The following is a 57,671-nucleotide window of genomic DNA, read 5'->3' as shown; positions in this document are numbered from 1 at the left end:
TATGGGAGGTTCAGCCAATGCCAAACCTGGTGCTAACAAGGTTAATATTAATAATGTTTTACGCATAAATAATCTCCAATTTGAACAATGAAACATAACGAAACCTGTTTGATTCCGGTGATTAAATTATGCGCTGCGTAAATGTAAAGTGCTGTTATTGAAATGTAAACTTAGGTAAAACTTGGCTTTAGCCTCTGGTTGTCGGTTCTAGATGGCGGTATCATGCCTTATCTATATAATAAGGTACTGACCGTGACAAAAATTTTAATGATTGATGATGACGTAGAATTGGTTGAGTTATTCAAAGATTATTTACAGCAAGAAGGTTTCCAAGTCGATTTTAGCCACTTAGGCCAAGTCGGTCTGCAATTAGCCTTATCCGGCAATTACGAATTGGTCATGCTGGATATTATGCTGCCGGATATGAAAGGCACTGAAGTGTTAAATAAAATACGTCAGCACAGCCATATCCCCGTGCTGATGTTTACCGCCAAAGGCGATGATGTAGACAAGATTATTGGTCTTGAATCTGGTGCAGACGATTATGTTCCGAAACCTTGCACACCCAGAGAGCTGGTTGCGCGTATCCGTGCCATCATCAAACGTACAGGTACACTAAGTAGCACTACCATAGAGCGGTTGGTGATAGCCGGTCCGCTGAAAATCTGGAGCGAAAAACGCAAAGCCGCCTGGTTTGACAAAGATATAGAATTAACCAGTACAGAATTTAATTTGCTGGAAACCTTGGCTCAAAATGTTGGAAGCGTTGTCACTAAACAGGAATTGTCTGAAAAAAGTTTGGGACGTCCTTTGGCACGTTACGACAGAAGCATTGATGTACACATGAGCAGTATTCGGCAGAAATTAGGCCAGCAAGCTGATGGCCGCTCTTACATACAAACCGTGCGTGGACAGGGCTATCAATTGGTTAAAGAGTAAAGTATGGGTAGATTATTCTGGAAGTTTTTTCTGGCATTCTGGTTGGCTTTATTATTGGCTGGTATCGGCGTTGGCACCACTGTTTGGTTAAGGCATCAGGTTGAAGCTGGCAACGATGCAACAGGTGGTACACATCACCCAGAGATAGACATTATACATGCTGCTGCCATGTTGCAAGTTGCGGAACAAGCTCATCAATATGGTGGTATTTTAGAGTTACGCAGATTTTTAGATAAATTGCGTGCCTCGCATGTTCCGCCTGTCTATGCGGTAGACGATGAAGATCACGAGATTCTGGAACGAAATTTAGCAGCAGAAACTCTGCAACAGGCTCGCAGTTTGTATTTAGAGGGTAATAATCCCGATGCTTTTCGTATACTTTCTGCTTCTGATGGTCATCGTTATCTATTGTTTGTACCAATGCCTAATCACGATAGGCCTAATTCTGGACAGATGGGTCATGATTTGCCAGGGCCTGAAATGCCCGGTCCTGGAATGTTCGATCATGATATGCCCGATCATCCTCCGCAAAATGATTTTAACAGGGATGCCCACCAAAAGTTTGCCCACCGACCACCCGGACCACCATCACCACTGCTGCCCATTTTATCAGGCATTGTTGCTAGTTTAGTATTCAGCTTTGCTCTGGCTTGGTATTTTGCCAAGCCCATTCGCCAGCTACGCCTTGCCATTGCCAGTCTTGCTGCAGGTAATCTAAAGGTGCGCGTTGCCGATGCTATGGGTAAGCGCCGCGACGAACTGTCTGCTCTCGGTCACGATTTTGATCGGATGGCAGAAAAAATATATAGCTTGCTCAATGCTCAACAGCGCTTGTTGCATGACGTTTCTCATGAATTGCGTTCACCACTCGCTCGGATACAGGCTGCAATTGGATTGGTGCAACAACAACCCGATAAATTGCAAACCAGTTTGGTACGTATCGAACGTGAAGCACAGCGTATCAGCGATCTAGTGGGCGAATTATTGGTTTTGTCGCGTTTGGAAGCGGGAATTTCGGGTGGAGATAAGCAAGAGTTCGATTTAGGCGCGCTGTTGGATGATATTGTCGCCGATGTACGTTTCGAAGCGGAGCTGCGTCAAGTGCATATTTGTGCTGAAGGAACAGAGGAAATAATGGTGACTGCTTGGGGCGAGTTATTGCATCGAGCCATCGAAAATGTGTTACGCAATGCCGTGCAACACTGTAAAGCAGGCGGCGAAGTCTGCTTAAAGTCCAATTTCGATAGTAAAAGCCGATGTTGGCGACTGCTTATTGAGGATCAAGGATCTGGCGTTCCCGAACAGGATTTAACAGAAATTTTTCAGCCATTTTATCGTAGTCACTCATCTAAAAAACCAGATGGCATAGGCTTAGGATTGGCCATTGCCCAACAAGCCTTATTAGTTCATGAAGGAAAAATAAAGGCAACTAATCGTCCCGAAGGGGGATTGCAGGTGGCTATGGAAATTGTATTTGCTTAGATAACTTAATTTTAGACACGGGTCAGTATTTATTCCGTCAGCTTGGATTGCCGTAGAATCCTGACTGATTATAAAGACAATTAGTATGGCTATTTTTTGTCTTAATAGAAGTTTTTTTACACATCAATTGACAATTACCCGTTGCATATTAAATTTGTATTGTTTAAAATAGTCGGCTGCAAATCGGGTGCTTAGCTCAGCTGGGAGAGCATCGCCCTTACAAGGCGAGGGTCGGGGGTTCGAACCCCTCAGCACCCACCAGATTTTGCAGAAACATTTTATGGTTTGGCTGGAAATTCAAATCTGCTTTTTTTCAGCGTCAGAATGACCAATTAACTGCCTGCCTCAATTAAGATTAAATTTAGCCATCTCATTGTTCAATTCTGTTGCTAGCTTATTTAAACGGGCTGCTGACAACGAGACATGAGAAACAGCTGCACAGTTTTTTTCAGTAATTTGCGATATGTATCCTACATTTTTAGCAATTTCATTACCTGCAATGCGCTGTTCCTTTAGTGCGGAAGAAATATAGTTAATGGAGTTCATCACGTTTTGTGTGTTCTCATCAATTTGTTGCATGGAGTGAACGGCTAATTCCGCTTGTTTTACCCCTACGATTACTCGTTCATTACCTTGTTGCATAACGCTAGATGCTTTATCAGTATTTTGCTGAATACCCGAAATCATAGTGGTGATTTCCAAAGCCGATTTTGAGGTCCGTTCTGCCAAATTACGCACTTCATCAGCAACCACAGAAAAGCCACGCCCAGACTCCCCCGCTCGTGCAGCTTCGATTGCAGCATTTAATGCCAATAAATTGGTTTGATCTGCCACATTTTTGATAACTTCAACAATGCTGCTAATTTCATGAGCTTGTTGACCTAAGGTGTGCATTTTTTCTACCGCATTATTGACTGCTTGTTCAATTCTTTGAATTTCTGCGACTGCATTTTTAACATCAGAACCACCTTGACGTGAAAGTTCACCGTAGTGTTCCGCGTCATGTTCAGCTTCAGAAGCGTGATTGGATACACTGTCGATACTCACGGTAAATTCTTCAACTGTAGCTGCTACAGAGGCGGTTGCATTACTTTGTTGGTTTGAACTGATTAATACTTGTTGCGCATCAATGGCTAGTTCGTTTGCCGCAACTGAAAGTTGATTAGCATCATTTCTAACTGTTTCTACAATCCGTGCAAATTCGCTGATAAATTCATTAACACCACTACTAATTTCACTTAATTCATCTTTCGTGTGGGTGGGTAGTCTTTGTTTTAGGTCACCATTTTTTAAGGGCAAAAGTTTTTGTTGAATACCCAGCAAACCATTCCGCAACGATCTGGAAAGATTTAAAACAACCCATAAATTGGCTAAAGTGACAAAAATTAATAATAAGGAAATACCCCAGTAAATCTTGGTAGATATCTGCTTGGCTTGCTCTATGGCTTGGCTTGCCTCTTGCCGACGTACGCTAATAAATTGATCTAATTTTACCTGAAATGGTTTAAATTCCTGATTATATAAAGGTATCAGCTTTTGATTAGCACTAACAGGGTCAGTCACCGCTAGTGTTATTAACACTTGAGAGTGTTGATCATACAGTGTCCATAACGCTAAAATTTGTTTTAACTCCTCTTTAACTTCAGTTCTTTTGATAAGTTTCAGGACAGAATCAGAATGCTGGTTAATACTTTGTTCTGCTTCAGTGAATACAGTTTTTGTTTCCGCTGAAGTTGGATCTAACATTATCGTTGAAACTGCGCTTGCTTTAATTTCAAGTAAATCAATCACATAAGTGTTTCTACGATTGACAGTCTCATTTGCGTCTGATATTAAATGTAATCCTATTGCAGTAATACTGGCAACCAAGCATAAACCTACCAAGGTTACTATGCTAAGTAATTTAAGTTTTGCCTTAAAATTCATTTCACTATCCTATTTGTTTCAAATATTGAGTTTATTTGTATCTAGTATCAAAGTTAATAGTTTTTTATTAAGTTATTGAAGTAATATGGGTTTTGGCTTTTTAAAGCATAATGTTTTCTAGAAGAGTTTGCTGTGCCGGAACAGAGCTGTGCAGTATTTCTTGACGACTTTTCACTTTGACTTTAAGCCTGTTTGATCTGTATTTAAGATGAAGTAAACATTTCAGTGGTTTCTAAGGTAGTCGCGCTTTTGGTACGAACTAAGCGCGTATTACGCCAAATCACTACAAATCACTTTATCTGGTTTTTCTTTACTAACTGTGTAAAAGATCTTGTTTGTCCAACAGATTTAGTGTTCTGCTTACTCGCCTTTTCATCGGGTTAACAGCGAAATTAGGCTGTTGAACCAAGGTAATAGTCAATTACCACATGAATTTCAGTTTATAGTATAGATAACATTGCATTATTTACAACGTTAGAACATTCATCTATTGATTTAAGCTGACATTAAAAGTAGCTAAATACAGTTTTCAGCTCAACTGATTACTTGTGGTAGGGGATGAGCACCAATTTGGTAAGGTAGACTGAAAATGGCACATCTCGGTTGCTATCAATTGTCGATTCTAGGTTAAAACATAATTATATTTGGAAAATTACCCTTAATTCTTTTAAGTTTCCTGTATTCGTGTCTGCTAGTACTAGTACTAATATTTTATTGACTATGGTTACTATTTTTAATAGATTTGTCTCAATTCATCAAATTTACAGAGCAGAAATTATGGAATTTGTAATTGTTAGCTTTAAAGAAGACAGAACAGTGCTGGCTGATGGTGAAGAATTAGGCCAAACCAACGAAACCTTAAATATTGGGGCTGGGCATCACATATTTTCGCTGTCTAATCCACAGAATTATCAACCACTTTCTGTGACTGTAAACATTCAAGGAACGACATCTCTAGCGCCATTCATTGTCAAATTTCAGTAGGTTAAGCCATGCGCACAATAGTAAATTTTTGGTTTTTTTTGTTCGTATGCCTATTATCAGGTTGTGCCAGTTATCCACCCACATCGACAGTTGCTGCTTACAATCTCAGCAAGGGGTATCGCTACAAACTTATTAATGATACGCAAAACAGCGATAGTCTGTTTGTTATCCTTACTTTTTCTGGGGGTGGTACCCGAGCCGCCGCTTTGTCCTATGGTGTTTTAGAAAAATTGCGAAATACCCCCATAGTATGGGAAGGCAGACAAACAAATCTTTTAAATGAAGTGGATATCATTTCATCTGTTTCGGGAGGTAGTTTTACGGCAGGCTATTACGCAGCTTTTGGTGATGCCATATTTAAAGAAAAAAATGAGCCTGGATTTCTCAAAGACTTTCTCTATCGGGATATTGAGGGCGAATTAGTTACAAAACTATTTTATCCCAGCAACTGGTTCCGTCTGGCATCTCCAGATTATAGCCGTATCGATTTAGCAGCAGACTTATACGATACGGAAATATTTCAGCGGCGTAGTTATGCCGATTTGGCTAAACAAAACAAAAAACCCTTTTTGATGATCAATGCCACGGATATGACTCAAGGAGCTCGCTTTACTTTTCAGCAATCGCAATTTGATCCAATGTGCGATGATTTAGATGCTTTTCCGTTAGCACGTGCCGTTGCAGCTTCATCCAATTTCCCTGTCGCTTTTCCACCCATGACGTTGGATAATCATGCGGGTACTTGTAATTACAAGCCACCCGGCTGGATTGCTCAAGCAGAGCATGATTTGCTGAATAATCTTAGTCGCTATAAAAATGCTGAGGTATTCAAAACTTATCAAGATAGTAACAAAAGACCCTATATCCATTTGTTAGATGGCGGTATTGCCGATAATATTGGTTTAAGAGGCCCGCTTCAGGCCCTTATTACTAATGATACTGAAATAAACCTGTTTCAAAAAGTCAACAATGGGGCTATCAAAAAACTATTGGTAATCTCTGTTGATGCTAAAAATCAACCTGATTTAGATTATGATTTATCGCAGACACCACCCAGTGTCATTGATGTATTATCCGTGGTCGCCAACGTACCTATGGATAACTTTTCTTTTGAAACCACACAATCGCTTCGAAACGCTTTTGATACCTGGAGTAAGGAGAAAATTAGTTATTCAGCTTGCCAAAATCAAATCCAGTTGCATTGTCCAAATGCAAAGCTGTCAACTCCAGCGCCTAGTATTCCTGAACTCGATTTTATCTACATTGGTTTTGATCTTCTAGCCAACCCCGCAGAGCACAAAGAGTTTGAAATGATTCCAACCACGTTTTCTCTCCCAGCATCACAGATAGATGCACTAAGAGGGATTGCAGGGCGTTTGCTAGGTGAATCTGCCGTTTACCAAAAATATGCAGAGTCTTTGTCGAAATAATATCCAGATTCATCTAAATATTTTAGTTTACTTGTTTTTAATGCTAAATACTCAAACACTAACTTATAATAGTGGCTTTCCATCTGTTAGTGTTACTGTATCGCTCAATTCAAAACGTTCTAGCGATAGAGTCGCTAGTAATTTTTTGTAGGCAGCGTATCCACGTATTTTTTATAAATTAATGCCTACTTCTTTTAACTTTGATAAAACTTAAATTGCGTTTAACCACACCAGCAGCGATTGTAATTTCGCGATTCAGAGATTGTTTGCAAGTTAGTATTTTTATCTTACTGACGACTGCAACGCTTTCCTGTAGCACGATATCGGGCTCCAAAGCGGTTCGTTACGAAAATAACTACAATATTAACCAGCCAAAATACGACGAAGTTAAAAACTTAGTTACTAGTATTCATTCAACATTCATTAAACCATTAGATATACGCTTACTGACCAAAGCTGCTCTAAAAGGTATGTCGGACATAAACTTACCTGTCAAAGTTGACATCTCGAATTATGCGGGTGATTCGTTAACAGACTTAAGAGATGCCTTTTATTATTTATGTGATAATAATCCACAACATATAATGGAAATTCAAGTTGGGGCGATACAGGGCATTGTCAATTTTTTTTATCCCCAAATAAAACTGTTAAACACAAACTCCAACCCGCTTATCACGGCAGGAATTGGCGTCGTCATACAGATGATGCGTGATGAGTTTATTGTTTCTTCAATACTAAAAGATTCTCCAGCACAAAAGTATGGCCTGCTAAGAGGCGATCGATTACTTAAAATTGATAATCGAGATCTGCAAGGATTTAAACTTGAAACAGTCGTGGATCTATTGCAAGGTGTTGTAGATTCACCGGTAAATTTAACCATTGAACGGGATGGCATACAGAAACAGGTTTTGATAACCCGCGTAGTTTTAAATTACCCGGCTGTAGAAGCTAGCCTTAAGCCTAATGGTAACGGCTATGTTCGCATAGCCAAGTTTGATTCATCGACAAAAACTTTGCTTGAACAGCAACTTTCAGAGTTAACTCATAGTAATAATGGTCCTTTAAACGGTTTAATTATCGATATCCGTGATAATGGTGGTGGTGAATTACGCTCGGTCATCAATGTTGCAGACCAATTTTTGGATAATGGTTTAATCGTAGAAATACGCGGTAGATTATCTACGCAAACTATGCGCTTCATGGCATCTATCAATAACTCAGATGTGCCAGCCAATCTAAAGTTGGTTGTATTGGTCAATGGTCAGACTGGCGAAGGTGCAGAAATATTTGCAGCAGCTCTTCGAGATCAACATCGAGCTACCTTGATTGGCACAACAACACAAGGGTTGAATATGATTTCAACGGTATTGCCCTATATAGATGGTGTTGCAGTTAATCTGGTGACGGCAGTGGCTATTCGTTCAAATGGTAATACCCTGAGTCACTTTGGAATAGTGCCGGATATTTGCATAAATGATACGAAACCAATCATGCTTAATACTCAACAATATCAAACACCTGATGAAATATGGAATGCATGTCCAAGTGAAACTAAACTTTTTAGCATGACGAATGATGTAGTATGGCAAACTGCTATACAAAAATTACTTGAGAAGTAATAAGAAAAATATACATTGTCTACGCGTAAACAGTCCGGTATTCGATAGAAAATAACTTACATGATGTATCAATATTTAATTTTTGTTTCTGTTTTATTACTGATGGGATGCACTACCAAAGCCTACTTTGGTCCTGAAGTACCCATAGAGCAATTGGCGACAATTAATGTGGATTGGTTCCAGACAAGATGGAGTGATGAAATTAAGGTTGCTGACGAAGATATGCATTTTTTCAAAACAGTGGAGGTATTGCCCGGAAAGGTCAGAGTAAGTTCAAAAAGTGACCAGATATTTTATCAGCAACAAATTGGTTATAGCCGATGCAGTGTGACTAAGTCTGAGCATAAAGATGCCAAAGGAAAAGAATATATTGATGAACATAAAATTTGCAATACACCTTATCTAGTTGATGCCAATCACAAATTATGTCAAATCAATTTCAGCGTTGTAGCAGGGCAACATTACGATGCCTATACTCAAAACGGTTACCTGTACCTACTCAATTCAAATAACCTGCAGATTGAAAATTCAATATGCAAAGATTATCAAACTTCCCAAATACAAGAAAATACCACTTCCGACTACATTAGTTATCCAGAGCATAAATAAGTAGGGTTTAGCGTGATAGTTAAAGTGGTATAAAACGAAAAAATGGGCTTTATTGCTTCGTTAAGTATTAGAAAAATATTTTGCTAATATAACGTCGAAAAACAGTTTATTTTCAATAGACTAATTATTTGTACATGGTTTTGTAACTACTCATCTAATTTTCTAAATCCGACAAATTACCGACAATCTTGATTTTTATGCCGGATACTGAACAACTGAGGGTATGATTACCTAGTTTGATAGGTTTAATTTTTATTATTTTTCAATAGCTTAAGGTGTTTAACGGATTTGCCGTCAGTTTAAATTAATCCACAATTAGTGTGGATTACAATTATCGTTATAATGCTGTTATGACTAAAATAGCCCAGCAACAGCCTAAGCATTCCTCTGTCGTCAATATCGGCAAAGTCGTGTCTGTGCGTGGTAGTGTCATCGATGTGTATTTTGATGAATGTTTGCCGCCCATTTACTCACTGTTACGCGCGGGGGAAGGCGGGAGTATAGTTATTGAAGTGTTGGCGCAGCTTAATGCACGCCATGTTAGAGGGATTGCGCTGACTCCAACACAAGGTTTAGCTCGGGGCATGCCAGTGGAAGATAGCGGCGGGCCTTTACTTGCTCCGGTGGGAAAGGGTATTTTGTCACGCATGTTCGATGTGTTTGGCAAGCCTATCGACCGTTTACCGGCTCCTCAGGACGTGCAATGGCGTTCGGTACACAATCCGCCTCCACCGTTGGCTAGGCGATCCACTCATTCAGAGATTTTTGAAACCGGTATTAAGCTGATTGATGTATTGATGCCCTTGGAGCGTGGCGGAAAAGCTGGCTTGTTTGGCGGGGCAGGTGTCGGCAAAACAGTTTTGCTTACTGAAATGATACACAACATGGTTGGCAAACAGAAAGGTGTCAGTATATTTTGTGGTATCGGTGAGCGATGCCGCGAAGGCGAGGAACTGTATCGAGATATGCTGAATGCTGGGGTTTTGGCCGATATGGTCATGGTGTTTGGGCAAATGAATGAGCCACCGGGAGCACGATTTCGAGTGGGCCATGCGGCCTTAACTATGGCCGAGTATTTTCGTGACGACGAGCATCGCGATGTGTTATTACTGATCGATAATATTTTTCGGTTTATCCAGGCTGGTATGGAAATATCTGGTTTGATGGGGCAAATGCCATCACGTTTAGGCTATCAGCCTACTATGGGTACCGAGTTATCCAGTCTGGAGGAGCGTATCGCCAATACCGATACCGGCGCGATAACTTCCATACAAGCTGTTTATGTACCTGCGGACGATCTGACTGATCCCTCTGCCGTACATACTTTTTCGCATCTTTCCGGTTCTATCGTGCTATCGCGTAAACGCGCAAGTGAAGGCTTGTATCCGGCCATAGATCCCTTACAATCGCGCTCCAAGATGGCAACGCCTGGCATACTGGGTGAGCGGCATTATCGGCTCGGTCAGGAAATACGCCGTACCTTGGCGCAATATGCAGACCTCAAAGATATTATTGCTATGTTGGGATTAGAGCAGTTGTCAGTAGAAGATCGTAATGTGGTAGCAAGGGCCCGTCGCCTTGAACGTTTTTTGACGCAGCCATTTTTTACTACTGAGCAGTTTACCGGTATGCAGGGCAAACTGGTTAGTCTTGAAGATGCGCTATATGGCTGTGAGTGTATTCTGGGTGATGAATTTAAAGATTACCCGGAAAGTGCGCTTTATATGATAGGTAGCGTAGCCGAAGCCCGATTGAAATCGAAGTCCAAGCTATTTGTAACAACGCCTAAAACGCATGCGGGGGGATAAGCGTGAATCTTAAGGTGTTAATGCCATCTCATGTATTTGCAGAAAAGTCTGAAGTACTGCGCATAGTGTTTGATACGCATGAGGGTTGTTTTGGCATTTTACCGCAGCGGCGCGACTGCGTAGCGGCTTTGTCACCCGGAATTTTATGTTACCAAACAGTTGCGGAGGGAGATGTGTATCTGGCTGTCGATGAAGGTGTATTGGTTAAAACTGGTCAGGATGTCCGTGTGTCCGTGCGTCGAGCTGTCGGCGGTTGCGATCTTTCGCAATTGCGACATCTGGTGGATGCGGAGTTTTTGACACTTGATGAGCAAGAACGCAATATACGTGCTATTAATGCAAAACTGGAAGCGGGCTTTTTGCGGCGCTTTGCCTCTTTTCAGCATGAATAACCCAAAAACACCTAAAATACTAAAGAAGACCGTCAGTCTCGGCGAAAAGGTTGGTTGCAAAGCACAGCGCAAGATTAAGGCCCAGCGGCATAATACCCCTGGGGTGTGGTTTGGTTTGGGCATGATGGGATTGATCGGTTGGTCAGTGGTGATACCCACTTTACTAGGAGCCGGGTTGGGATTGTGGTTGGATAGGCATTATAGCGGCCGACATTCCTGGACTTTGGCTTTGCTGATGGCTGGATTGGTGCTGGGTTGTTTTAATGCCTGGCAGTGGATTGCAAAAGAACATCAAGCCATACAAACCGAAGAGCAGGACAAAGGTGATGAAAATGATGATTGATCCGTTAATCGGGCTTTTGGTGTGGATGCTGGGCGTGCTTTTGGGGGCCTTATTTTTCGGAGGCCTGTGGTGGACGATTCGTAAGAGTCTTGCCAGTCAGTATCCTGCTGTATGGTTTATTGGCAGTTTATTACTAAGGATGAGCGTTACGCTATTTGGTTTTTATTGGATAGCTGACGGAGATTGGCTGCGCCTGTTGATTTGTTTGTCAGGCTTTGTCATGGCGCGTTTGCTTATCAATCGCTTGGTTGGTTCTGCTAAATCTCTGCTCAATACTACTAAAGAGGTAGGTCATGCACCTTAGTCCCGATCAGATAATTTTTTGGCAATACGGATTTTTAAAGCTCAATGCCACTATTGTATTTACCTGGTTGTTAATGTTGGTACTGGTGGTTGGCTCCAGATTAGTGACACGCCATTTATCGACTGATTTACAACGTTCTCGCTGGCAAAATTGTTTGGAGATTGTGGTGTTGGCTATCCTTAAGCAAATTGAAGAAGTCGGTCTTAGCAACGCCAGACAGTTTGTTGGTTTTTTGGGAACACTTTTTTTATTCATTGCGCTGGCTAATTTTTGCACAATTTTTCCTGGTTACGAACCACCGACCGGATCGCTTTCCACTACTGCCGCTTTGGCATTGTGCGTGTTTGTGGCGGCACCGTTAGCTGGGATTGAATATCAAGGTTTGCGCGGTTATCTTAAGTCTTATCTTGAGCCAACTTTTATTATGCTACCTTTCAATATTATCAGCGAGATTTCCAGAACATTAGCACTGGCGGTGCGTTTGTTTGGCAATATTATGAGCGGCTCTATGATAGTGGCTATTCTGTTGACAATCACGCCGTTTTTGTTTCCTATTGTCATGAGTCTGCTAGGTTTACTAACCGGCATGGTACAGGCGTATATATTCAGCATACTGGCGGCGGTGTATTTGGCTGCTGCCATGCAGAGCAATCCACACGAACCGCCTAAAAAAATGGCTAGTTGAAATGAAAAACCCGCAATCTTAAGGAGCTTTTATGGATAGTACGACTATTATCGCCATGGTATCGATTATCACTGCAGGTATCACGACCTGTCTTGGTGTTTTGGGGCCAGCATTGGGAGAAGGCCGCGCGGTTGCGGCCGCTCTGACTTCGTTAGCACAACAACCCGATGCTTCCGCTACCATTACCCGAACCTTATTTGTGGGATTGGCCATGATTGAGTCAACAGCCATATACAGTTTTGTTGTGTCCATGATTTTGATTTTTGCTAATCCATTCTGGAATCACTTCATTGATTTGGCAGCCGGAAAATAAATAATGTTAATTGATTGGTTTACCGTTATTGCGCAGGCGATCAATTTTTTAATTTTAGTTTGGTTGCTGAAGCGCTATCTCTATCAGCCCATACTGCACGCAATTGACGAGCGTGAGCGGCACATTGCTGCAACCATTTCAGATACTCAAGAAGCACAAGCGGCGGCGCAGCTGCAATGTGATGAGTTTCAGAAAAAAAATGCCACGTTTGATAAGGAGCGTGCTGGATTATTGAATCAGGCACAATTGGATGCGCAACAAGAACGGCAACGCTTATTGACAGAGGCCAGAACTTCAGCTGATGAGTTTGCAGCCAAACGCATGGCTTCGCTAAATAATGAAGCTTTACAATTAAATCAAGCCCTCATGCGCAAAACGGAGCATGCAGTGTTTAGCATCGCTCGAAAAACATTGCAGGATCTTGCCACTATCAGTCTGGAACAACAAATGGTAGAAGTGTTTACCAGTCGATTACATAGCTTGGACGAAACCAGCAAAGCCTTATTGGCTGCAGCGATTAAAACAGCTTCAGAGCCCGGATTATTGCGCAGTACTTTAGACTTGCCTACCGAACAACGCAACCGTATACAGCAGGTTATCAACGAAAATTTTGCCGCAGAGATTCCATTACATTTTGAAACGGCAACCGATTTGGTCAGCGGCGTGGAATTCAGCATCAATGGTCAAAAACTGGCGTGGAGTATTGCCGATTATTTGCGAATACTGGAGCAAAGTATTGATGAACTAATCAAGCAACCGGGATTATCTGCAATCCATGCAGAAACAGATGAATAGCCGATTCGACAGCTTTGACAGTGCCTTCAACGTCGTATTCGATGCCATTAATCAGCAGTGTGAAGCCGTTACGCCACCGTTAAAAATTCGTGAAGTGGGGCGAATTATCAGTGTTGCCACTGGAATTGCTAAAGTTTCTGGTTTGCCCAGCATTGGTTTCGAGGAATTATTGATTTTTCCCAATGGAGTGTACGGGATAGCCTTTAATGTGGATGCGGATGAAATCGGTGTGGTACTGCTTGGTGAATACTGGCATTTGCGGGCTGGCGATGAAGTTCAGCGTACTGGGCGTGTGATGGATGTAGCGGTGGGCGAAGGGCTATTGGGCAGAGTTATCGATCCGCTGGGTAGGCCACTGGATAGCAAAGGGGCGTTGGTTTCGAGCCAGCGTCTACCGATAGAACGCCCGGTGGTACCGATTATGAATCGGGCACCTGTTAGTGAGCCATTACAGACTGGACTGAAAGTCATTGATTCAATGATTCCTATTGGTCGTGGTCAGCGCGAATTGATTATGGGGGATCGGCAAACGGGCAAAACCGCAATTGCGATTGATACAATCCTAAACCAGAAAGATCAGAATGTGCTGTGTGTATATTGCGCGATTGGACAGCGTGCTGCTTCTGTGGCAAAAACAGTTTCTATTCTTGCAGAGAAAGGCGCACTAGCCTACACGGTGATAGTCGTTACCGAGGGCAACGATCCGCCCGGTCTGGCTTATATAGCCCCTTACGCAGCCACCAGCATAGCCGAACATTTTATGGAAATAGGGCGGGATGTGCTGATTGTGTATGATGATCTGACCCAGCATGCAAGATCTTATCGTGAGCTATCTTTGTTGCTACGCCGTCCACCTGGTCGGGAAGCGTTTCCCGGCGATATTTTTTATATCCACTCACGTTTATTGGAAAGAGCGACGCAATTACGTGATGAAGATGGAGGTGGCTCTCTCACTGCTTTGCCTATTATTGAGATCGAAGCTCAAAATATGTCCGCTTATATCCCAACCAACCTAATTTCTATAACCGATGGTCAGATTTATTTGTCGCCCTCTTTATTCGAATTGGGGGTGTTGCCTGCGGTTGATGTCGGAAAATCTGTGTCCAGGGTAGGTGGTAAGGCACAACGTGGCACTTATCGAGCAGTTGCTGGCGATCTCAAATTGGCTTATGCACAGTTCGAGGAACTTGAAGCTTTTGCCCGTTTTGGTGCGCGCTTGGATGACGATACGCGTAAAGTGATTGCTCATGGCCAGCGCATTCGCGCTTGTCTAAAGCAACTGGAGTGCTCGCCAGTAGCGGTACCCGAACAAATTGTCATTCTATTGGCATTGACGGCGGGATTATTCGACCCAGTGTCAATAGAGCAGATGAATGCCGCTGAATTTGCAGTGCAGCAGGCAGTAGCCAAAATACCTTTAGCCGTCCGTACCCGATTTGAAACTGCTGATCGATTGAGTGATGAAGATCGACAGGTGATATTAGACCTTGCTCACCAAACGCTGGAGAGTTTTTTGTCTAAAGCGCCAAGTAGTGTAGGGCAGAGCTGACGATGAGCGATAGCACAGCTGGATTGCGCAGAAAAATTAACAGCGCTAAAGATCTGCAATCTGTGGTACGCACCATGAAAGCCTTGGCAGGCTCGAGTATAAGCCAATACGAGCAATCAGTACATGCGTTGGAAGACTACTATCGAACCATAGAATTAGGTTTGGCAGCCTGTTTTATAGGGCGAACTCCGTTTATTCTGGGGGATGATCAAAAACATAAAATCAATGTAAGTGGTGCTATTGTTTTTGGTTCTGATCAGGGCTTGGTGGGTCAATTTAATGAAGTATTGGCCGATTATGTCATTAATGCGCTCAGCAAACTTCCTGGTAAATATCTATTGTGGGCCGTCGGTGAACGCATGCAAGCCCGCCTGTTGGATGCGGGATTGCAAGTAACGGGTTTGTTTAATGTACCCAGCTCGGTCAATGCCATTCAGCCGTTGATTGGGCAGATTCAAATAGAAACCGAAGCTCATAAGGTGTTTGGTGAATTTGCCAATTTTTATGTTTTTCATAATCACCCAAACAGCGGTGTACTCTATCAGCCCGTTAGTCAACAATTATTGCCGCTTGATGCGCACTGGCAACAAGAATTATCGCAAATTCGCTGGCCAACCAATAATTTGCCTGAAGTCATACTCGGTAACGATACCTTGCGTGAGTTGATTCGCGAATATCTGTTTATTTCGTTGTACCGAGCCTGTGCAGAATCTTTGTCCAGCGAGAATGCCAGTCGACTGGCGGCCATGGAGCGTGCTGATCGTAATATCGACGAATTGTTGGCAAATCTGAATGGTGCATTTCATCGTTTACGCCAGAGTGCAATAGACGAGGAGCTTTTTGATGTTATTTCGGGTTATGAAGCGTTGTCTGTGAAATTGCCCCCCAAAAAATCACTATTTCTGGATAATTAAGCCACTCGATACATTCAATTTTAGACATCAAAGCCTATCGGCTTTAGTCTTACACAGACCCTGTTCTGATGATTTAGCTAAACCGCATGGGTATTCAGTTAATTTTGCGGAATATCGGTTTTTTGAGGCTCCAGTATTTTCAGTAATCGACTGCGATGATGCAGTGATTGTGCATGACCAGTTACCCCAAATATAAAAAAAACGATCACTCCAAAAGCAAAAATAATCGCTTGAGCTAATTGCAAACCATACGGTGCGGGGTTAATGCTGAGTAACAATGCCAAGACCACTAAGGAGGGAACTAAACCAAATACAATAATCATGGCCACCACAAATACCGGTTGTTCCGCACCTGATGGTTTTGAATTCGCAAAGCCTGATACCACTTTAATGATGGTTTGCCCAAACAATACAGCGGAACCAAAGGATAGCTCGGGTGTTTCAATCAATGCAAATAATGATTTGCCTACACTCACATCTACAATCGATATCACCACCAAGGGCAGGACAATAAACAATAAATCGCCAAATATGGCATAAGTTGCCGCTTTCCTATGAAACTGGTTGGCTTGAATAGGTGAAATAGATAAGGTTGGTTCAATAGTAATTTTCTTAGTTCCTGTAGACAGTGAACGAGAAGCGAGAACCAGACGCTTAATAGCGTTCGATGCTGTTTTTCGATGTAACCTGTTTTCTACATCTATTTGGCCAATATTAAATTCTGTATCTATATTCATGTTCTTCCTACCTGAGATAAACGATCTGTTAAGGGTAATTTGTATCTATTCAGAGTAATTTTTATGATTATTTAAAATCAATGGGCTGTAGGTGTTGAACGAAGTGAAGCGCATCTGTTGCGAGAGATAGGTATATCAATCAGAGGTTTTCTACTTAGGATTAATTTACAGCTAACAATGATTAACTTCAGTACGTCAGCACACATTAAAGCACCTGAAAATGCTAACCAGATTGGGTTTTTATTCCTGCTATTAAGAGGTCTAAACGGCTATGTTAGTTAGCGTACATACAGGGCCCGGTTTTATTTGTATATTCAAAGTAATGCTGTAGATAAATGGAGACAGTCAACGACAAAAATGTCGTCACTGACTTGCTTAGAGTTGATATGTTCGTCAGGAATGTCTATTCTGTCAGTAAAACCTTATACCTGCTGCAATTTAGGTGGATATTGAATGCTGTTTTCTGCCGTTTCCTGCCATGGTGAGATTCAAATCCCTGTCGCATTTATTCATTACCACGAAGGTAAGGCATGCACGAATCAAACGATGATCATATGAGTGTTTATGTTCACTCCTTATATAGAGAAGACGCAGCTGTCATGAGGAATCAGACGGCTTTACTTAAAACCACTGCTTTGCAGAATGCAATTTTCAACAGCATCAATTTTTCCAGTATCGCAACGGATGAAAAAGGGATTATCCAAATTTTCAATGTAGGGGCTGAACGTATGTTTGGCTATCAGGCTGAGGAAGTACTCAGCAAAATGACACCGGCTGATATTTCCGACTCACAGGAAATCATAGCCCACGCCGAAGCCTTGAGTATAGAATTTGGAACAAATATTACGCCAGGCTTCGATGCATTGGTATTTAAGGCTGCCCGCGGCATTGAGGATATTTATGAATTAACCTATATTCGCAAGGATGGCAGCCGATTTCCTGCAGTGATGTCTATTACCGCATTACGAGACGCGCATAACCTTATTATTGGCTATCTCTTGATCGGAACTGATAATACATTACGAAAGCAGGTTGAAGTTGAGCTACATCACTTGATTGAAATCCAGGCGCAGACCAATAAACAATTACTGCAAACTAATCTCACTTTGCAAGCCAGCGAGGAAAGGTTAGCAGTGACGCTAAACTCAATTGGTGATGCAGTCATAGCAACGGATAATGCTGCTTGTGTGACACTTTTGAATCCGCTTGCAGAACAACTGACTGGTTGGACTAAGGTAGAGGCAATCGGTCGTCCAGTTTCAGATATTTTTAACATCATCAACAAAGAAAACCGCATAACGGCAACCATCCCAGTCATGGAAACCTTGATGCATGGTACGGTGCAGGGGCTAGCGAATCATACAATATTAATTGCCAAGGACAAGAGTGAATGCGATATTGCTGATAGTTGTGCACCGATACGTGACCGTGAGGGTCAGGTGATCGGTGCGGTGTTGGTATTTCGCGATGTCACCGAAAAATATGCTGTGCAACAAGCTTTACGTGATAGTACCGCCTTGATGGAAACCATCCTGGCAACTGTGGTGGATAGCATTATTACAATTCATGCTGAAAGCGGTTTAATCAAAACCGTCAATCCAGCGGCGGAACAGATGTTGGGCTATACCTCTGCAGAACTGATCGGACAAAGCTTCAGCTTACTAATACCTGAACTTGATCAAGAGCGTCAGCAGAACAATCTTGAATATTTTCGCGCCAATGGTGCGATACGTGCCAAGGGGTTGGGACGTGAGGTAGTTGGGAAACGCAAAAGTGGTGACATTTTTCCAATAGAGATGGCAATCAGCGAAATGTGGTTGGGCGATCAGCTTTACTTAACCGGCATACTTCGAGATATCAGTCAGCGTAAAAAAGTGGAAGAACAACTGCGCTGGGCAGAAGAGAGTTTTCGCCTGATGGTGGAAAGCGTTACCGATTATGCGATAGTGATGCTAGATCCGCAGGGGCAGGTAGTGAGTTGGAACAGTGGCGCACAACGCATCAAAGGTTACCAAGCTGATGAGATTATCGGTCAACATTTTTCTCTATTTTACCCCGCTGAAGATATTGAATGTGCTCATCCGCAACGTGATCTGGATATCGTTATCGACAAAGGTCGTTTCGAAGATGAGGGATGGCGTTTACGCAAGGATGGTACATTATTCTGGGCCAATGTTGTCATTACAGCAATTAAAGATCATTGCGGTCGTTTACGTGGCTTCGCCAAATTGACTAGAGACTTAACCGAGCGCAAACATCTGGACCAGATGCTGCATGATAAAAATGTGGAGCTTGAGCGTGCCAGAACACAGGCAGAAAAGGCAAATCAGGCCAAATCCAACTTTTTATCCAGTATGAGTCATGAGTTGCGGACACCGCTCAACGCCATTCTTGGTTTTGCGCAACTGATAGAGACTGGTTCGCCTCCACCTTCCGACATACAGAAGAAAAATGTTGAACAGATACTTAAGGCAGGTTGGTATTTGTTGGACTTAATTAATGAAATTCTAGATTTGGCACTCATTGAGTCTGGAAAGCTGTCACTCTCACTGGAGCCGGTTTCGTTGGCAGAAGTCATGCACGAATGTCAGGTTATGATAGAGCCTCAGGCACAAAAACGTGGTATTGCCGTTACCTTTCCGAAATGTGCCGTACCCTATTTCGTCAAAGCCGATAGGACCCGAGTTAAACAGATTCTTATCAATTTGCTTTCAAACGCGATTAAGTATAACAAAGAGAATGGTGCTGTGAGTGTAGATTGTATTGTTAGTGCTCCGGAAGTGGTACGAATTTATGTCAAGGACACGGGTGAAGGTTTGATAGCCGAAAAAATTACCCAGTTGTTTCAGCCGTTTAATCGTCTCGGACAAGAAACAAGTAACGAAGAAGGTACGGGTATTGGTTTGGTGGTGTCCAAGCGTTTGGCTGAATGGATGGGTGGCAATATTGGCGTAGAAAGTAAGGTGGGCGAGGGCAGTATGTTTTGGATTGAGTTAAACATGTCAACCGCACAGCAAACCTTTGCTATACCTGATAAAACTAAAATTATTTTGCCAGAAAATACACAGGCTGAAGAGCAATTGCACACACTGTTGTATGTCGAGGATAATCCGGCCAATTTAATGTTAGTTGAAGATCTCATTACGCGCCGCCCCGATATTCACTTGTTAACTGCTATCGATGCCAAAACGGGTATTGCATTAGCTCGCAATTTTCTGCCAGATGTTATCCTGATGGATATTAATTTACCGGGTATAAGTGGTGTAAATGCCCTGAAAATCTTGCTTGATGATCCTATCACTCGTCATATTCCCGTCGTAGCCATTAGTGCAAATGCCATGCCTCGCGATATTGAGAAAGGTTTGGATGCAGGGTTTTTCCGATATCTAACCAAACCTATTAGGGTTAACGAGTTTCTGGATACTCTGGATACGGCAATGAAATATGCGCAATTGCAATCAGTTAAAGTCAACAGAGGTGAAAAGCAAGATGATTAGTGCCGAAGAGTTTTTGAATGCAAACATACTTATTGTTGATGATCAGGAGTCCAATATTGCTCTGCTTGAACAATTACTACATGAGGCAGGCTATTTGCGAGTTTCATCAACCAGTAATCCACAACAGGTATGCCAGTTACATCGCCACAATCATTATGATCTCATTTTACTTGATTTGCAGATGCCAGTGATGGATGGATTTCAGGTAATGGAGGGTTTAAAAACAGACGAGTTGGATAGTTATTTACCTGTGTTGGTTCTCACTGCGCAACCGGGTCACAAGCTGCTGGCTTTAAAAGCGGGAGCCAAAGATTTTATCAGTAAACCGTTTGATCTGTTAGAAGTAAAAACGCGTATCCACAATATGTTGGAAGTACGGCTATTGTACAAAAAACTGCAAAATTATAATAAGTTATTGGAAGAGACTGTTCAGGAGCGAACAGCAGAGCTGCGTTACAGCGAAGCCAGTTATCGTAATTTGGTGGAACTGGTTTCCGATTGGTATTGGGAGCAGGATGAAAATGGTCAATTCAGCAAAGTATCAGGCCCCGTTTTGGAGATGCTAGGTTTAACGGTTGTTAGTGATGATGATAAAGAGGCAGATGATGATAAAGAGGCATATGTGGCTATGACAGGCTGGAATGAAGAAGAGCGCAAAGTGTTGCGAGCAAAAATTTCCGCTAGACAGCCATTCCTGGATTATGTTTTTAGCCGTCTTTGTAGTGATGGTAAACAACAACAGTACCAGGTGAGTGGCGAACCCATGTTTGATCGCCATTGTCGATATATTGGTTACCGGGGTATAGGCGTTGCACTTATTACCAATAAATAAATCAATTGATAGGTACAGCCAATGATAACCTTATCCCAGAGCCCCACCCAGAATCATTTGCTCGCTGTATTGCCCAAGCAGGAATTGGAAACCTTAGCTGCCCATTTAGAGTTTGTACCGATGTTGCTTGGGCAAATGCTGTATGAACCTGGCGTAAAGTTACAGTATGCCTATTTTCCTGCCACCGCCATTGTATCCTTACATTATGTTATGGAGTCTGGCGCATCCGCAGAATCTGCCGGAGTGGGTAATGAAGGCGTGGTTGGAATAGCGCTCTTCATGGGCGGTGAGACTACCTCTAGCTCTGCGGTGGTTAGAACTGCGGGTTACGGATATCGCTTACCAGGACGACTACTGAAACAGGAGTTTAATCGTGCGGGATTGATGCAACGATTATTACTACGCTATACGCAGGCCTTAATGACACAAATTTCCCAGACTGCCGTTTGCAATCGTCATCACTCTATAGAACAGCAACTATGCAGATGGTTGTTATTGACACTGGACCGCCTACCCTCGAACGAGTTGATTATCACTCAGGAATTAGTCGCCTATGCACTGGGCGTTCGCCGCGAAGGAATTACAGAGGCTGCCGGTAAATTGCAACGTTCTGGTTACATCAGTTACCGGCGTGGACATATTTCTGTGCTGGATCGCATAGGTTTAGAGAATAGCGTTTGTGAGTGTTATTCAGTTGTCAAGAATGAGTTTAACCGTTTGTTTTTAATTGTCTAAACAGCCTGATAACCATCAAAGTGCTGCTGTGACGGCCATAAGCTTGATACTTGCTTACGTCAATATTTTCAAAATGTGTAAATGACACACTTTCATAATTTGATTCCTCAATTATTAATAGTTAATATGATTGGGAGGGGATATAGTCAATTTAGAAGTAAAGATTGTCAATGGCTAGGTTGCCAATGCAATGTTTGCGTTTACGTAAATTTGTCGCAGACTCGAAAAATGTTGTCGTTTATCAGAATTCATTTAGCTATCTTGGCATTGCATAAGCGTTCGAATTTCTTAAAATGATCAACACTTTCCCGATATCCTCATGATAATTTTGCCATTCATAGGATGGGATGGTTATATTAAAAACCGTTTATAATTTTATATTGATACACCTGCAAGTTGGAGTTTTAAATGATTGAGTTGAAAAAAAATATGGCTTTTACTGGCCCAAAAGGTCCTGTGGTATTAGTCATTATGGATGGAGTCGGAATTGGTAAAAATCCGGAAAGCGATTATGTCAAGCAGGCAAAAACTCCAAATCTGAACTGGTTGCATGATAATGCCTTGTATACCGAGTTGCGGGCGCATGGCGTTGCGGTAGGTCTACCGGATGATGGCGATATGGGTAATTCAGAGGTAGGGCATAATGCCATCGGTTGCGGTCGTGTTTTTGAGCAGGGTGCCGCTTTGGTTGGAAAAGCTATTGCTTCTGGTGCCATGTATGCCCAAGGTTCGGTTTGGCAAGAACTGACTGCAAACGTGATTAATAAGTCGTCAACATTGCATTTTATCGGACTGTTTTCAGACGGTAATGTACACTCTAATTTAAGTCATTTGGAGTCTATGTTAACGACGGCTAAACAGCAAGGTGTTAAGAAAGCACGGATACATGCTCTTATAGATGGGCGCGATGTGCCACCCACCTCGGCACTTGAGTATATTGAACGCTTTGATACGTTCTTGAATGGTATTAATGCCGATGGCACTGTGGATTATTGCGTGGCATCCGGTGGTGGACGCATGAACATTACTATGGATCGTTATAACGCTAATTGGGATATGGTGAAGCGTGGCTGGGACACGCATGTCAAAGCAGAAGGTCGTATGTTTGCCACAATGAAAGCAGCGGTAGAAACCTTCCGTACTGAAAATCCAGGTATTCTGGATCAGGATTTACCTGCATTTATTATTGAACGTGATGCTAAGCCTGTGGGTCCCATTGTCGATGGTGACAGCGTTATTTTCTTCAATTTCCGTGGCGACCGTGCTTTAGAAATTACTAAAGCATTTGAAGCAGATGAATTACAGGAATTTGATCGTGGCGTAAAACCGAACGTGCTATATGCGGGCATGATGCAATATGACGGCGACCTTGATGTCCCTAAACGTTATTTGGTCACACCACCCGCTATTGACCGCACCATGAGCGAATATCTCTCCAATTCCGGAGTCAAGCAACTGGCTATTTCGGAAACACAGAAATATGGACATATGACCTATTTCTTCAACGGTAATAATTCAGGCAAATTTGCAACAGAAACCTGGCAAGAAATTCCATCGGATATTTGCCCGTTTGAAGATGCGCCGCGCATGAAAGCCAATGAAATTACTGATGTGGTAGTAAAGGCTATTGAGAGCGGCGAATATCAATTTATCCGCTTAAATTTTCCCAATGGCGATATGGTGGGACATACCGGTGTTGTCAGCGCCGTAAAAATAGCCGTAGAAGCAGTCGATGAAAATTTGGGTAGAATAGTTGAGGCACTAAAACAGGCCAATGGTATTTTGGTTTGCTCAGCCGATCATGGCAATGCGGATGATATGTTTGAATTAGATAAAAAGACCGGTGCATTGGTGCTGGATAAGCAGGGCAACTATAAGTCGAAAACAGCTCATTCATTGAACCCTGTACCCGCTATTGTGTACGATCCATCTGGAGCGGCTAATGCACGTCTGGTGGAGGTGCCTAAGGCTGGAATTGCCAGTTTGGCAGCAACCTGTATTACGTTGTTGGGTTTTGAACCACCGAAAGATTATGCAGCAAGTTTGGTAGAAGTAGGCTAAAGCTTTGCGGTTATGCGCTAGACTTAGGTTGGGTTAGGCGCAAGTCTTAACCCACCAGCTCAGCTTTCCAATAGAATACAGCCAGCGTAGCCACGATTAGTGCAACGTATCGTGGGAATGTTTACCGGAGTATGTTTTCAAAATGGCAATATTGAAGCACTTAGGTAATTTATATCTGTTACGTTTAGATGTAAGCACGTAGGTTGGGCTGACGCCAGGAAAAGCCCAACGATTCAAGCTCTGCCGAACCTACAAGTTTGCAATGCAGTTAAACATTAGTCGCTAACTGATCCATTGCGAGGGTAACGAATGCCCCCCCGCTTTCTACCTCAAGTTATCACTTATAAACAACATTGTTCATGACGTGTGTTTGTTGCTGTGTATGATGGTTCCAACATGTTCACCACGTAGTGCAGCCGTCAGCCTTCCTGGTACCAGCCCGTTTACGATCTGCACATACTCAAGATGGCGTGCGGTTGCCATTACCTCAAGTAGCGCGCGGTCAAATGGTAGCGTGCCTTCATGTTTGACGAAATCAGTCGCGTTTGCTTCACGGATTAAATGCGCCTGATTTGCTTCAGGGCCTTTCGGGTCAACGCTATACACCCCGTCTACATCTTCCACTATTGTTAGGCCAGCGGCGCCCAACGCGTCAGCAAGCAGGAATGCACCCGTGTCGGCGCGGTGAGTGGGGATGCGCGAGGTAGGGAATTCGTGATGGTGATACGGCGGGAAAGCACTGCCAACCACGGCGCGGGCTGCCGATAAATGAATTGCGAGTTGGCTGGCAATGGTAGGGTGATCTACATACGAGACACCTTCTGGGGCGAGTAAAGAGGCCAGAATGTGGCCGTTCTGACCCGCTTCGCTCGCCGCGAGTGAGGCAAGGGAACCCACGGGTAAGCCCAGGTCGAGACCAACGCTATATAGATGGCGGGCGCGGATGCCGGGGCCAGTTAGAATTAACAGGCGATGTTCGGGCAAGAGTTTGCGAAGTTCGTCTACGATAGGCAGAATTGCATCTGCTCCGCGATCCATGATGGAACGTCCACCGATTTTTACAACATGTAACCAGGGTAGCAGGCGGATAGGGCGTACGCCAGCCACAGGGCGGGTGAGGTCTGAGTCCTGTAGCGTTTGGCGCGCGAGTGGTGAAGCAACGTGTTTAATAGTGTTGGAAATTTCAGCCATGGGTATTCTCAATTCGCAGTGATGAGGGTGCCAACATGCTCGCCAGCGAGCGCGCGGGTCAGATTGCCGGGGATAAGGCCATTGACTATCTGCACTTGGCGAATATGGTGTGCAGTCTGGAGAAGATCAAGCACTGGAAATTCAAGTATCGAATCGTGCAACCCTTTTGCTTTCATTTCGTCAACCGAGATCTGCGGAATGAACGTGGCATTTTTCGATGTCTTTGGATTTGCCGTATACAGGCCGTCTTCGTCTTTTACATAGATCATGGCCTTGCAGCCAAATTGTTCGGCAAGCAGGAAACAGCCAGCATCGGTACGATAAGGCGGAATAACGCCTTCGGTAGGCGGACGCATCCATAATCCATAGGGTGGCATACCGCTGAAAACAACAGCATTTACCTCGGCAAGGTAGAGCGGTACTGCCGACAGTCCAGCGCCTTCTACCGCACTGATGCCGTGTTTTGCCAGAAGCTGCCCCAGCATGGCAGCATTCTGATCGGCAACCGAGGCACCTAACTGCGAGAGCACGCCTGCCGGTAGGTTAAGCCCTGCGGCAATTGAATATAGGTGGCGGGCGCGAGTACCTGCGCCTGTTCCAATCAATAGTTTGTGAGACTTACGTGCAGTGACGATTTCGTCTACCAGAGGATAAACGGCGGAGCGACCACGATCAATAATGCTTTGCCCGCCGATCTTGATCACCGTGGCGTCGGGCAAGATGCGAAAGTCTGCGGCAGAATCTGCCGCTGTCTGCAGTTCAGCATCGGTCAGGGAGCGCTGCATGAGGAGCTGTTCAAGCTCAACTGTGGTGTTGGTCATTTCGGATACCTTAAACGTTGATATTAACTGTTGCAATTCCCGTTTTGCCTGCGATTTTTCGACAACAACACTTTGCAGAGATATCCAGGTCGTTTTTGAGAAATCCCGCTGTGGTTGTCATGATTGCCTAATATTTACAGGGTATTTAGAGTGTAGCGGAAACGTCATTAACATTCAACCGAAGCATTTGAATAACGCTGCACGCTGAAGCCTTTCGGGTTGATAGGGTTAAATAAAGCCTAGACTTTTTAAAGATAGATTTATAATGGCAATAAATGTAAAAATGAGTGAGAACTCAATCTTGTTCTTGAGCAAATAGCAACAATGAAATCTGAATATTTACTCAAGTTGGTTACCTATGCTATGCCATACGGTAAATACAAAGGACGTGTCATCGCAGATTTGCCCGGACATTACCTAAATTGGTTTGCACGCGAGGGATTTCCTCATGGTGAGCTAGGTCGGTTATTGGCAGTGATGCAAGAGATGGATCACAATGGCTTAAAAACTCTGCTAGATCCGTTAAGAAAATAAGACATTTTGTGTTTTTAGTGGCCGACAAAGCATGCTAATCTCTTCAAACGATGGTTCTGAGTGCAGTTTAGGCTTGAATGTACTCAGTGATTTGACAGAGAGATACTAAACTGGCTTATTGCCTAATGCTTAACGCTTATCAATGTTGATAAGATTTTTCAATCCAGTTAGCCAGACAAATTAATTCATTCTCTATGGCAAAAATCAGGTTTAGTTTAGGTATCGTTTTAGTCTCTGTCTTATTAGGCAATTCGGCTTATGCGAAGCCAGTTAAAAAATCGCATACTCTTATTACGAGTGAACAGCAGAAAATCAGGGTAGCGGTTGATCATGTGTTGGACGCTAATCGCGATTTTGTTAAACAGCATAGTAAAAACTATTTTTTACCGTTTATTAAAGGACAAACACCCAAAGCAACTGTTTTAGGCTGTGCCGATTCCAGAGTTCATTCACATGCGATTGACCCGCACCCAGATGGAGATTTATTTTTCGTCAGAAATATAGGTAATCAAATTGATCCAGTACGCGGCTCTATTGAATACGGGGTTAGACATTTACATACCCCTTTGCTATTAGTGCTGGGGCATACTATGTGTGGTGCAGTCAGAGCGGCAATGCAGGATTATTCGGAATTGTCCCCAGCCATTAAAGCCGAACTGGATAATCTGCATGTACCACTTGGCGATCCAGATAATGCTACGTTGGTACTCGATTCAGTAGAACATAACATTAATCATCAGGTAGATGAAGCCATGGCTTTTTTTGCGGATGAATTGAACCAACAGAAATTAATGGTTATAGGTGCCGTTTATGATTTTAGGAACGATTATCATCAAGGTTATGGCCGGTTAGTCATCATCAACGTCAATGGCTCAAACCAACCGGAAAAAATAAAGGAAGTGTTAGGTTTTTCCGGTAAAAAAGCGTTAAAAGATATCTTTACCAAGAAATAAAGCTTGAGATTTAGTCACTATTTACCGTTAAGTTAGTGTGTACCGCATGATGCATCACAGTGTTTAGCAGATTTTACAGCCCATTGTGTAAGCAGTAGAAATAGGTTAAATGTGTTGGGCTAATATTTGCCAATTAGCCTAAAAAGCTTTTAGTTTCGCAGTGACTCAATCGATTTGTTGATATGCTTTCATCAGGACACAGAACATGAATAAAGATTTAGCCAATGTCTGCCAATATTTAACACAAGGTGTCTACGTTATTGCCGTTAAAGATCAACAGCGTGAGCATGCCTTTACTGCTGCCTGGGTAATGCAGGTTTCATTTAATCCACCCATGCTCGCATTCAGCATCAATCCTCAGCACTACTCCTATCAAATTTTAAAAGCGGGTGGTCAATGTAGTATCAATGTTTTAGCTAAAGAGCAATTACCCATAGCCACACATTTTGGCGACTCTAATATTCGGGATAAAATGACAGCTTATAGTTGGCAATTAGCACCAAGTGGTGTGCCTGTATTGAAAGTTGCGTTAGCTTATTTTGATTGTGTAGTTAGTCATAGCATGCCTGCTGGCGATCATGAAATCATGCTTTGTCAGGTGTTAGATGCGAAAATTTTGCATGTCGGTGTGCCTATGCAATATGCTGATACCGGTAATATGGATGGTGCAAATGACTTATATGCATAAAATCAATAGTAAGTAGGATGATGGCATGGACTTCTCCCCACCCCTAACGGTGTCATAATGCACCTGGCAAATAAACAAGGGTAAGGAGAAATCCATGATCAAGAATAACGTAATTGGTTTAGATTTAGCAAAAAACATTTTTCATCTGGTGAGTTTTAATGCTGAACTGAAACAGATTAAAAAGAAAGTAAAGCGAGCGGATTTATTGTCGTACATAGCGAACTTGCCAGTCAGTATCATTGGTATGGAAGCCTGTGGAGGCTCGCATTATTGGGCGCGAGAAATCAAGAAACTGGGGCATGAAGTGGTATTGCTGAATGCCCGTTATGTGAAAGGGTTTGTGGTGGGCAATAAAAATGATTATAACGATGCAGAGGCTATTTGGACGGCAACACACCAACCGAAAAGACGAACAGTTTCGCTTAAGACGCTTGAGCAGCAAGATATTCAAATGCTGCATCGATTGCGTCAAAGTACAGTGGATGAACGGACGGCGGTGGCGAATCGAATTCGGGGTTTTTTAGGTGAGTGGGGAATTGTGCTGCCTATAGGCATCAATCAGCTCAGAACGCACCTCACTGAAATTATTGAAGATGCTGAGAATGGTTTAAGCGTGATCAGTCGAAATCTGTTTGCCAAACAGCACACGAGTGGTGACAAGGTGGTGTTGTTGGGTATCAGTAAACGAGGTAATGGCTATCTGCGAACTTTACTGATTCACGGCGCCCGATCAGTCTTGAAAAACTGCCAAGGTAAAACAGACTCGCTAAGTCGATGGTTGCAGGCGCTAATTGAACGACGTGGTTTTAACAAAGCGGCCGTCGCACTGGCCAATAAAAATGCCCGAATTTTGTGGGTAATGGCTACACAAAATAAGAGGTATGAGGTTAGGTCCGCCGATGTAGTCATGTCGTAGCGTGTAGGCCGGGTTATCCACGCCTTACCCAACACCTACACGTGATAGAAGGGTTCCGGTGTTGGGTAAGGCGTGGATAACCCTCAGTTGATATGATTAAAAGTGAATGGTGTAACACAGAGTAAAACAGATTGCGGAGGCAAGTAAATCCAATTGATGATAACAACAGGTCAGACCGGTGCTATTTATCCCGTTCAAGCACATAGATTTTAAAAATCGTTAGGATGTTTGTGGAAATAGCGCGCGAATACGTTTATCAAGGTTCAGTGGTTAAATTAATCAACCTCTAATTGAAACCGAATATATGGCGGCAATCTTGATTACTTTTGAAATCATTCATTTTGGTAAAATTTGTCTTGCAATAGGGGGGAAGTCCATATATGTGCTGAACGAAATGATGTCCATCAATCGCAATTGAAGTGCCTCCTGACATCGGCACATCCTAAACAAACTTAACTTTTCGCTGAGTAATTACAAAAATTAAAACCAAGGGTGACGCGGTGGATTAATGCCGTTTAATGCATAGTTACCCACTGCATAATATTTCCATCGTACTGGATCATGCAGCGTGTGTGTACGTGCATTTCGCCAATGTCTATCCAGATTAAACTCACCTAATGTTGAGCGGGTTCCAGCTAATTCAAATAATTTGCTGCCAGCCAGTAAAGCTGTTTCAGTGCTAAAGATTTTTGCTTCTGCTACCGCAATTGATGCAGCTGCGACTGTCTGATCAGTTGGATTCTTTTGTGCATAATCAATAGATTCGCCCGCCTTGTACAGCAAGGCTTCTGTTGCATGTAACTGAATCTGCAGATTACCAATATCTTTTAATGTTAATGGATCTTCATAGCCGTGTTTTAAGTCGGTGTCTATCCAAGGACGCGTATGATTGCGTACAAAATGTAGTGTGTCTTTAAATGCAGCTCTGGCTATGCCAGTATCAACCGCTGCCTGAATAATTTGTGCAATGGGACCCATGGTGGTTGGGTTTTCAAAGGCTAGGTAATGTGGCAACACAAAATCGGCGGGTACAAATATATTTTCAAGGATAGTGGTACCGCTAGCGGTGGTACGCTGACCAAAACTAGACCAGTCATCTATTACGGTAAGTCCTGGCGATCCTTTTTTTACAAAGGCAACCACGGTGTTGTCATGTTCATCTTTAGCCACTACCGGTACCCAGTCCGCAAGTAACGCACCGGATGAATAGAATTTTTTACCGGAGAGTAAATAGCCGTCTTTTGTAGGTATCAAGCGGGTATTAATATCTGTTACTTGTTTGGTGCCAATTTCGGAAAAAGCGTTACCAAATCTCAAACCTTTAAGGGCTAAATCAAAGAAATATTTTTTTTGAAATACAGTACCATCAAGGCGTAAAGCTTCTATCATGTACAAGTGATTTTGGGGTATTTGTCCAATACACGGATCTGCTTCAGAAATGATAGACACCACTTCAGCCAGGGTTTTATTAGAAACGAAGGCTCCACCATATTCTTTCGGTATCGTAATACCCCATAAGCCACTTTGTGAAAAAAGATCGATTTCCTTATGGGGTAAGCTACGTTGTTGGTCGCGGAGGGCGGCATTGACACCTATCTCAAGTGCAACTTTTTTTGCGATTTCTATCGCTTCTGCATCAGATTTAATAATATGTGCATGAGGTCTGGAAAGTGTTTCATGATTTTGATCATCAAGTAATGTTGCTTGTGACATAAATGCTCCTAAAGGGTTAATTAATACTAAGGGTTCACCAAAATTAGCAATTGAGTAAACTATACATTCAGTTTAATTTTGAAGTATCAGTTGACTTATTTACTTGTTTTATATTTAAAGCAGATTACGAAAGTTAATATGCTTAGACAGACTCAGTCGAATTCTGAATGGCTTGCATACTGCTTAACTAACTGCTTACTTACTTTTAGAAATAAACCTGCGCTTGCAATCTGATGCGATTGTCTTCCAAACCATGTCCAGTCCAATCAGTTCCAGAGATATAGCTATAATCCGATTGCAACTTAAAGTGATGCTCATAGAAATAATAGTTAAGACCCACTGAGCCTATAGTTTGATTTTTGTAAGGACTACCATTTTGATGTTCAAACGCCACTTGGTTGGCTGTACCCGCTAATTCAAGGCGTTTAGGCAGTAAGTAATAACCCGCTTGCCAATACCAACCATAGTCGTAACTGTTAGTAGAGGCTGGATTGACATTAAGTGGGTTATGATCTTGTCGTCCAAAAAAGGCGGCTTCTGTGCTAAATAGCTTGTAACGGTAGCCAATGTCGGCTGTAACGTTATAAGTATCCATGCCTTTAATGGTATTTTGCAGGTTAGAGTTGGCATCAATCGGGTTATAACCGCCCGCTACACCGATTGATAATTGTGGCGTTTCAACAATGTCTGGGATGGTTTCTTGCACATAAGTATATGGGTCCAAAACGTCATATACGATACGTCCGATACCCGCTAATTTTGCACCAAAGTTTTCTTGCCCGTCGGAATCTAAGGCTCTTACACTGTTACCAACGGTTAAGCTTGTGGTCCATTTTCCAAATTGATTGCTAAATTCAATACCAGGAGTACGTTGTAAACTAAAAGCATACTCAGGTTGTTGCAGATCCATGTACAAGTATTTACCAATATCGGTATAAAATTGCCGTGAATATTGTGGTAGTATCCGACCTGCTTTAATACCTATATTATTTAATTGATATTTACTCCACCAGTCTATAGTTTGAACCTGATTATTGTTACCCAGCGTGCTGCTTTGGTAGAAAAAGAAATAAGATAGGTTCGGATCAAATGCTGTACCGGAGAAAAATAACCTGCCTAATGCTAAATCAAAGCCTTGGTTAGCGTTACCCGTATATTTGCTGGGTAAATTAAGGGTATAACGTGCTTGTACTAAGCCGTTAACAGCCAATGAAAAGCGGTTGTCGTTGGTTTTTAGTACAAAACCGTTGTCATAAAAACCGCTTAGGAAACGCTCTTTAGGTACTTTGGCTGCGATTGGGGCTTCTAAGTCTGGCTCTTCTTGTACATTGCGTTTTTTTGCGGTTGCTGTGTCTATCGCAACTGGTGGATAATGATCACCACCACCATTTGCACCTAAAGAGTTATCGTTATATCTTAACGCTTCTTTCTTTTCTAATTCTTGCAGACGTTCATTATTGGCTTTAGCTTGTTCTTGAAATTCTTGCATTTGTTTTCGGAGTTTCTTAATCTCTGAACTATCATCTTTTGCAAATACCATAGAAGGTACTAATAAACTGCATAGCAATAGTGGCACACCAACCGTACTATATTGTTTGCTAAAACTTAGCCGGTTTTTTTTAAATTTCTGCGGTTCAATTAGAGTATTCATTAAAGATTCCTATTAAAAGATAAAGAAGTTAGAACTTCTTGTAACGCATTAAATATGCCAACTTGTTATTATTAGGAATTTATAAATAATTTCATATGTTTGCGTGAATTTTTCGAAAATATATATTTAAAATATATACAGTAACCAGTGCTGTTTTTTTTTAGATTTGCTGAACTGCTGCCGCTGTATCCGCGCTATGAAAAATTTTTGTAATGATTGAGCGAAAAATCACTACTATTTATTATTGTTTATATGAATAGTCTTTAGTTATTTACCAGATTTCACTGTTATTTGTGTGCAATTATTTTTTAACGAATGAGATATACATTTAGAGTGTATTTTTTAAAAAACCTTAATAGAAAAATTATTGGGTCTATTTTGGTAACAATATTTCGATATACAAAAAAGCCGAACAAGAAATGCACAGGCTTGTTCGGCTTATTGAGAATAGGTTAAAAATAGTTAACTAATCGCTTTTGATTCCAACTCAAAATTGCTTAAATTGAGAATGTGGCCCATTTTCTCTGATTTGGTACGTAAATACACAATGTTTTCACTGTTTGGAATAGATTCAAGCGGTACTCGATCAACAATTTTTAGTCTATATCCGGCTAATTCTGTAAATTTGGCAGGATTATTACTCATTAATCTCAAGGTTGTTACACCCAAATCACACAATATTTGCGCGCCTACATCATAGCTTCTGGAATCAACAGGTAATCCCAAATCTAAATTGGCTTCTACCGTATCACGACCTTGATCTTGCAGCTCATAAGCACGCAGTTTATGGGCTAAACCTATGCCGCGACCTTCATGTCCTCGCAAATAAACTAAGACACCGCACCCAGCCTGCTCAATTTTGGCAAGTGCCATTTTCAATTGATTGCCACAATCGCATCGTAATGAATCCAATATATCGCCAGTTAAACACTCAGAGTGCACACGAACTAATACATTCGATTGCCCCGCTATTTTGCCTTTAACCAGGGCTAAATGCTCAGTGCCGTCTATAATCGATCTATACACATGGGCGGTAAAAACGCCTGCAGATGTGGGTAGTCTAGCTTCCGACAAGTGCTCAACCAGTTGCTCATTTCGTCTGCGGTAAGCAATCAGATCGGCAATACTAATAATGGGTAAATGATGTTTTGTGGCAAATTCCCGCAAGGCTGCTCCACGCATCATAGATCCATCGTCGTTAACAATTTCGCATAGCACTCCGGTTGGATTTAAGTCTGCTAATTTGGCTAAATCGACAGCTGCTTCAGTGTGACCGGGTCTTGCCAATACACCCTGTTTTTTGGCACGCAGTGGGAAAACATGGCCCGGTCTGGCGAAATCGGCTGCACTACTATTGGGGTTGGCAAGAGCGCGAATCGTAGCACTTCGATCAGTAGCTGAAATACCTGTAGTAATGCCTTTGTTTAAATCCACTGAAACAGTAAATGCTGTTTTATGCGATTCAGTATTGTTGGTAACCATAAGATCAAGTCCGAGTTTATCTGCTTGAGCTTCTGGCATTGACACACAAACTACACCGCTTGAATAACGTACCAGAAATGCCATTTTTTCAGGGGTAATTTTATCAGCGGCAATAATGAGGTCACCTTCATTTTCTCTATTGGCATCGTCTGTCACCACCACGAAATGACCATTTTTGATGGCCAAAATCGCTGTTTCGATAGTGTCGTAATTCATAGTTATTTACCTTAAAAATTAATATCAGTGCAAAAAGTGTATCTATATTTTATGCATAAGTGTTTTGCTATATACCTGATTATCTTAATGCATTGATAGCACCCATTTTAATTAGTCTTGCACGTACAATATTACGACTAATTCCTAATAATTTTGCAGTTTGTGCAGCATTATTATGGCAATAATTATATGCTGCCCTAATAATAGTTTCTTCAAGATTGCTATAAAGATCGTCCTCACCCTCCTCAAATAGTTTATGCAGCGCTTCAATCAAATTAGTATTAGTGCCAATATCGCTGTTGGAGGTGTAATCTTCTTTATGCTTTTGCAGCTGTATGCTGGATAATTGCAAATCTTCAATTCTAACAATATTATTTTTGCAAATCAGCAATGCGTGGTGAATAACGTTTTCTAGTTCTCTGATATTGCCTGGCCAAGAATGTTTAAGTAATTTATTTTTAGATTGCTCATCTAGTTTAATATCCTTGTATCCTAAGCGACGCGTATATTCTGTGACAAAATATTCGGCTAGTGGAATAATATCTCCAGGCCTATTTCTTAATGTAGGCAGTTCCAGATGCGCAACCCTAAGTCGGTAAAATAAATCTTCACGAAAATGACCTGCCAAAACGGCTTCTTCCAAACGTACATTGGTCGCAGCAACCAATCTGACATCAATTGGAATGGGTTTTCTGGCACCCAGTCTTACCACTTCTCTTTCCTGAAGAACGCGTAATAATTTAACCTGGATGCTCAGAGGCAAGTCCCCAATTTCATCCAGAAATAAGGTGCCGGTATTTGCTGCCTCAAACCAACCCATTTTGGTAGAGAAGGCTCCTGTAAAAGCACCTTTTTCGTGACCAAATAATTCGCTTTCAACCAGGCTTTCAGAAAATGCGCCGCAATTAACCGCGACAAAAGGCCGGTGTTTACGTCGACTTAATTCGTGTACATGTCGTGCAATTAATTCTTTACCCGTGCCGGTTTCACCAATAACCAACACATTTGCATCGCTGGGGGCGATCATTTTTATCCGGTTTAGAAGAGCGATAGATTTTGGATCTTCAAATACCTGAGCAGTTGCGCGAATAGATGTCGTTAACTCATGCGGGTTTGGTAGTGTTAACAAGTTAGTTTGTTTTGTATCTTGTGCCACGGCAATTTTTGTTTCAGAGGGGTAATCAAAAAAATGCTTACCGAATCTGTTCATGAGTAAAATGTCGGCGTTGGGTAAGATTTGTTCAGTGCCCATTCTCCTAGCTCCTTAATTTTGTAATCCAAAGGGTCGTGTAAAGTATGTGTTCTTAAATTTCGCCAATGGCGATCCAGTCTTAGTCCTGCATGAGTAGATCTAGATCCCATTACTTCGAACATTTTGTTTGTAATTTCAAAACCAGTTTTAGTGGCTAACACTTTTGCAACGCTAATCGATATAGCAACCTCGCCTCGTTCAGCTTCGCTAAGATTTGTGCCAATGTGCCAAGCGTTATCTAATTTAGCTGCTGCAAGATCAGCAATCGTACGCGTACTTTCAATACCCACCCAAAACTCTCCGTAATGGTTGAGAATATAAGGATCTTGTTTGCTAGTAGTTGCAGTTGATGTGTGCCAGGGTCTTGCTTCTTCTAAGGTATATTTTCTGGCATCTTCAAACGCGCCTTCGGCTATACCCAAATAAATATTTGTGAGTATTAACTGTGCAATTAGGGGTCGTAAGCATGAAAATGGTGTGCTTAAAGGGCCAGGTTCCGCTAAAATTTCATGCTGTTCAATACGCACTTTTTCAAAATTTATACTGCCACTGTCTGTCTGGCGTTGACCAATATTGTCCCAATCTTCTAAGACAGTAATACCTGTTCTTGCTGTGGGTATTGCTGCAATCAGCAGTTTTCCATCAGTCTGGTTTTTAGCTGAGACTATCAGCATTTCTGAATCAATTGCTCCTGAACAAAAGCTTTTTTGTCCAGAAAACTCAAACCAATTGGAAAAGCTTTTCGCAATCGATCTCTCATCTAAAGGGTTAAGAGCGTTACCCCAAAACCAATTAAATTGTGCTGTTTGCTCATACCATCTTTCCCATTGGTCAGGCTTGGAAAATAAGCGTGCAGTGGCCAGCATCAGATGTTGGAAGCCAAACACGTGGGCAATTGAGCTGTCAGCTTTAGCTATTTCTCTAATGACCTGCATGGTCTGTACCCAGTTTGCGCCAAGTCCGCCATATTCTTTGGGAATCATCATTGCTAATAATCCACTTCGCCGAATTTCATCCCGCTCTAGTTTGGGGGTGCCGCCCAGGTAATCTCTTTCTGCAGCAGTTAATGCAAATTCTGCTGATAATCTTTTTGCAATTTTAATAGGTTCTTCAAAGTCACTTTCTTTGTGATAGCCAAGAGGTCTCAATATATTCATATCCATTAATTGAAAATTATTTATAAAAATTACAGCAATAAATATGCCATAAGTTCTAGCTTTTTCAAGTATGTCCAATTAGCAGCAGCTGCTGCTGGCGAAGCAACAGTTTTACGCAAAAAATTCAAATAAATAATGAGTTTGCTGGTTTTCTTTATATTTATGCCTGACTTTACGAGTTAGGTACTATTTTTTGAGTGGTTTTTTACATAAAAGCTGCTGCTACAGAAGCAGCGATGAAACATCGGTGCTGCATAAGCAGCATGTCGAGCAGTCAATCAGCTCAGAATGGGCTGATTTACTCAATCTTTAAGCTGGCATGCTACTTGCGTAGTCATGAATGTAGTTCTCATTCAGAAAAGGTATTTAAAAATGGAAATATTTTGGTTTTTACCCACGCATGGCGATAACCGCTATTTGGGTACTGATGTTGGTGTCAGACCAGTTACATATTCATATCTGAAACAAATTGCGCAAGCTGCAGATAATTTGGGATTTAAAGGTGTTTTAGTTCCATCAGGTAGGGCATGTGAAGATCCTTGGGTTGTCGCTGCATCCTTAATCAATCAAACCAAATATCTAAAGTTTTTGGTTGCTGTGCGTCCTGGATTTACATCGCCAACGGTATCTGCTCGTATGGCATCGACTTTAGATCGAATTTCGGGTGGAAGATTGTTAATCAATGTGGTTGCTGGTGGGGATCCCGCAGAGCAGCAAGCAGATGGCAGCTTTTTGAATCATGATCAGCGATATAGTGAGGCTGGAGAATTTTTAACTGTTTGGAAAGCAGTATTGACGGGAGAAGTATTAGATTTTGACGGTGAGTATATCAAAGTTAAAGATGCAAGTTTACCATCAGGAACTTTTCAAAAACCCTATCCGCCCTTGTTTATTGGCGGATCATCACAGGCAGCGATACAGCTGAGTGCTGAGCATATTGATGTGTTTTTAACTTGGGGTGAGCCGCCTGCGGCCGTGGCAAAAAAAATTGAGCAGGTTCGAATTGAGGCCGCAAAACTAGGTAGAACTGTAAAGTTTGGTATTCGCTTACATGTCATTGTTAGGGAGACTAGTCAGGAAGCGTGGGCTGCTGCCGATGAGCTTATTTCGTATGTCACTGATGAAACCATAGCAGAAGCACAATTAGCTGTTTCGGGATTTGAATCCGTTGGGCAAAAAAAAATGACTGAACTGCATGGTGGCAAACGTAATAATCTGGTAGTAGCACCGAATTTATGGGCTGGCATCGGTCTGGTAAGAGGTGGTGCAGGTACCGCGTTGGTCGGAAATCCACAGGAAGTGGCTGATAGGATTAAAGAATATGCAGACTTGGGTATCGATTATTTTATTTTCTCCGGCTACCCACATCTTGAGGAATCCTATCGGGTTGCTGAGCTGTTATTTCCCTTGTTACCCATATCTGCAAAGGTAGAAGCCGAGACCGGCATAAAACCAAATGCGACCGGACCTTTTGGAGTAATTAATAAAAAGCAACTCTCTCCAGCATAGATTAATAAGGATTAAATCATGATTTTAGTTAAGGAACAAGTTAGTAACGGCCCATTACAAGCTACGCAGTTATTTGAAAAAGCAGAACAAATTGCACAATATCTTTATGAAACGGCGGCAGATAGAGATATAAAAGGAGGGACGCCACTTGAACAACGAAAAGCCATACGTGATAGTGGATTACTAAAGCTACTGATTTCGAATGAATTAGGCGGATATGGTAGTAGTTGGTGTGAAATTTATAAAATTATCCGTACTCTGGCACAAGCGGATAGTTCGTTGGCGCATGTATTTGCTTTTCAGTTTTTGATGCTGGCGTCAATTCGCTTGTACGGTAGCAGTGAGCAATGGCAGAGTTTATTTGCAGAAACTGCAGAAAAAAATCTTTGGTGGGGCAATGCGCTTAATCCTTTAGACAATAGAACGATTGCAACTAGGACTGGTAGCCAGCTGGTTTTTACGGGTTTTAAGAGTTTTTGTTCAGGTGCAACTGACTCAGATCGTTTGATAGTTTCGGCTATTGATGCAGAAACCAAACAATTTATAGTAGGTGCTGTACCCACCGCGCGCGCGGGTATTTATATCTACGATGACTGGGATAATATTGGCCAACGGCAAACCGACAGTGGCACTGTTGAATTTAAAGAGCTGATTGTTGATGAGGGGGAGTTATTAATGAATCCCGGACCATTAAGTTCACCGTTTTCAAGCCTCAGATCGCTGATTGCGCAATTAATATTTACCAATATTTACCTTGGAATCACAGAAGGTGCATTACAGGAAGCTGTGAAATATACCCGTACCAGTTCCCGTGTCTGGTCTGGCTCCTTAGCCAAAAGTGTCAATGAAGATCCCTACATACTTTTACATTATGGAGAGTTTTGGGCAAGTCTTGCTGGAGTCAGGTTGTTAGTTGATCAAGCCGCCAGTTTACTAGACAACGCCTGGCGGAAAGGATTGACATTAACAAATGCAGAACGTGGCGAAGTCGCTCTCGCGGTATTTTCCGCCAAAGTAAACAGTACCAAAGTAGGCTTGGATGTGACATCCAGAATTTTTGAGGTGTCTGGTGCCAGAGCCACCACCGCCAAGTTGCGCATGGATAGATATTGGCGAAATCTGCGGGTTTATACCTTGCATGATCCAGTCGATTACAAACTGAAAGATCTGGGAGATTGGGTCTTAAATGGTAATTATCCTTCGCACAGTTTTTATACCTAAGAAGTTATTGTAATTATTTCAATTTATTCGGTTTCAGATTGAATGATTACTCTAAATATCAAGTTCTTATCACTGTTTTTTATCGAATCATATCAGATTGATTTATCTGAGCGTGCCACCCTATAACTCTAGAGAATTAGATTTTTATGCAAAAAATAATAGATATGAGAAGTCGCCCTGCATTCCTGCATGATTTTTTTGGTGCAAATCCAGGGACCCAAGGATACCAAACCGCAAAATGGTTAAACCAACGTGTGGGATCAAAAGAGAGTGAGCATTTCAAACGCTCTTATAGTCTTGGCGGTTATCTGGCAGAAATTGAGGCTGCCAATATAAATAAAGCGGTTGTTGTAGGAAGAGAAACACCCAGTTTAACTATTAGTAACGATGAGATTGCTGCATTAGTTGGAAAAAGCAAGAAATTGGTCGGGCTTGGCTCTGTCGATATTCAAACCAGAGGCGAGCAAGCGGCTATTCAGGAAATACATAGATGTGTGGAAATCCTAGGGTTAAAGGCTATCAATATAGAACCCGGTTTTGGTGAACCCGCCTTATATGTTGATGATGTGATATTTAATCCAATCTATGAAGTTTGTATAGCACTGGATATTCCGGTTTGTTTGATGAGTGGCCCCACAACGCCCGATTTTGATTATGCCCATCCTAATGCCCTAGTTAGATTAGCTAGGAAATATCCGTTATTAAAAATTATTTGCTTCCATGGCTACTACCCATTTGTAAACGAGGTGATTGGCGCTGCGTTTCGTTACACAAATATTTATCTGGTGCCTGACATGTATATATTTCAACCCGGATCGAAATTGTATGTTGAAGCCGCTAATTCTTTTTTGAGCGATCAACTTTTATTTGGTTCTTCATATCCATTCAGAGATATGCGACAGACTGTAGATGATTTTTTAGCACTTGGCTTTAAAGAATCAATTCTAGATAAATTGTTTTACAAAAATGCGGAAGATATTTTAAAAGTAGAGGTATAGATCTGTTGTTTTATTTTGATTGTTTATTAGTTTATTGTCAATTAATTAAAATTAAAAATAAATTAAATTGATATAGTTTTTTTTATCAAAAATAGTTGCTGCTGCTAGTGCAGCAATCAAACAGCAATATCAATTTTTTTAAACAAAATCATCATTCGCTGAATGTATTTAAAGTATTGATATTTATTGATAAAGATAATTGGCATGAAGTCTGCATTATTAAATATATAGTATCTGTAAAGCGAATTATTAAATTAAAAATAGGAGTTATTATGAGTAATAAATTAAAAGTAGTGGCTGTTTCTGGCGGGGTAGGGCGACCTTCTAGAACCTTAGCGCTTATTGAAGAGATTACTGACAGACTGAGTCAAAAAATATCAATAGATTTGCATCTTATTGAATTGGGTCAAATTGGTAGTCAATTAGGTGCGGCAGCCAGCCGTACTGCATTACCTGAGTCGATTCAAAAAGACATTGAAGCTATCGAAACAGCTGATTTTTTAGTGGTAGCAACTCCAGTCTATCGTGCGAGTTATACCGGGCTTTTCAAACATTTATTTGATTTTGTACATCATGAATCTTTATTTGATGTGCCTGTACTTTTAGCCGCAACAGGTGGTAGTGATCGACATGCCTTAATTATTGATCATCAATTGCGTCCATTATTTAGCTTTTTCCAGTCTTTGACTTTACCTATTGGCGTTTATGCCTCAGAGGCCGAATTTGTTGATTATAAAGTGGCAAATGAAGCTCTGGATGCACGTATAGATTTGGCAGTGACTAGAGCTATTCCATTTTTGAAGCCACGTCTGTAATAAGTCGCTTGGTAAATATTGAATTTGTTAACTATACAAAAGTAAAAATTGTTTAAGGGAGATAGATCATGAGTTTAGAAAATATTAAATTTGCATATTGGGTGCCCAATGTAAGTGGCGGCTTGGTTGTCAGTAATATTGAGCAACGTACCAGTTGGGATATTGATTACAACCGCAAATTGGCTCAAATTGCTGAAGCAAGTGGTTTTGAATACGCTTTAAGTCAGATTCGCTTTATTGCTGGATATGGCGCTGAATATCAACATGAATCTGTGTCGTTTTCACATGCACTACTTGCTGCAACCACCAAACTAAAAGTAATTGCGGCCATATTGCCAGGGCCGTGGGATCCGGTTTTAGTTGCCAAGCAAATTGCCACCATCGATATTCTTACTGCGGGTCGTGTCGCGGTTAATATTGTATCTGGCTGGTTTAAAGGCGAATTTGTATCAATTGGTCAACCTTGGCTGGAGCACGATGAACGCTATCGTCGTTCTGAAGAATTTATTGAAGTGCTTAAAGGTATTTGGACCCAGGATAATTTTACCTATAAAGGGGATTTTTATCGTATCAATAATTTTTCCTTAAAACCAAAACCTCAGCAATTACCACATCCTGAAATTTTTCAAGGCGGCAGTTCACGCGCTGCTCGCGATATGGCCTCTAGAGTTTCCCAGTGGTATTTTACCAACGGTAATACGGTAGAAGGTATTAAGGCACAAATAGATGATATTAAAATCAAGGCGGCTGCCAACAAGCATGACATCAAAATTGGTGTTAATGCCTTCATTATTGCGCGTGATACAGAAGCAGAAGCTAAAGCCGTGCTGGCTGAAATTATTGAAAAGGCTAATCCTGAAGCTGTTAATGCCTTTGGGCATGAAGTTAAGCAGGCCGGAGCAGCCAGTCCTGAGGGTGAAGGAAACTGGGCAAAATCTAGTTTTGAAGATTTAGTGCAATATAACGATGGGTTTAAAACTAATTTGATTGGTACTCCTGCGCAGATTGCCGAACGTATTGTTGCTTTGAAAGCAGTAGGTGTTGATTTGATTCTGTCTGGATTTTTACATTTCCAAGAAGAAGTGGCCTATTTTGGTGAAAAAGTTTTGCCATTGGTTCGTGAACTGGAAGCTCAAAAAACTTCAATAGCGGCCTAAATTATCGTTATATTAATTAGATCATCATGAAAGCAGATACCTTACCCTCAGCTCTTCAGTTTCAGTCTGATTATTGGCATTCTAAGATTGCAATAAGACATAAACATCTTGGCATCTGGCATGAAAAAAGTTGGCTGGACATAAAATTAGAAATTTCGAGATTGGCAACAATGTTGAAAATAAATGGTTTTAGGGCTGGGGATAAATTGTATCTGCTCACTGATCCGCGGCCAGAAGCATTGTTGATCTCTATTGCAGCTCAGTGGCTAGGTGGTGTATCCGCACCTTTAGATATCAATGATAATGAAGCAAAAAATGTGGAGTTACTACAGAAATTAAAACCCAGCTATGTATTTGCAGAAGGTCAGTTTCAGGTTGATCTGGTGCAAAAGTTAGATCTGCAAGTGAAGATTATCATTTATGCTGATGCGCGGGGTTTATCCGGTTATCAGCATGGAGTACTAAAATCATATTCTGCACTGTGTGCATTGGAAAATCCTGTTTTTAATGAACCAGCACATGCTACTTCGAATGATGTGGCTTTTGTATTTTTTCGTTTGGATGCGGCACTTCAAACAGAAGTGGAATACTTAACGCATGCCGATATGTTAACTCAGGGAGCTGTTTTAATTGATCAAGAAAAATTAACGGCAAAAGAAGAAGCTTTTGCAGCAAGAACATTTGCCGCCAGTGGGCATATGCGTTATTTATTAGCTCCTTGGTTATTAGCTGGATTTACCTTAAATTTTCCTGAAAATATCAATACCCGTGATTTGGATAGGCGAGAAATTGGACCAACCTTGGTGGCTGGAACTTTGCAAACCTACCAAAGATTAGAGTCTTTGATTTACTCGCGTCTTCCCGCACCGGGATCTTTTAGAAGATCAATTTATGATTGGTCGCTTAAAAGCCATGAACGGCCATCGCCTATACGCAATGGGTTGGCGCACTGGTTAATCATTAGGCCTTTAAAAGATGTGTTAGGTTTTAGCTATACGCGAGTACCTTTGCTGGTTGGAGAGCAATTGTCAGCCAGTTCAGCGCATTTTTTTGCATCGCTAGGCATTCACGTCAAACATTGGCCAAACGTGACTGATTGGCATAATGCCCATGATATTCCGCATTTAAAAACCAAATTGTCTTTTGAGCAATTTGATAACTCCACATTGACTATCAATCATAGTGAATTGGGGGGAATCACATGAATACTACCAATATTTTATTGAGTCTGGACAACATATCACTTTCTTTCAAAGGGGTAAAAGCTATCAATAATATTAGTTTTGCTGTCAGGCAAGGTGAAATATGCGCATTGATAGGCCCAAACGGTGCTGGAAAAAGTTCATTATTGAATGTGATTAACGGTGTGTATAAACCCGATGAAGGCACAATCACTTATGCGGGTGAATATCGGAAAAATATGAAACCTCATCATGCGGCTGCGCGGGGTATAGCACGTACTTTCCAAAATATTGCTTTATTTAAAGGCATGAGTGTGTTGGATAACGTATTGACCGGACGCAATTTACAGGTAAGAAGTAGTTGGGTTGAACAAATTTTTAATGTAGGTCGGGCATCAAGAGAAGCTGTCATACAGAGACAAGCAGCCGAGAAAATTATTGAGTTTCTTAAAATTCAGCCATGGCGTACTAGTTTGGTAGGCAATTTACCGTATGGTTTGCAAAAGAGGGTAGAGCTGGGTCGGGCATTGGCCGCCCAACCTAAATTGCTATTACTGGACGAGCCTATGGCCGGCATGAATAACGAAGAGAAACAGGAAATGTGTCGTTTTATTCTGGACACCCAGCAGGAGTTTGGTACCACTATTGTGCTGATTGAACACGATATCAGCGTAGTCATGTCGCTTTCTGATCATGTCGTCGTTTTAGATTATGGTAAAAAAATTGGCGATGGTACCCCTGATGAAGTTCGAAATAATCCAGACGTTATTTCAGCCTATCTGGGTACTAAACATTAATAGCAGTAAGGGGCTGGTAAATGAATTTTTTCTTTGAAGTATTGGTTGGTGGTTTATTAGCCGGTGTGATGTATTCGCTGGTCGCCATTGGTTTTGTGTTGATATACAAAGCATCTAAAGTGTTTAATTTTGCCCAAGGCTCAATGGTACTTTTCTCTGCTCTGACTTTCGTCAGCTTGTTGGAAAGAGGCGTGACATTTTGGGTGGCATTTTTTATAACCTTGCTGAGTATGATACTACTAGCTTGGGTGATTGAGCGTTATGTGTTGCGTAAATTAGTAAATCGTTCACCGATTACCTTGTTTATGGCTACCTTGGGTTTGAGCTATATCATCGAAGGTTTGGCGCAGTTGTTATGGGGTGCGCAAGTGCATGGACTTGATTTGGGCATTAATGATGAACCTTTCGAGTTTCAAGGATTATTGCTGTCTCAGTTTGATTTATTTGCCTCTGCGGTTGCAGGCACTTTAGTTATTTTCTTATCCGTTTTTTTTAACAAAACACGCACGGGCATTGCGTTGCGGGCAGTTGCTGATGATCAATTAGCCGCTTTAGCCGTGGGTATTGATTTACAAAAACTGTGGTTGATCGTTTGGGCTGTTGCTGGTTTTGTCGGTTTGGTTGCCGGGTTATTATGGGGCGCGCGTCTAGGGGTGCAATTTTCCTTGTCTCTGGTGGTATTAAAAGCCTTGCCCGTTTTAATCATCGGCGGCTTTACGTCTATCTCTGGCTCTATTCTTGGTGGACTGATTATTGGGGCCTCCGAAAAATTGGCAGAAGTGTTCATCGGCCCGTATTTGGGAGGTGGTATTGAAAATTGGTTCCCTTATGTATTGGCCATGTTGTTTTTGCTGATTAGGCCTGCTGGAATTTTTGGTGAACGAGAAATTGAACGTGTGTAAGGGAATAAATCATGTTGTATAGAGAATCTGGACAGTTTAGTACAAGTTATGCCGCAGAAAGACGCTTGTTTCGTTTGTACCAAGAACGAATAGCCTTTATTTTACTATTGGCAGTAGCTTTTCTGTTAGTGCCTTTTATAGGAAATGACTACTGGTTTAGCGCTATTTTGATTCCCTTTCTAGTGCTCTCATTGGCTGGTTTAGGTTTGAATTTGCTAACCGGCTACGCCGGACAGTTATCGTTAGGCTCAGCAGCATTTATGGCTGTGGGTGCTTTTGCAGCCTATAACTTTAATTTGCGCATTGAAGGAATGCCGTTTTTAATCAGTTTGATATTGGGTGGTATTACCGCAGGTTTAACTGGTGTGGTGTTTGGTTTGCCCAGTTTAAGAATAAAAGGCTTCTATATTCTGGTGGCGACCCTGGCTGCACAATTCTTTGTGCAATGGGTGTTTACCAATTTTGCCTGGTTTTCAAACAATAGTTCGTCTGGAGTCATTACCGCTCCACCTTTAATTATTTTCGGCTGGGATTTAAGTTCACCAGTGGGCAGATACTTGTTGACCTTAAGCGTGGTTGTAGCCCTAAGCTTATTGGCTAGCAATATAGTACGTAGTGAACTGGGTAGAAATTGGATGGCGGTAAGAGATATGGATACGGCGGCAGCGGTCATCGGCATATCCATACCTAAAACTAAATTACTGGCGTTTGCGATTAGTTCCTTTTATCTGGGGATTGCGGGTTCTTTATGGGCTTTTACTTATCTGGGTACTGTGGAACCACATGGTTTTGATTTGACACGCTCTTTTCAGATTTTATTCATCATTATTATTGGTGGTATGGGCAGTATTCTGGGTAATTTTTTAGGTGCTGCATTCATCGTTTTATTTCCGGTGTTTCTTTCAAATATTTCATCGGGCTTGTTTGCAGGAATCGTGGATGTAGGGCAATTAGAAAATATTCAGAAGATTATTTTTGGCGTATTAATCATATTTTTTCTAATTAAAGAACCTAATGGGCTTGCAAAAATATGGCAGACATTTAAACAAGTCATGCATGTTTGGCCGCTGCGGTTCTAAGTAAAGTTTATTAAGTACATAAAATTTTTGCATCAGGGAATACCTTCAACGGAGGCCGTAAATACTGCCCTGCAGGCTTTACTCGGCTTTGTGACTCTTAACTTTTGCCGAAACATCCGGTGTAAAAACTTAAGTTTGTCACTTTTTAAAAGCAGTTCCGCACTGTTACTTAAAAGCAGTATCTAGGTATATCGCCTAAATTGGCGCTGCTGTATCAACAGCCGATTCATCAAGAATTTTTATAAATTGTTAGCAGGCTAAATGAGTTTAGCTATCAGTTGTAATGATAAGGAGTATGTCAAATGAGTCTATGAAAATTTACAACAAAACACTGTTATGGCACTGAAGTTTTATTGCTTTTTTTATCTAAGAGGGATTAATTATGAATGTTATTCTAACTAAACGCTTGCGGTTGGTTACTGCTCTGGTGGCAACTGTTTTATTTTCTAATGTACAAGCCGATGGAGAACAATATTTTCCACTACAAAGCTACCGTATTGGCCCTTACGCGGCTGGTGGTTCTGGTTTTTTTGGCGGATTTATTGATTATCTGCAATATGTCAATTTAAAAGACGGTGGGGTAAACGGCGTCAAATTGACATGGAGCGAATGCGAAACCGAATATGTTGTTGAAAAAGGCGTGGAATGTTATGAGCGTCTCAAGCAAGGCTTAAATGGTGCGCCAGCAGCGGCCACCAATCCTTTGTCAGTGGGTATTGCTTATGCAACGCTGGATCGTTCTACGGCGGATAAGTTACCACTGATTACTATCAATCACGGACGCACAGATTCTACCGATGGTAGTGTGTTTCCTTATATTTTTCCGCTGCAATTAAATCCCTATAGTGAGGTTTCTGCCATTATCAACTATATCGGTTCAAAAGTAGGCGGTGTTGATAAACTGAAAGGGCAGAAAATCGTTACACTTTTTCATGGTTCGCCCTATGGAAAAGAAACCAATCCTATTTTGGAGTTGTTAGCTAAAAAATATGGTTTTGAACTGACTTTGTTAGAAGTACCGCATCCTGGTAATGAACAACAATCGCAATGGCTAAATATACGTCGAATCAAACCAGACTGGGTGATATTGCGCGGTTGGGGGGTTATGAATCCGGTGGCTTTAAAAACAGCACAAAAAACTGGTTTTCCAGCAGATCATATTATTGGCAATATCTGGAGCAATTCTGAAGACGATGCAGCACCTGCGGGTAATGCGGCCAAAGGCTTTATTTCTATTACTACCCATCCATCGGGTATTAATTTCCCTGTTATTCAGGATATTGATAAATATGTTGTGCAAGCCAAAAAAGGCAATTTGGAAGATCCAAAACGTTTCGGCACCGTTTATTACAATCTGGGTGTAGTTAATGGCATTTTGAATGTAGAGGCGGTAAGGGTAGCGCAAGAGAAATTTGGCAAACGTCCGCTCACTGGCGAAGAAGTTCGTTGGGGATTTGAGAATATTAAATTAGATCAGAAACGACTGGAAGAGTTAGGTGCATTAGGTCTTGTACAGCCACTTAAACTAAGCTGTTCAGATCATGAAGGCGGTGGTGCTGTCAGATTCCAACAATGGGATGGTAGTAAATGGAATGTTATTTCTGACTGGATACAGGCAGACCGTGCATTACTGAGACCGATTATTGAAGAATCCTCACATAAATATGCAACTGAAAAGGGCATAACACCACGTGACTGCTCAAAAGAGTCTTAATCTGAACGCAGGCGTAAAGCTTAGCTTTACGCCTGCTTGATTTTGAGTGCCGCGTCATCACCAATCTGGAGGATTTATGTCTGTAACGCCCATTTTACAGATTCACAATATTGAAGTTATTTATGAGAATGTCATTTTAGCTGTCAAAAACATCTCGCTTACTGTTGCACAAAATACCATTGTTGCCCTTTTAGGTGCTAATGGTGCAGGCAAAAGCACAACGCTTAAAGCCATTTCCGGCTTAGCCAATGCCCAACGTGGAGAAATAGTCGATGGCAGAATTGAGTACCAAGGTAAAAATATTACCGCAGCCACGCCGTCTCATTTAGTAGCAACAGGGCTTGTGCAAGTCTTGGAAGGTAGGCATTGTTTTCCTCATTTAACAGTAGAGGAAAATTTACTGACTGGAGGGTTTATACATAAGCCTACTAAACAAAAGCTTATACAACAATTAGAGTTAATCTACCATTATTTCCCCAGGCTAAAATTGTTGAGAAAAAACCTGGCTGGGTACACGTCGGGTGGGGAGCAACAGATGGTGGCAATTGGTAGAGCATTGATGAGTGAACCTAAACTGGTACTCCTTGATGAACCCTCAATGGGGCTAGCACCGCAAATTGTCGAAGAAATTTTTGAGATAGTTAAAAATCTAAGAGATGCAAACAATGTTAGTTTTCTGGTTGCCGAACAAAACGCAGCAGTGGCGCTTAGGTATGTGGATTATGCTTATGTATTGGAAAATGGCTTAATCAGTAATGAAGGCGACCCGCAAAAAATCAATCAATCGGGCGGGCTTTTGGCATCTTATTTGGGTGTGTAATAGAGGTTTCATGTGTATTATTCTTCATCTAATATGACATTTTTGAGTACTCGCTCGGATCTGATCAGAAAATGACTGACAAAGTTCGTCTACCTACGGACAACTCAATAAGCCGGAATAGGTCGTAATAGGCGAAGTGCTCTATAAGGTAATTGCTTTGATGATGTTGATGGCTATGATAACTCAGCGTTTGCTATGCAGAATATGAAATAGGAAAAATCCGGCAAACATAGCTCCCGCAAAAACATAGTTGCCTTGCAAACCACTGCTTAAGTCAACGATAGCGGGTCCTGGACAGATACCAGATAAGCCCCAGCCTGTTCCAAAGACTGCGGCACCTAAAACAAGTTTGCCATCTATACCTGAAGTTGATGCATCGCAATTTTGTTGCTGTGTTTCTGCATCAGAATTGGCGTATGATTTAAACAGCCTTAGTGAAACGCCAAGCACGAGTAATGCACTTGCCATCACCAGAGCCAGACTAGGGTCCCAATCGCCAGCCACATCTAAAAAAGCCAAAACTTTTTCAGGATTGGTCATCTGGGCAATGATTAAACCCAACCCAAAAATGATGCCGAACAGAAAAGCGTATAAGTTTTTAGACATAGATTTTTTAGAGAATGTGGCGAACTATAAAGACACTGATGCCAGCGGTCAGCATGAAAACCAAGGTAGCAACCATTGAGCGCACTGATAGTCTGGCGATACCACAGACGCCATGACCACTAGTGCAGCCGCCACCCAAACGGGTACCGTAACCAACCAGCAAGCCAGAAATAGCCAACACTAGCAACGGTGTCTGGATATGGATGGGTATTTCCAATTCCAACAGTCTATATAAGGGAGCGCTCAGCAATAATCCGAGAAGAAACCACAATCGCCATCCCGTTTCGCTATCTCGTGGTCGCAGTATGCCAGCAGCAATGCCGGAAATACCGGCTACTCGTTTAAACTTAATAAACAGTAAAGCGGAAGCCAATCCAATGAGAGAGCCCCCTGCTAATGCTGATAAAACAGTTATTTCCGCCATATACTTTTTTAAATTAAAATTGTCTTGACCAGCCTAGGCTTAAGGAATATTGCGTCATGGATAAAGCAATATTTTGACCAGGAGAGAGTGGGTTTGCGCCTGAAACGCTAGCTTGGGGCGAATACATAAAAGCAAAACTCAATTCATCCTTGTTGGCTAGTTTGTAACTAAAGCCCCCGTCTATATGCCATTCCTGAACTGCCGGTGCCAATATATTAAATAGAACCTGAGAGCTGGGAATAGGTTGGTGACCATAACTTAAACCACCCCGCAAAGTCAATTGATCGCTTTGTTTCCATTGTGTGCCGAATTTATAGACAGTCATATCCTTCCAGCCAAAACCCGGTCCATTGCCTGCACCCAATTTAGCACCACTCAGTAAGGGTTGTAAGGGGTTTCCAACCGCATTAATCTCGCTATAGAAAATTTGCTGTACATCAAATGCAGTGGTCACTGCGTCGGTTACCGCCCAGGACAAACCTGTATCTAGACTAGAGGGGATATCAAAGCTACCTTGACCAGTGAACAGACCTGCATAATCCTTAAGTTGCGACATATAAGTGCGGCTTTTGTAAGACACGCCCAAACGTACACCCGTGACTAACTCGGCCTGACCACCCACTTTGTAACCAACACCAAACGAATATTCACGTCCATTATTACTTAATTGATTCGGTGCGGAGGAATAGCCTTGTTGACCAAAGGAGCCAAGACCTTGGGCTTCGAAATATTCGACTGCTAATATTGGCGACAAGCCGAGTGAATAACGACCATGGTCAAAAGAGTGTGCATAGGTGCCTTGTAAAAATCCCTGCGCCATATCAACACCCGTTCTGCCACTATAAAATACCCCGGTACTGCCATTTTGATTGGTAACGTGAGCATAATCCGTATTCATGCCACCATTACCATATATAGCCAAACCTATAGATTGGGTATCATCCAACTTCTTACTCCAACCCAGTGTCGGTATAAGGTAATAGTTTTTGTTACTTTGATGAACACCATCGGTAAGTTGAAACCCTGTGCCATTTCCACCACTGGCATTGTATTGTCGAAGTGGGCTGAAGAACTCGCCTTCAATATCGAGACGGTCGCCAACAGATGTTAATCCGGCAGGATTTAGCGCAGCAGAAATGGCGTCCTGTGAAAACGCAACGTCAGCACCTGCTAATCCTTTGCTACGCGTACCGTAACCATTTTCAAAATAACCATCAGTCGCTCCAACCACAAACGATAAAAAATACAAAGCTGAAGTAATTGCCGTTTTGTTGTGATATTTAAACAATGTCATGTCCATAAACCTTGAATGAATCCAGAAACACAACATGTTAACAATTGTTTTGTATTGCAGATAAACGATAGAAACTGATAATTAATTCTAATAATTGTATATACAACACCTGGTATTTTGGAGCCGGTCACGCTTAAAAATTAATCACTGCACAGGGTGAGTGAACTTTTATTGGATAAAATTATGTACTGAAATTAAAACAAGCATTGTGAGTGATGGTTGAATTTATGCTGGAATTGATGGAATTCTGATCGAATCATTCAGCTGAAGATTTTAATCTATACGGCGACCTTAACGACTGTTTCAAGAGTATTTATTTCTGTTAGTGCGATACGTAACACTGCTTGGCTGTCAGATGTACCCCAGCGTAGACATTCTAGTCTAGTATAGAACGTTGATTCGTCGGCACGTCTCAATGTCAAATCCAGGTATTGCTTTTCACCGGTTGCCGAAGCCATTATTTTGCTGAAAAATAAATACCAGCGATCTTGCTCTTCGTTTGCAACTCGATTAGTAAATTTAGAATTAAGCATCTGGGTTCGATCAAAATCAAATAAAGCTAAACCGGTTAGGTTAATTTCGCTAATCAGTCCATTAAGGTTGAGAGTGATGTATCCCACTGGGGCAAAATCATAAAGATCCAAATATCGATCACGCATTTCCTGCATTGAAATGTAGTTTAGTCTTAGCTCTTCATTTTGAAGCTCCAATTCGACTTTATGTACCATGAGTTCATGTAGTAGTTTTTCGGGTAATTCATGATTGTCCAGTTGTTCAGGATAAAAACGTGCAACTAGGGTTTCAGCTTCGGTTCTTAAATTCTGGCGTCGTTCGATACCATCCCATTTTGGGTTCATGATATATTTTTCCTTGTAACTTTAAAGAGAGGAATAATCAGCAAGATGTCCATGCCATCATCCTAAGTGTGGAGAGTGTGGCTACTATATACAGCATATTTAACTGGTTAAAGAAACTATCAACTGCTGATACACGGATAATCACTCAATACCTGCCAGCTGCAGACGCCGTTTCAGTTTAGATATTTCTTCCTGCATATCTGCCGCCAAGGCGGCCAGTTCTGGCACGGCATCGAAGTCGCGTTCGAAAACCCAAATACGTTTTACTCTTAACAGGGCGGTGCTCGGAAATCGCCATTCGTGGGTATGCTCAGGTAACGGTTGCAGAATACCTTCTTCAATATGTACAATAAGCCACTCAGTATCGACTGCACAGAGTGTTGCTAATTCGTTCAGAGTTAAACCATCGTCTTCCACAATGGCATCCAGGGTATTTTCAGTTGGCTGCATGCTTATCTCCGGTGGGTGGCGCGTGGGTCAAAGGCCAGTTCACTAGCCATGCGCTCGTATATTTCCCGTGCTTTTGGGTTGGTTGAAGAAGGCAAAACCAGCTGTATATCCAGTATTAAATCACCCGGTGTTTTACTAGGAATGCCTTTGCCGCGTAAGCGTAACTGTTGTCCGCTTTGAGTGTCGGCAGGAATGCGTACCTTTAGTTCGCTACCAAATAAACTGATAGGTATTAATGCACCTAAAGCGGCTTCCCAAGGCGTTACTGATAACTTCATGTACAGATTACTGCCATCAATACGAAATTGCGGGTGAGGATTAAAATGTAGTTCCAGCAACAGGTCGCCTGCTTTACCATTACCCATGCCCGGTCCGCCTTGTCCTGCCAAGCGGATAATCTGATTTTCGTAAACACCCTGTGGGATTTTAACATTCAAGCTATGCTCAACCAGACCGACTCGACCTTGGGCATCCATGCGCGGTGTACGCAAGGTTATTTGGCGGGTAGCACCATGAAAAGCATCTTCCAGATCGAGCATTATTTTGGCATGGTGATCCTCGCCATGGCTGTCGAAATGGCGGCTATCGCCAGCAGCCGTTTGTTTTCGGCCTGTGCCCATACGACCAAATAGTTCACTAAAAAAACTGCCATAATCGGCACTATCTGCTCCGGTAAACTCGAAACCGGCATCCCAGTTTGGTGGTGGTTGAAATTCTTCGCCAGGTTGATGATTCTGCCCCAATTGGTCGTAAGCAGCCCGTTTTTCCGTATCATACAAAACCGCATAGGCTTCATTAATTTCTTTCATGCGCGTTTCCGCATCTGCTTCCTTGGAAACATCGGGATGGAATTTTCGAGCTAATTTACGAAATGCTTTTTTAATATCGGATTGCAGTGCATCTCGCGCTACCCCTAAAATTTGGTAATAATCTTTATATTGCAAACCATACTCTCCCAATAGACAATCAAACTATGCGTTACTGTGTGCTTACGGTTTTTACATTAGTTGTTTTCAAGTTTTTGTTTATTTGTTTTAGACGTGCAATCATTTCATCTTTCATTTGTTCGCGACCGATGCTATGTTTCAAACCGCTTCCCAGTCCTGTTATTTGATCAGTGGAAAGTCGGGTGGAATAAAACACCAACGTGCCGTCTTTATAGGGTAGTCCGCCAGCGACGATATTGCTGGAATTATAGGAATGACCAACATAAAATTGCCGGGAAAGCATAATACCGCCAATCTTTGTTATCAGCATCAGTCGGTGTATCAAAATAGCCGTTGGTCTGTTCTCGGTGAGATGATTGAGCCACATAAATTGCTCACTGGTACCTGCTGGTAATGCCGCTGGATAATTTTCCCAGGCCTGTTGCAGTTCTGGAAAGTAACTGGCCCAGGTTTTATTGTAAAGAGCATCGGTGCGTAACTCTGCCGCGGCATCTGCATCTACGCCTGCTTCGCGATTATATGCCTGAATGCCAGCCAAGCCATTTTTTTGATACGCTTGGAAGCGTTGCAATAAAAATTCTCGATATTTTTGGTTAGCAGTGGTTAACAAGGTTTTATTGTCAGCCTCGTTTAGATTGGCTTGCAGACTGGTCAATTCCTCTAGCTCCAATTTGGAGAGATTAAAATTATCGCCTGGTTCAGCTTCCAAAAATGCTTTAGCTTCGTCCAGTTGGTGTGCTGAAAAAGCCAATTTTTTAAAGCTATTGAGGTCTGCGTTTGCCGTTAAGTTGCCTGATGCAATTATGTCAGTCTCAATAGTCGACAGATCGCTATGTTTTATATAGTCAAGAATTTTTGGTAAAGCAACAGGCATAATCATCGCAATGCCAATGGCTAATTCCTTGTGACTGCTCTCGCTGATCTCATATGAGATCACTTCGCCGTGTTCCAACTGCGCAATTTGCTCGGCGCTAATGTCAAATTTTTGCAGAATCTCTTGCAAGCTGAGATCAGTCTCAGCAGATAAAGGGTAGCTGCTAAATATTAAGCTCGTTAATAACAGTAATTGTATTAGTCTTTTCATAAATATTATACATACTTCGAAATGCGTTAAAAATTAGCCAGCAATGTCACTTTCTGCTGTTGATTTACAGTGTGCTTATTAAAGTGTTGGCGTCATAATGGTCTCGTAAATTTGTTTTTCTAGCTCATAACAGTTACATGCAGCGTTTTCCAAACCAATGCGATCAATAATCTCGATATTTCCACGTTGGTAGCTAATGATGTTTTGTCGCTGTAAAGCGCTCGCTGCTTTGGTAATACCCACTCTGCGTACACCTAACATACAGGCCATGACGATATGGGTGATATGGAAGCAATTGGAGTGTGCACGATCCTGTGTCATCAATAACCAGCGCGCCAGTCGCTCCTCTACTACGTGAATGCGGCAACAAGCTGCACTTTGAGCAATTTGGCTAATCGATATATATAGATAGCGTTTTAGCAGTCGCCACAGTAGCGGATTTTTTTCAAGTTCCTGTATAAACGCTGTGGCACTAATACGCAAAGCAGAACCCGTACCTTGCACCATGGCCTGAAAAGGGGCTATATCGACTTCAAGAAGTAGAGAAGTGCCGAGCATGCCTTCATTACCGACTTGGCCAATTTCCAGTCTGGCACCTGCTTCAAGAGGTGTAAGCAATGAAATATAGCCTCCAGTTGGAAAATAAACATGGCGGATGCTATCGCCGACACTGTATAGCACATCGGCAAAATGCAGTTGTATGAGATCGCATTGGCGGATGAGTTGTTCACGTTCTTTGGTCGGCAAGGCGGCAAGTAATCGATTTGCTGCAAATTTAGGTGGATAGGATGTCAATTTGTGAACTCCGCTGATATAAAACGCTATACAAACTTTCCAAAATAACACCGACAGTTTACGGTTGTAACTGCCATTCTTTCAAAAGATACGCTGGATGTGGGTGAGTGTCTGTCTGCTAACGCACTTATTTTTTCGGAGGGATTTCCAACGTTGTAATCCGATGCAAACGTTCAGTAGTTATGTGTCCTAGCGCACAGACCGTTTTTAGCGTTTTAGCTAAGCTGACATCACTGCTAGGCATGAACGTAACCACTTCGATTGTGAATGCGAGGGCTGTTCCGTCTGTTTTTATATTGTTGGCAGACCGTTTACGGATTGGAAGCTGACGACCTAAGACGGGCTGGTGATATCCGTTTTCTCTTCTAAGGAGTCATGTATATGAAACGCTTAATGCTAGCGCTCGTTATTATCGGCATAGTTATTTACATGAGTGCCGTTGCGGAGCAGAGCGCTATCAATGCGCAAAGCCAAGGCGAAGTTAATTTTGTAACTGGGGGAGTAGGCGCTGAAGAGCGACAAGAACTTCAAGCGTTAAGAGGTGAATATAACTTGCAACTTCTATTCATTCTAAAAGACAGTGGTTCATATCTAAGTGATGTCAAAGTACGTATTGAAGATGCAAAAGGTGTCGTTTATCTGGAAACTGTTGCCGATGGTCCTTTGTTATTTGCCAAACTCAAACCCGGTAATTACACAGTTCACGCCAATCAGGATGGCTATGAAATCAATAAAAAAGCCCTGATCGGCACTGAAAAATCAACGTCACTGATTTTTTCGTGGCCTAAACAATAGTCAAATTCAAAAAGCCTGGTTTCGTCGCTCAGGACGAATGGGTAAGTCATTTGTCGATATTGAAGTAATTAACTGTGGCGTTTTTCAGTTTGAAACATCGACCCGCAATTTTTTGTCATCAATAGGCATAAGTCCGAGCAACGCTCATTTCCTCAAGTTATTAAGAGAACATCACATCATGCTAACAGAGACCTCTTCACTATCCGGACAGGATTCTGCTTCTAACCATGCTACAACTTTGCAGTGTAGACTGGATGACGCCATTGCGTTAGCGGGATCAAAGCTCATCGGTCTGCAAAACCCGCAAGGTTTTTGGGTATTTGAGCTGGAAGCGGATTGCACTATTTCAGCAGAGTATATCCTGATGATGCATTTCATGGATGAAATCAATCTGGAGCTGCAAGCTAAGATCGCCGTTTATTTGCGCAGTCAGCAAAGCCAGGATGGCAGTTATGCTTTGTATACAGGTGGGGATGGTGACTTGAGTTGCACCCTCAAAAGCTATTATGCTTTAAAAATGGCTGGCGACACTCTAGATAGTGTACATCTAAGCAAAGCGAGACAATGGATTCTTGCCAGAGGAGGAGCGGTAAAAGCTAACGTTTTTACGCGTATTACGCTCGCCATGTTCGAACAGATGCCCTGGCGTGCGGTGCCGTTCATGCCCGTTGAAATAATGTTGTTACCGAAATGGTTTCCTTTTCATCTTCAAAAAGTATCTTATTGGTCACGGACCGTGATGGTGCCTTTACTGATTCTGTGTACTTATAAGGTCAAAGCGCGCAATCCACATAAAATTGGTGTTCCTGAATTATTCCTGATCCCGCCTGAGCAGGAAATCAATTATTTCTCACACGTTAACACCCGTCTAGGTAAACTGATTTTACTGCTCGATCAGGCGGGTCGATTTTTGGAGCCATTTATTCCCGGCAGTATACGCCGCAAGGCTACCGCCAAAGCCCGTGATTGGTTTATGCAGCGTTTAAATGGTGATGATGGGCTTGGCGCGATTTTTACGGCTATGGTTAATGCCTATGAAGCCATGGATTATTTGGGTATTCCTGCTGATAACCCGCAAAGACAGATCTGTAGAGACGCCATTGATCGATTGTTGATTATCAAAGTAGACAGTGCTTATTGCCAACCCTGCGTTTCGCCTGTGTGGGACACTGGCTTAGTAGCGTTAACGCTACAAGAAATTAGTGAATATAAATCCGATCTGCTTATGCAGCAGGCATTGGCTAATGCTTTGCGTTGGTTGGCCGACAAGCAATTGTTTGATGAGCCGGGTGACTGGCGCATCAAGCGCCCTAAGCTGGCGGGTGGTGGCTGGGCGTTTCAATTTGGCAATAGTTATTATCCAGATCTAGACGATACCGCTGTGGTAGCACAAGTGTTATTGCAGTCCGGTAACCCTGCCTTTGCCAAAAATATTCAGCGGGCAGGTAATTGGATTGCGGGTATGCAATCCAAAAAGGGTGGCTATGGGGCATTTGATGTTGATAATACCTATGACTATCTTAATCAGATTCCGTTTGCCGATCATGGCGCACTTTTGGACCCGCCGACGGCTGATGTTACCGGGCGTTGTCTAATGTTTTTGGCTAATAGCCTGAGTGGACACCCCGAATATCAACCAGTGGTCGCACGTTGTCTGACGTATTTACGTGAGCAACAGGAAACAAATGGTGCTTGGTA

54 protein-coding genes and 1 tRNA gene (2 of these 55 only partly in view) are annotated in these 57,671 nt (G+C 42.0%); 37 read left to right on the top strand and 18 right to left on the bottom strand.

What is annotated here, in order from left to right; translation table 11 throughout:
* A protein-coding gene (locus tag ABH008_RS15755; protein ID WP_347986569.1) for a Spy/CpxP family protein refolding chaperone crosses the window boundary here: on the bottom strand, positions 1-66 show its 5' portion. It extends 399 nt beyond the left edge of the window; the window shows 66 of its 465 coding nt (coding positions 1-66); the start codon lies at positions 64-66; its stop codon lies beyond the left edge, outside the window.
* 186 nt (positions 67-252) lie between these two features.
* Between ABH008_RS15755 and ABH008_RS15750 the strand changes: the two genes are divergently transcribed.
* From ABH008_RS15750 to ABH008_RS15740, 3 genes are all read left to right on the top strand, one after another.
* Entirely contained in the window at positions 253-939 is a 687-nt protein-coding gene (locus ABH008_RS15750; RefSeq protein WP_347986568.1) for a response regulator transcription factor, read from the top strand.
* Positions 940-942: 3 nt separating this feature from the next.
* Entirely contained in the window at positions 943-2,421 is a 1,479-nt protein-coding gene (locus ABH008_RS15745) for an ATP-binding protein (protein WP_347986567.1), read from the top strand.
* Between the two features lie 185 nt (positions 2,422-2,606).
* Positions 2,607-2,682: transfer RNA gene (locus ABH008_RS15740), tRNA-Val, on the top strand.
* Positions 2,683-2,766: 84 nt separating this feature from the next.
* Here ABH008_RS15740 and ABH008_RS15735 read toward each other — a convergent pair.
* Positions 2,767-4,347, bottom strand: coding sequence for a methyl-accepting chemotaxis protein (locus ABH008_RS15735; protein ID WP_347986566.1), 1,581 nt, complete (start codon positions 4,345-4,347; stop codon positions 2,767-2,769).
* A 777-nt stretch (positions 4,348-5,124) separates the two neighbouring features.
* Here ABH008_RS15735 and ABH008_RS15730 point away from each other — a divergent pair.
* The 13 genes from ABH008_RS15730 to ABH008_RS15670 all read left to right on the top strand — a co-directional run bounded on the left by ABH008_RS15730 (position 5,125) and on the right by ABH008_RS15670 (position 16,092).
* Positions 5,125-5,331, top strand: a complete 207-nt coding sequence (locus ABH008_RS15730) for a hypothetical protein (RefSeq protein ID WP_347986565.1) — start codon at positions 5,125-5,127, stop codon at positions 5,329-5,331.
* Between the two features lie 8 nt (positions 5,332-5,339).
* The gene (locus ABH008_RS15725; protein WP_347986564.1) at positions 5,340-6,761 is read left to right on the top strand and encodes a patatin-like phospholipase family protein; all 1,422 of its coding nucleotides are present in this window, start codon (positions 5,340-5,342) and stop codon (positions 6,759-6,761) included.
* Positions 6,762-7,027: 266 nt separating this feature from the next.
* Positions 7,028-8,380, top strand: coding sequence for a S41 family peptidase (locus ABH008_RS15720; protein WP_347986563.1), 1,353 nt, complete (start codon positions 7,028-7,030; stop codon positions 8,378-8,380).
* Between the two features lie 60 nt (positions 8,381-8,440).
* On the top strand, positions 8,441-8,989 hold the full coding sequence (locus ABH008_RS15715; protein ID WP_347986562.1) for a hypothetical protein: 549 nt from the start codon (positions 8,441-8,443) through the stop codon (positions 8,987-8,989).
* 350 nt (positions 8,990-9,339) lie between these two features.
* Positions 9,340-10,797: a F0F1 ATP synthase subunit beta gene (gene atpD / locus ABH008_RS15710; RefSeq protein ID WP_347986561.1), complete on the top strand. Its 1,458-nt coding sequence runs from the start codon at positions 9,340-9,342 to the stop codon at positions 10,795-10,797.
* 2 nt (positions 10,798-10,799) lie between these two features.
* Positions 10,800-11,189 (top strand): F0F1 ATP synthase subunit epsilon, encoded by a 390-nt coding sequence (locus tag ABH008_RS15705; protein WP_347986560.1) that lies wholly within the window; start codon positions 10,800-10,802, stop codon positions 11,187-11,189.
* Positions 11,182-11,532, top strand: coding sequence for an AtpZ/AtpI family protein (locus ABH008_RS15700; protein WP_347986559.1), 351 nt, complete (start codon positions 11,182-11,184; stop codon positions 11,530-11,532). The genes ABH008_RS15705 and ABH008_RS15700 overlap by 8 nt, the downstream gene beginning before the upstream one ends.
* On the top strand, positions 11,522-11,836 hold the full coding sequence (locus tag ABH008_RS15695; protein ID WP_347986558.1) for an ATP synthase subunit I: 315 nt from the start codon (positions 11,522-11,524) through the stop codon (positions 11,834-11,836). Before ABH008_RS15700 ends, ABH008_RS15695 begins: the two co-directional genes overlap by 11 nt.
* On the top strand, positions 11,826-12,521 hold the full coding sequence (locus ABH008_RS15690) for a F0F1 ATP synthase subunit A (RefSeq protein ID WP_347986557.1): 696 nt from the start codon (positions 11,826-11,828) through the stop codon (positions 12,519-12,521). The genes ABH008_RS15695 and ABH008_RS15690 overlap by 11 nt, the downstream gene beginning before the upstream one ends.
* A gap of 31 nt (positions 12,522-12,552) precedes the next feature.
* The gene (locus tag ABH008_RS15685) at positions 12,553-12,834 is read left to right on the top strand and encodes a F0F1 ATP synthase subunit C (protein ID WP_347986556.1); all 282 of its coding nucleotides are present in this window, start codon (positions 12,553-12,555) and stop codon (positions 12,832-12,834) included.
* A 3-nt stretch (positions 12,835-12,837) separates the two neighbouring features.
* Positions 12,838-13,629, top strand: coding sequence for a F0F1 ATP synthase subunit B (locus ABH008_RS15680; RefSeq protein WP_347986555.1), 792 nt, complete (start codon positions 12,838-12,840; stop codon positions 13,627-13,629).
* Positions 13,622-15,178: an alternate F1F0 ATPase, F1 subunit alpha gene (locus ABH008_RS15675; RefSeq protein ID WP_347986554.1), complete on the top strand. Its 1,557-nt coding sequence runs from the start codon at positions 13,622-13,624 to the stop codon at positions 15,176-15,178. The genes ABH008_RS15680 and ABH008_RS15675 overlap by 8 nt, the downstream gene beginning before the upstream one ends.
* A 2-nt stretch (positions 15,179-15,180) precedes the next feature.
* The gene (locus ABH008_RS15670; protein ID WP_347986553.1) at positions 15,181-16,092 is read left to right on the top strand and encodes a F0F1 ATP synthase subunit gamma; all 912 of its coding nucleotides are present in this window, start codon (positions 15,181-15,183) and stop codon (positions 16,090-16,092) included.
* A gap of 98 nt (positions 16,093-16,190) precedes the next feature.
* Here the strand turns inward: ABH008_RS15670 and ABH008_RS15665 are convergent, their stop codons facing one another.
* On the bottom strand, positions 16,191-16,829 hold the full coding sequence (locus ABH008_RS15665; protein WP_347986552.1) for a hypothetical protein: 639 nt from the start codon (positions 16,827-16,829) through the stop codon (positions 16,191-16,193).
* Between the two features lie 530 nt (positions 16,830-17,359).
* On the opposite strand from ABH008_RS15665, the gene ABH008_RS15660 reads away from it, so the two are divergent.
* The 4 genes from ABH008_RS15660 to gpmI all read left to right on the top strand — a co-directional run bounded on the left by ABH008_RS15660 (position 17,360) and on the right by gpmI (position 23,954).
* Positions 17,360-20,326, top strand: coding sequence for a PAS domain S-box protein (locus ABH008_RS15660; RefSeq protein ID WP_347986551.1), 2,967 nt, complete (start codon positions 17,360-17,362; stop codon positions 20,324-20,326).
* Complete coding sequence (locus tag ABH008_RS15655; protein ID WP_347986550.1) at positions 20,319-21,158, top strand: response regulator; 840 nt, start codon at positions 20,319-20,321, stop codon at positions 21,156-21,158. Before ABH008_RS15660 ends, ABH008_RS15655 begins: the two co-directional genes overlap by 8 nt.
* A 21-nt stretch (positions 21,159-21,179) precedes the next feature.
* Positions 21,180-21,893 (top strand): Crp/Fnr family transcriptional regulator, encoded by a 714-nt coding sequence (locus tag ABH008_RS15650; RefSeq protein WP_347986549.1) that lies wholly within the window; start codon positions 21,180-21,182, stop codon positions 21,891-21,893.
* A 408-nt stretch (positions 21,894-22,301) separates the two neighbouring features.
* Positions 22,302-23,954: a 2,3-bisphosphoglycerate-independent phosphoglycerate mutase gene (gene gpmI / locus ABH008_RS15645; protein WP_347986548.1), complete on the top strand. Its 1,653-nt coding sequence runs from the start codon at positions 22,302-22,304 to the stop codon at positions 23,952-23,954.
* 357 nt (positions 23,955-24,311) lie between these two features.
* Here the strand turns inward: gpmI and ABH008_RS15640 are convergent, their stop codons facing one another.
* Both ABH008_RS15640 and ABH008_RS15635 read right to left on the bottom strand, forming a co-directional pair.
* The gene (locus tag ABH008_RS15640; protein WP_347986547.1) at positions 24,312-25,145 is read right to left on the bottom strand and encodes a hypothetical protein; all 834 of its coding nucleotides are present in this window, start codon (positions 25,143-25,145) and stop codon (positions 24,312-24,314) included.
* Between the two features lie 8 nt (positions 25,146-25,153).
* Positions 25,154-25,966 carry a hypothetical protein gene (locus tag ABH008_RS15635; RefSeq protein WP_347986546.1) on the bottom strand — a complete coding sequence of 271 codons (813 nt, stop codon included), beginning with the start codon at positions 25,964-25,966 and terminating at the stop codon, positions 25,154-25,156.
* Between the two features lie 324 nt (positions 25,967-26,290).
* On the opposite strand from ABH008_RS15635, the gene ABH008_RS15630 reads away from it, so the two are divergent.
* The 4 genes from ABH008_RS15630 (at position 26,291) to ABH008_RS15615 (ending at position 29,057) form a co-directional block, all read left to right on the top strand.
* Positions 26,291-26,500 (top strand): DUF3820 family protein, encoded by a 210-nt coding sequence (locus ABH008_RS15630; RefSeq protein WP_347986545.1) that lies wholly within the window; start codon positions 26,291-26,293, stop codon positions 26,498-26,500.
* Positions 26,501-26,694: 194 nt separating this feature from the next.
* Positions 26,695-27,453, top strand: coding sequence for a carbonic anhydrase (locus ABH008_RS15625; protein WP_347986544.1), 759 nt, complete (start codon positions 26,695-26,697; stop codon positions 27,451-27,453).
* Positions 27,454-27,658: 205 nt separating this feature from the next.
* Complete coding sequence (locus ABH008_RS15620) at positions 27,659-28,141, top strand: flavin reductase family protein (protein WP_347986543.1); 483 nt, start codon at positions 27,659-27,661, stop codon at positions 28,139-28,141.
* A gap of 94 nt (positions 28,142-28,235) precedes the next feature.
* Positions 28,236-29,057 carry an IS110 family transposase gene (locus ABH008_RS15615; protein WP_347986542.1) on the top strand — a complete coding sequence of 274 codons (822 nt, stop codon included), beginning with the start codon at positions 28,236-28,238 and terminating at the stop codon, positions 29,055-29,057.
* Between the two features lie 480 nt (positions 29,058-29,537).
* On the opposite strand, the gene ABH008_RS15610 is transcribed toward ABH008_RS15615, so the two are convergent.
* The 5 genes from ABH008_RS15610 to ABH008_RS15590 all read right to left on the bottom strand — a co-directional run bounded on the left by ABH008_RS15610 (position 29,538) and on the right by ABH008_RS15590 (position 36,606).
* The gene (locus tag ABH008_RS15610) at positions 29,538-30,770 is read right to left on the bottom strand and encodes an SfnB family sulfur acquisition oxidoreductase (protein ID WP_347986541.1); all 1,233 of its coding nucleotides are present in this window, start codon (positions 30,768-30,770) and stop codon (positions 29,538-29,540) included.
* Positions 30,771-30,975: 205 nt separating this feature from the next.
* The gene (locus tag ABH008_RS15605) at positions 30,976-32,421 is read right to left on the bottom strand and encodes a hypothetical protein (RefSeq protein WP_347986540.1); all 1,446 of its coding nucleotides are present in this window, start codon (positions 32,419-32,421) and stop codon (positions 30,976-30,978) included.
* Between the two features lie 462 nt (positions 32,422-32,883).
* On the bottom strand, positions 32,884-34,119 hold the full coding sequence (locus tag ABH008_RS15600) for a bifunctional 3,4-dihydroxy-2-butanone-4-phosphate synthase/GTP cyclohydrolase II (protein WP_347986539.1): 1,236 nt from the start codon (positions 34,117-34,119) through the stop codon (positions 32,884-32,886).
* A gap of 79 nt (positions 34,120-34,198) precedes the next feature.
* Positions 34,199-35,371 carry a sigma-54 dependent transcriptional regulator gene (locus ABH008_RS15595; protein ID WP_347986538.1) on the bottom strand — a complete coding sequence of 391 codons (1,173 nt, stop codon included), beginning with the start codon at positions 35,369-35,371 and terminating at the stop codon, positions 34,199-34,201.
* Positions 35,326-36,606 (bottom strand): acyl-CoA dehydrogenase family protein, encoded by a 1,281-nt coding sequence (locus tag ABH008_RS15590; protein ID WP_347986537.1) that lies wholly within the window; start codon positions 36,604-36,606, stop codon positions 35,326-35,328. Before ABH008_RS15590 ends, ABH008_RS15595 begins: the two co-directional genes overlap by 46 nt.
* A gap of 294 nt (positions 36,607-36,900) precedes the next feature.
* Between ABH008_RS15590 and ssuD the strand changes: the two genes are divergently transcribed.
* The 11 genes from ssuD (at position 36,901) to ABH008_RS15535 (ending at position 48,721) form a co-directional block, all read left to right on the top strand.
* Complete coding sequence (gene ssuD, locus ABH008_RS15585; RefSeq protein WP_347986536.1) at positions 36,901-38,037, top strand: FMNH2-dependent alkanesulfonate monooxygenase; 1,137 nt, start codon at positions 36,901-36,903, stop codon at positions 38,035-38,037.
* Between the two features lie 18 nt (positions 38,038-38,055).
* The gene (locus ABH008_RS15580; protein ID WP_347986535.1) at positions 38,056-39,258 is read left to right on the top strand and encodes an acyl-CoA dehydrogenase family protein; all 1,203 of its coding nucleotides are present in this window, start codon (positions 38,056-38,058) and stop codon (positions 39,256-39,258) included.
* 146 nt (positions 39,259-39,404) lie between these two features.
* Positions 39,405-40,256, top strand: a complete 852-nt coding sequence (locus ABH008_RS15575) for an amidohydrolase family protein (RefSeq protein ID WP_347986534.1) — start codon at positions 39,405-39,407, stop codon at positions 40,254-40,256.
* A 107-nt stretch (positions 40,257-40,363) separates the two neighbouring features.
* Positions 40,364-41,071, top strand: a complete 708-nt coding sequence (msuE, locus tag ABH008_RS15570; protein ID WP_347986533.1) for an FMN reductase — start codon at positions 40,364-40,366, stop codon at positions 41,069-41,071.
* Between the two features lie 68 nt (positions 41,072-41,139).
* A complete protein-coding gene (sfnG, locus tag ABH008_RS15565) occupies positions 41,140-42,228 on the top strand; it encodes a dimethylsulfone monooxygenase SfnG (protein WP_347986532.1) in 1,089 nt (362 codons plus the stop codon).
* A 26-nt stretch (positions 42,229-42,254) separates the two neighbouring features.
* A complete protein-coding gene (locus ABH008_RS15560; RefSeq protein ID WP_347986531.1) occupies positions 42,255-43,433 on the top strand; it encodes an AMP-binding protein in 1,179 nt (392 codons plus the stop codon).
* Positions 43,430-44,206 carry an ABC transporter ATP-binding protein gene (locus ABH008_RS15555; RefSeq protein ID WP_347986530.1) on the top strand — a complete coding sequence of 259 codons (777 nt, stop codon included), beginning with the start codon at positions 43,430-43,432 and terminating at the stop codon, positions 44,204-44,206. Before ABH008_RS15560 ends, ABH008_RS15555 begins: the two co-directional genes overlap by 4 nt.
* A gap of 20 nt (positions 44,207-44,226) precedes the next feature.
* On the top strand, positions 44,227-45,108 hold the full coding sequence (locus tag ABH008_RS15550; protein WP_347986529.1) for a branched-chain amino acid ABC transporter permease: 882 nt from the start codon (positions 44,227-44,229) through the stop codon (positions 45,106-45,108).
* Positions 45,109-45,119: 11 nt separating this feature from the next.
* On the top strand, positions 45,120-46,187 hold the full coding sequence (locus ABH008_RS15545; protein ID WP_347986528.1) for a branched-chain amino acid ABC transporter permease: 1,068 nt from the start codon (positions 45,120-45,122) through the stop codon (positions 46,185-46,187).
* Positions 46,188-46,569: 382 nt separating this feature from the next.
* The gene (locus ABH008_RS15540) at positions 46,570-47,901 is read left to right on the top strand and encodes an ABC transporter substrate-binding protein (RefSeq protein ID WP_347986527.1); all 1,332 of its coding nucleotides are present in this window, start codon (positions 46,570-46,572) and stop codon (positions 47,899-47,901) included.
* Between the two features lie 76 nt (positions 47,902-47,977).
* Positions 47,978-48,721 carry an ABC transporter ATP-binding protein gene (locus tag ABH008_RS15535; protein WP_347986526.1) on the top strand — a complete coding sequence of 248 codons (744 nt, stop codon included), beginning with the start codon at positions 47,978-47,980 and terminating at the stop codon, positions 48,719-48,721.
* 183 nt (positions 48,722-48,904) lie between these two features.
* Here ABH008_RS15535 and ABH008_RS15530 read toward each other — a convergent pair whose 3' ends face one another.
* The 8 genes from ABH008_RS15530 to ABH008_RS15495 form a co-directional block, all read right to left on the bottom strand.
* Positions 48,905-49,327 (bottom strand): DUF6691 family protein, encoded by a 423-nt coding sequence (locus ABH008_RS15530; RefSeq protein WP_347986525.1) that lies wholly within the window; start codon positions 49,325-49,327, stop codon positions 48,905-48,907.
* A gap of 7 nt (positions 49,328-49,334) precedes the next feature.
* On the bottom strand, positions 49,335-49,751 hold the full coding sequence (locus tag ABH008_RS15525; RefSeq protein ID WP_347986524.1) for a YeeE/YedE thiosulfate transporter family protein: 417 nt from the start codon (positions 49,749-49,751) through the stop codon (positions 49,335-49,337).
* Between the two features lie 13 nt (positions 49,752-49,764).
* Complete coding sequence (locus ABH008_RS15520) at positions 49,765-51,045, bottom strand: outer membrane protein transport protein (protein WP_347986523.1); 1,281 nt, start codon at positions 51,043-51,045, stop codon at positions 49,765-49,767.
* 278 nt (positions 51,046-51,323) lie between these two features.
* Positions 51,324-51,902, bottom strand: a complete 579-nt coding sequence (locus ABH008_RS15515; protein WP_347986522.1) for a histidine kinase — start codon at positions 51,900-51,902, stop codon at positions 51,324-51,326.
* A gap of 141 nt (positions 51,903-52,043) precedes the next feature.
* On the bottom strand, positions 52,044-52,352 hold the full coding sequence (locus tag ABH008_RS15510) for a chaperone modulator CbpM (RefSeq protein ID WP_347986521.1): 309 nt from the start codon (positions 52,350-52,352) through the stop codon (positions 52,044-52,046).
* A gap of 2 nt (positions 52,353-52,354) precedes the next feature.
* Positions 52,355-53,296: a DnaJ C-terminal domain-containing protein gene (locus ABH008_RS15505; protein ID WP_347986520.1), complete on the bottom strand. Its 942-nt coding sequence runs from the start codon at positions 53,294-53,296 to the stop codon at positions 52,355-52,357.
* Positions 53,297-53,330: 34 nt separating this feature from the next.
* The gene (locus ABH008_RS15500; protein WP_347986519.1) at positions 53,331-54,383 is read right to left on the bottom strand and encodes a hypothetical protein; all 1,053 of its coding nucleotides are present in this window, start codon (positions 54,381-54,383) and stop codon (positions 53,331-53,333) included.
* A 78-nt stretch (positions 54,384-54,461) separates the two neighbouring features.
* Entirely contained in the window at positions 54,462-55,178 is a 717-nt protein-coding gene (locus ABH008_RS15495; RefSeq protein ID WP_347986518.1) for a Crp/Fnr family transcriptional regulator, read from the bottom strand.
* 381 nt (positions 55,179-55,559) lie between these two features.
* Here ABH008_RS15495 and ABH008_RS15490 point away from each other — a divergent pair, with 381 nt between their 5' ends.
* Together ABH008_RS15490 and shc are read left to right on the top strand one after the other, a co-directional pair.
* Positions 55,560-55,973, top strand: coding sequence for a carboxypeptidase regulatory-like domain-containing protein (locus ABH008_RS15490; protein ID WP_347986517.1), 414 nt, complete (start codon positions 55,560-55,562; stop codon positions 55,971-55,973).
* Positions 55,974-56,151: 178 nt separating this feature from the next.
* On the top strand, positions 56,152-57,671 hold the 5' portion of the coding sequence (gene shc / locus ABH008_RS15485) for a squalene--hopene cyclase (RefSeq protein ID WP_347986516.1). It continues 463 nt past the right edge of the window; 1,520 of the gene's 1,983 nt are visible here — the first part of the coding sequence; its start codon is at positions 56,152-56,154; its stop codon lies off the right edge, out of view.

The sequence above is a fragment of the Methylomonas sp. AM2-LC genome, assembly GCF_039904985.1.
Lineage (GTDB): Bacteria > Pseudomonadota > Gammaproteobacteria > Methylococcales > Methylomonadaceae > Methylomonas.
The sequence above is the reverse complement of the archived record's forward strand: the minus strand, read 5'-3'. Positions and strand labels throughout refer to the sequence as shown.

What these genes read in the sequence shown, in the direction of transcription:
- ABH008_RS15745 (WP_347986567.1), top strand. Translation starts at nt 943, where the DNA reads ATGGGTAGATTATTCTGGAAGTTTTTTCTGGCATTCTGGTTGGCTTTA.
- ABH008_RS15735 (WP_347986566.1), bottom strand. Translation starts at nt 4,347, where the DNA reads ATGAATTTTAAGGCAAAACTTAAATTACTTAGCATAGTAACCTTGGTA.
- ABH008_RS15730 (WP_347986565.1), top strand. Translation starts at nt 5,125, where the DNA reads ATGGAATTTGTAATTGTTAGCTTTAAAGAAGACAGAACAGTGCTGGCT.
- ABH008_RS15725 (WP_347986564.1), top strand. Translation starts at nt 5,340, where the DNA reads ATGCGCACAATAGTAAATTTTTGGTTTTTTTTGTTCGTATGCCTATTA.
- ABH008_RS15715 (WP_347986562.1), top strand. Translation starts at nt 8,441, where the DNA reads ATGATGTATCAATATTTAATTTTTGTTTCTGTTTTATTACTGATGGGA.
- atpD (WP_347986561.1), top strand. Translation starts at nt 9,340, where the DNA reads ATGACTAAAATAGCCCAGCAACAGCCTAAGCATTCCTCTGTCGTCAAT.
- ABH008_RS15700 (WP_347986559.1), top strand. Translation starts at nt 11,182, where the DNA reads ATGAATAACCCAAAAACACCTAAAATACTAAAGAAGACCGTCAGTCTC.
- ABH008_RS15695 (WP_347986558.1), top strand. Translation starts at nt 11,522, where the DNA reads ATGATGATTGATCCGTTAATCGGGCTTTTGGTGTGGATGCTGGGCGTG.
- ABH008_RS15690 (WP_347986557.1), top strand. Translation starts at nt 11,826, where the DNA reads ATGCACCTTAGTCCCGATCAGATAATTTTTTGGCAATACGGATTTTTA.
- ABH008_RS15685 (WP_347986556.1), top strand. Translation starts at nt 12,553, where the DNA reads ATGGATAGTACGACTATTATCGCCATGGTATCGATTATCACTGCAGGT.
- ABH008_RS15680 (WP_347986555.1), top strand. Translation starts at nt 12,838, where the DNA reads ATGTTAATTGATTGGTTTACCGTTATTGCGCAGGCGATCAATTTTTTA.
- ABH008_RS15675 (WP_347986554.1), top strand. Translation starts at nt 13,622, where the DNA reads ATGAATAGCCGATTCGACAGCTTTGACAGTGCCTTCAACGTCGTATTC.
- ABH008_RS15670 (WP_347986553.1), top strand. Translation starts at nt 15,181, where the DNA reads ATGAGCGATAGCACAGCTGGATTGCGCAGAAAAATTAACAGCGCTAAA.
- ABH008_RS15665 (WP_347986552.1), bottom strand. Translation starts at nt 16,829, where the DNA reads ATGAATATAGATACAGAATTTAATATTGGCCAAATAGATGTAGAAAAC.
- ABH008_RS15660 (WP_347986551.1), top strand. Translation starts at nt 17,360, where the DNA reads ATGCACGAATCAAACGATGATCATATGAGTGTTTATGTTCACTCCTTA.
- ABH008_RS15655 (WP_347986550.1), top strand. Translation starts at nt 20,319, where the DNA reads ATGATTAGTGCCGAAGAGTTTTTGAATGCAAACATACTTATTGTTGAT.
- ABH008_RS15650 (WP_347986549.1), top strand. Translation starts at nt 21,180, where the DNA reads ATGATAACCTTATCCCAGAGCCCCACCCAGAATCATTTGCTCGCTGTA.
- gpmI (WP_347986548.1), top strand. Translation starts at nt 22,302, where the DNA reads ATGATTGAGTTGAAAAAAAATATGGCTTTTACTGGCCCAAAAGGTCCT.
- ABH008_RS15640 (WP_347986547.1), bottom strand. Translation starts at nt 25,145, where the DNA reads ATGGCTGAAATTTCCAACACTATTAAACACGTTGCTTCACCACTCGCG.
- ABH008_RS15635 (WP_347986546.1), bottom strand. Translation starts at nt 25,966, where the DNA reads ATGACCAACACCACAGTTGAGCTTGAACAGCTCCTCATGCAGCGCTCC.
- ABH008_RS15630 (WP_347986545.1), top strand. Translation starts at nt 26,291, where the DNA reads ATGAAATCTGAATATTTACTCAAGTTGGTTACCTATGCTATGCCATAC.
- ABH008_RS15625 (WP_347986544.1), top strand. Translation starts at nt 26,695, where the DNA reads ATGGCAAAAATCAGGTTTAGTTTAGGTATCGTTTTAGTCTCTGTCTTA.
- ABH008_RS15620 (WP_347986543.1), top strand. Translation starts at nt 27,659, where the DNA reads ATGAATAAAGATTTAGCCAATGTCTGCCAATATTTAACACAAGGTGTC.
- ABH008_RS15615 (WP_347986542.1), top strand. Translation starts at nt 28,236, where the DNA reads ATGATCAAGAATAACGTAATTGGTTTAGATTTAGCAAAAAACATTTTT.
- ABH008_RS15610 (WP_347986541.1), bottom strand. Translation starts at nt 30,770, where the DNA reads ATGTCACAAGCAACATTACTTGATGATCAAAATCATGAAACACTTTCC.
- ABH008_RS15605 (WP_347986540.1), bottom strand. Translation starts at nt 32,421, where the DNA reads ATGAATACTCTAATTGAACCGCAGAAATTTAAAAAAAACCGGCTAAGT.
- ABH008_RS15600 (WP_347986539.1), bottom strand. Translation starts at nt 34,119, where the DNA reads ATGAATTACGACACTATCGAAACAGCGATTTTGGCCATCAAAAATGGT.
- ABH008_RS15595 (WP_347986538.1), bottom strand. Translation starts at nt 35,371, where the DNA reads ATGGGCACTGAACAAATCTTACCCAACGCCGACATTTTACTCATGAAC.
- ssuD (WP_347986536.1), top strand. Translation starts at nt 36,901, where the DNA reads ATGGAAATATTTTGGTTTTTACCCACGCATGGCGATAACCGCTATTTG.
- ABH008_RS15580 (WP_347986535.1), top strand. Translation starts at nt 38,056, where the DNA reads ATGATTTTAGTTAAGGAACAAGTTAGTAACGGCCCATTACAAGCTACG.
- ABH008_RS15575 (WP_347986534.1), top strand. Translation starts at nt 39,405, where the DNA reads ATGCAAAAAATAATAGATATGAGAAGTCGCCCTGCATTCCTGCATGAT.
- sfnG (WP_347986532.1), top strand. Translation starts at nt 41,140, where the DNA reads ATGAGTTTAGAAAATATTAAATTTGCATATTGGGTGCCCAATGTAAGT.
- ABH008_RS15560 (WP_347986531.1), top strand. Translation starts at nt 42,255, where the DNA reads ATGAAAGCAGATACCTTACCCTCAGCTCTTCAGTTTCAGTCTGATTAT.
- ABH008_RS15555 (WP_347986530.1), top strand. Translation starts at nt 43,430, where the DNA reads ATGAATACTACCAATATTTTATTGAGTCTGGACAACATATCACTTTCT.
- ABH008_RS15550 (WP_347986529.1), top strand. Translation starts at nt 44,227, where the DNA reads ATGAATTTTTTCTTTGAAGTATTGGTTGGTGGTTTATTAGCCGGTGTG.
- ABH008_RS15545 (WP_347986528.1), top strand. Translation starts at nt 45,120, where the DNA reads ATGTTGTATAGAGAATCTGGACAGTTTAGTACAAGTTATGCCGCAGAA.
- ABH008_RS15540 (WP_347986527.1), top strand. Translation starts at nt 46,570, where the DNA reads ATGAATGTTATTCTAACTAAACGCTTGCGGTTGGTTACTGCTCTGGTG.
- ABH008_RS15535 (WP_347986526.1), top strand. Translation starts at nt 47,978, where the DNA reads ATGTCTGTAACGCCCATTTTACAGATTCACAATATTGAAGTTATTTAT.
- ABH008_RS15530 (WP_347986525.1), bottom strand. Translation starts at nt 49,327, where the DNA reads ATGTCTAAAAACTTATACGCTTTTCTGTTCGGCATCATTTTTGGGTTG.
- ABH008_RS15525 (WP_347986524.1), bottom strand. Translation starts at nt 49,751, where the DNA reads ATGGCGGAAATAACTGTTTTATCAGCATTAGCAGGGGGCTCTCTCATT.
- ABH008_RS15520 (WP_347986523.1), bottom strand. Translation starts at nt 51,045, where the DNA reads ATGACATTGTTTAAATATCACAACAAAACGGCAATTACTTCAGCTTTG.
- ABH008_RS15515 (WP_347986522.1), bottom strand. Translation starts at nt 51,902, where the DNA reads ATGAACCCAAAATGGGATGGTATCGAACGACGCCAGAATTTAAGAACC.
- ABH008_RS15510 (WP_347986521.1), bottom strand. Translation starts at nt 52,352, where the DNA reads ATGCAGCCAACTGAAAATACCCTGGATGCCATTGTGGAAGACGATGGT.
- ABH008_RS15500 (WP_347986519.1), bottom strand. Translation starts at nt 54,383, where the DNA reads ATGAAAAGACTAATACAATTACTGTTATTAACGAGCTTAATATTTAGC.
- ABH008_RS15490 (WP_347986517.1), top strand. Translation starts at nt 55,560, where the DNA reads ATGAAACGCTTAATGCTAGCGCTCGTTATTATCGGCATAGTTATTTAC.